At 59.8% G+C, this 56,641-nt stretch carries 52 protein-coding genes and 2 tRNA genes (1 of these 54 only partly in view); 33 read left to right on the forward strand and 21 right to left on the reverse strand.

All coding sequences use genetic code 11. The features are described from left to right. The first annotated feature begins 125 nt into the window (after positions 1-125). On the forward strand, positions 126-899 hold the full coding sequence (locus GJA_RS05270) for an IclR family transcriptional regulator domain-containing protein (protein ID WP_038489517.1): 774 nt from the start codon (positions 126-128) through the stop codon (positions 897-899). Between the two features lie 7 nt (positions 900-906). On the opposite strand, the gene GJA_RS05275 is transcribed toward GJA_RS05270, so the two are convergent. Further along, positions 907-1,791, reverse strand: a complete 885-nt coding sequence (locus GJA_RS05275; RefSeq protein ID WP_038489520.1) for a LysR family transcriptional regulator — start codon at positions 1,789-1,791, stop codon at positions 907-909. 111 nt (positions 1,792-1,902) lie between these two features. Between GJA_RS05275 and GJA_RS05280 the strand changes: the two genes are divergently transcribed. The 6 genes from GJA_RS05280 to GJA_RS05305 all read left to right on the forward strand — a co-directional run bounded on the left by GJA_RS05280 (position 1,903) and on the right by GJA_RS05305 (position 9,498). Further along, on the forward strand, positions 1,903-2,502 hold the full coding sequence (locus GJA_RS05280; RefSeq protein WP_038489523.1) for a short chain dehydrogenase: 600 nt from the start codon (positions 1,903-1,905) through the stop codon (positions 2,500-2,502). Positions 2,503-2,614: 112 nt separating this feature from the next. Continuing rightward, positions 2,615-4,330, forward strand: coding sequence for a dipeptidyl-peptidase 3 family protein (locus GJA_RS05285; protein WP_038489526.1), 1,716 nt, complete (start codon positions 2,615-2,617; stop codon positions 4,328-4,330). A 209-nt stretch (positions 4,331-4,539) separates the two neighbouring features. Then, positions 4,540-6,261, forward strand: a complete 1,722-nt coding sequence (locus GJA_RS05290) for a methyl-accepting chemotaxis protein (RefSeq protein WP_038498814.1) — start codon at positions 4,540-4,542, stop codon at positions 6,259-6,261. 227 nt (positions 6,262-6,488) lie between these two features. After that, positions 6,489-7,115, forward strand: coding sequence for a hypothetical protein (locus GJA_RS05295; protein WP_242404452.1), 627 nt, complete (start codon positions 6,489-6,491; stop codon positions 7,113-7,115). A gap of 118 nt (positions 7,116-7,233) precedes the next feature. Continuing rightward, positions 7,234-7,956, forward strand: coding sequence for a BON domain-containing protein (locus tag GJA_RS05300; RefSeq protein WP_038489532.1), 723 nt, complete (start codon positions 7,234-7,236; stop codon positions 7,954-7,956). 246 nt (positions 7,957-8,202) lie between these two features. After that, complete coding sequence (locus GJA_RS05305; RefSeq protein WP_038489535.1) at positions 8,203-9,498, forward strand: MFS transporter; 1,296 nt, start codon at positions 8,203-8,205, stop codon at positions 9,496-9,498. A gap of 58 nt (positions 9,499-9,556) precedes the next feature. Here the strand turns inward: GJA_RS05305 and GJA_RS05310 are convergent, their stop codons facing one another. After that, positions 9,557-11,680, reverse strand: a complete 2,124-nt coding sequence (locus GJA_RS05310) for a dipeptidyl-peptidase 5 (protein WP_051780344.1) — start codon at positions 11,678-11,680, stop codon at positions 9,557-9,559. 222 nt (positions 11,681-11,902) lie between these two features. On the opposite strand from GJA_RS05310, the gene GJA_RS05315 reads away from it, so the two are divergent. Beyond that, a complete protein-coding gene (locus tag GJA_RS05315) occupies positions 11,903-12,904 on the forward strand; it encodes a lysozyme inhibitor LprI family protein (protein WP_051780346.1) in 1,002 nt (333 codons plus the stop codon). A gap of 125 nt (positions 12,905-13,029) precedes the next feature. After that, positions 13,030-15,183, forward strand: coding sequence for a metallophosphoesterase family protein (locus GJA_RS05320; RefSeq protein WP_038489537.1), 2,154 nt, complete (start codon positions 13,030-13,032; stop codon positions 15,181-15,183). A 114-nt stretch (positions 15,184-15,297) separates the two neighbouring features. On the opposite strand, the gene GJA_RS05325 is transcribed toward GJA_RS05320, so the two are convergent. From GJA_RS05325 to GJA_RS05340, 4 genes are all read right to left on the reverse strand, one after another. Continuing rightward, positions 15,298-15,373: transfer RNA gene (locus GJA_RS05325), tRNA-Lys, on the reverse strand. 84 nt (positions 15,374-15,457) lie between these two features. After that, a complete protein-coding gene (gene tfpB / locus GJA_RS05330; protein WP_038489540.1) occupies positions 15,458-17,239 on the reverse strand; it encodes a type IV pilus assembly ATPase TfpB in 1,782 nt (593 codons plus the stop codon). 30 nt (positions 17,240-17,269) lie between these two features. Further along, on the reverse strand, positions 17,270-18,064 hold the full coding sequence (locus tag GJA_RS05335) for a spermine/spermidine synthase domain-containing protein (RefSeq protein ID WP_038489543.1): 795 nt from the start codon (positions 18,062-18,064) through the stop codon (positions 17,270-17,272). Between the two features lie 131 nt (positions 18,065-18,195). Next, complete coding sequence (locus tag GJA_RS05340) at positions 18,196-18,708, reverse strand: glycine zipper 2TM domain-containing protein (RefSeq protein WP_038489546.1); 513 nt, start codon at positions 18,706-18,708, stop codon at positions 18,196-18,198. A 431-nt stretch (positions 18,709-19,139) separates the two neighbouring features. On the opposite strand from GJA_RS05340, the gene GJA_RS05350 reads away from it, so the two are divergent. The 5 genes from GJA_RS05350 to GJA_RS05370 all read left to right on the forward strand — a co-directional run bounded on the left by GJA_RS05350 (position 19,140) and on the right by GJA_RS05370 (position 24,386). Continuing rightward, positions 19,140-19,538, forward strand: coding sequence for a barstar family protein (locus tag GJA_RS05350; RefSeq protein ID WP_038489550.1), 399 nt, complete (start codon positions 19,140-19,142; stop codon positions 19,536-19,538). A gap of 135 nt (positions 19,539-19,673) precedes the next feature. Next, the gene (gene purN / locus GJA_RS05355) at positions 19,674-20,300 is read left to right on the forward strand and encodes a phosphoribosylglycinamide formyltransferase (protein ID WP_038489553.1); all 627 of its coding nucleotides are present in this window, start codon (positions 19,674-19,676) and stop codon (positions 20,298-20,300) included. Positions 20,301-20,302: 2 nt separating this feature from the next. Beyond that, positions 20,303-21,610: an RsmB/NOP family class I SAM-dependent RNA methyltransferase gene (locus GJA_RS05360; protein WP_038489556.1), complete on the forward strand. Its 1,308-nt coding sequence runs from the start codon at positions 20,303-20,305 to the stop codon at positions 21,608-21,610. A 198-nt stretch (positions 21,611-21,808) separates the two neighbouring features. Next, positions 21,809-23,044: a mechanosensitive ion channel family protein gene (locus GJA_RS05365; RefSeq protein ID WP_339325649.1), complete on the forward strand. Its 1,236-nt coding sequence runs from the start codon at positions 21,809-21,811 to the stop codon at positions 23,042-23,044. Positions 23,045-23,177: 133 nt separating this feature from the next. After that, a complete protein-coding gene (locus tag GJA_RS05370; RefSeq protein ID WP_038489561.1) occupies positions 23,178-24,386 on the forward strand; it encodes a DesA family fatty acid desaturase in 1,209 nt (402 codons plus the stop codon). A gap of 142 nt (positions 24,387-24,528) precedes the next feature. Here GJA_RS05370 and rpmG read toward each other — a convergent pair whose 3' ends face one another. From rpmG to radC, 3 genes are all read right to left on the reverse strand, one after another. Then, positions 24,529-24,696 (reverse strand): 50S ribosomal protein L33, encoded by a 168-nt coding sequence (gene rpmG, locus GJA_RS05375; protein WP_010400929.1) that lies wholly within the window; start codon positions 24,694-24,696, stop codon positions 24,529-24,531. Between the two features lie 22 nt (positions 24,697-24,718). Continuing rightward, positions 24,719-24,955: a 50S ribosomal protein L28 gene (gene rpmB, locus GJA_RS05380; RefSeq protein WP_010400928.1), complete on the reverse strand. Its 237-nt coding sequence runs from the start codon at positions 24,953-24,955 to the stop codon at positions 24,719-24,721. Positions 24,956-25,152: 197 nt separating this feature from the next. After that, complete coding sequence (radC, locus tag GJA_RS05385; RefSeq protein WP_038489566.1) at positions 25,153-25,827, reverse strand: RadC family protein; 675 nt, start codon at positions 25,825-25,827, stop codon at positions 25,153-25,155. 95 nt (positions 25,828-25,922) lie between these two features. On the opposite strand from radC, the gene GJA_RS05390 reads away from it, so the two are divergent. From GJA_RS05390 to GJA_RS05415, 6 genes are all read left to right on the forward strand, one after another. After that, entirely contained in the window at positions 25,923-26,378 is a 456-nt protein-coding gene (locus GJA_RS05390; RefSeq protein WP_038489569.1) for an FKBP-type peptidyl-prolyl cis-trans isomerase, read from the forward strand. Positions 26,379-26,389: 11 nt separating this feature from the next. After that, positions 26,390-27,337 (forward strand): 4-hydroxy-3-methylbut-2-enyl diphosphate reductase, encoded by a 948-nt coding sequence (ispH, locus tag GJA_RS05395; protein ID WP_174525984.1) that lies wholly within the window; start codon positions 26,390-26,392, stop codon positions 27,335-27,337. Positions 27,338-27,654: 317 nt separating this feature from the next. After that, complete coding sequence (locus tag GJA_RS05400; protein WP_038489574.1) at positions 27,655-28,584, forward strand: branched-chain amino acid ABC transporter permease; 930 nt, start codon at positions 27,655-27,657, stop codon at positions 28,582-28,584. 22 nt (positions 28,585-28,606) lie between these two features. Beyond that, positions 28,607-29,830 (forward strand): ABC transporter permease subunit, encoded by a 1,224-nt coding sequence (locus tag GJA_RS05405; protein WP_038489577.1) that lies wholly within the window; start codon positions 28,607-28,609, stop codon positions 29,828-29,830. 9 nt (positions 29,831-29,839) lie between these two features. Then, complete coding sequence (locus GJA_RS05410; protein WP_038489580.1) at positions 29,840-30,610, forward strand: ABC transporter ATP-binding protein; 771 nt, start codon at positions 29,840-29,842, stop codon at positions 30,608-30,610. Then, positions 30,610-31,332, forward strand: coding sequence for an ABC transporter ATP-binding protein (locus GJA_RS05415; RefSeq protein WP_038489583.1), 723 nt, complete (start codon positions 30,610-30,612; stop codon positions 31,330-31,332). The genes GJA_RS05410 and GJA_RS05415 overlap by 1 nt, the downstream gene beginning before the upstream one ends. A 153-nt stretch (positions 31,333-31,485) precedes the next feature. Here GJA_RS05415 and GJA_RS05420 read toward each other — a convergent pair whose 3' ends face one another. Then, positions 31,486-32,052, reverse strand: coding sequence for a phasin family protein (locus tag GJA_RS05420; protein ID WP_038489586.1), 567 nt, complete (start codon positions 32,050-32,052; stop codon positions 31,486-31,488). Between the two features lie 403 nt (positions 32,053-32,455). On the opposite strand from GJA_RS05420, the gene GJA_RS05425 reads away from it, so the two are divergent. After that, positions 32,456-33,373 (forward strand): DMT family transporter, encoded by a 918-nt coding sequence (locus GJA_RS05425; RefSeq protein ID WP_038489588.1) that lies wholly within the window; start codon positions 32,456-32,458, stop codon positions 33,371-33,373. A 131-nt stretch (positions 33,374-33,504) separates the two neighbouring features. Beyond that, on the forward strand, positions 33,505-34,569 hold the full coding sequence (locus tag GJA_RS05430) for a serine hydrolase (RefSeq protein ID WP_038489590.1): 1,065 nt from the start codon (positions 33,505-33,507) through the stop codon (positions 34,567-34,569). Between the two features lie 178 nt (positions 34,570-34,747). On the opposite strand, the gene GJA_RS05435 is transcribed toward GJA_RS05430, so the two are convergent. Next, positions 34,748-35,521, reverse strand: coding sequence for an IclR family transcriptional regulator (locus GJA_RS05435; protein WP_038489594.1), 774 nt, complete (start codon positions 35,519-35,521; stop codon positions 34,748-34,750). Positions 35,522-35,690: 169 nt separating this feature from the next. Between GJA_RS05435 and GJA_RS05440 the strand changes: the two genes are divergently transcribed. The 9 genes from GJA_RS05440 (at position 35,691) to GJA_RS28485 (ending at position 44,585) form a co-directional block, all read left to right on the forward strand. Next, a complete protein-coding gene (locus tag GJA_RS05440; protein ID WP_038489597.1) occupies positions 35,691-36,077 on the forward strand; it encodes a diacylglycerol kinase in 387 nt (128 codons plus the stop codon). Positions 36,078-36,235: 158 nt separating this feature from the next. Beyond that, on the forward strand, positions 36,236-37,240 hold the full coding sequence (locus GJA_RS05445; protein ID WP_038489601.1) for a sulfate ABC transporter substrate-binding protein: 1,005 nt from the start codon (positions 36,236-36,238) through the stop codon (positions 37,238-37,240). 62 nt (positions 37,241-37,302) lie between these two features. Beyond that, positions 37,303-37,842: an RBBP9/YdeN family alpha/beta hydrolase gene (locus tag GJA_RS05450; RefSeq protein ID WP_038489607.1), complete on the forward strand. Its 540-nt coding sequence runs from the start codon at positions 37,303-37,305 to the stop codon at positions 37,840-37,842. Between the two features lie 133 nt (positions 37,843-37,975). Further along, positions 37,976-38,614, forward strand: coding sequence for a peroxiredoxin (locus GJA_RS05455; protein ID WP_038489610.1), 639 nt, complete (start codon positions 37,976-37,978; stop codon positions 38,612-38,614). Positions 38,615-38,851: 237 nt separating this feature from the next. Then, positions 38,852-39,715 (forward strand): sulfate ABC transporter permease subunit CysT, encoded by an 864-nt coding sequence (cysT, locus tag GJA_RS05460; protein WP_038489613.1) that lies wholly within the window; start codon positions 38,852-38,854, stop codon positions 39,713-39,715. Continuing rightward, positions 39,715-40,638 carry a sulfate ABC transporter permease subunit CysW gene (gene cysW, locus GJA_RS05465; protein ID WP_038489615.1) on the forward strand — a complete coding sequence of 308 codons (924 nt, stop codon included), beginning with the start codon at positions 39,715-39,717 and terminating at the stop codon, positions 40,636-40,638. Before cysT ends, cysW begins: the two co-directional genes overlap by 1 nt. A 2-nt stretch (positions 40,639-40,640) precedes the next feature. After that, on the forward strand, positions 40,641-41,711 hold the full coding sequence (locus GJA_RS05470) for a sulfate/molybdate ABC transporter ATP-binding protein (RefSeq protein ID WP_038489618.1): 1,071 nt from the start codon (positions 40,641-40,643) through the stop codon (positions 41,709-41,711). A 39-nt stretch (positions 41,712-41,750) separates the two neighbouring features. Beyond that, on the forward strand, positions 41,751-42,683 hold the full coding sequence (locus GJA_RS05475) for a CysB family HTH-type transcriptional regulator (protein WP_038489620.1): 933 nt from the start codon (positions 41,751-41,753) through the stop codon (positions 42,681-42,683). Between the two features lie 273 nt (positions 42,684-42,956). Beyond that, positions 42,957-44,585 (forward strand): methyl-accepting chemotaxis protein, encoded by a 1,629-nt coding sequence (locus GJA_RS28485; RefSeq protein ID WP_277914394.1) that lies wholly within the window; start codon positions 42,957-42,959, stop codon positions 44,583-44,585. Between the two features lie 68 nt (positions 44,586-44,653). On the opposite strand, the gene GJA_RS05485 is transcribed toward GJA_RS28485, so the two are convergent. The 5 genes from GJA_RS05485 to GJA_RS05505 all read right to left on the reverse strand — a co-directional run bounded on the left by GJA_RS05485 (position 44,654) and on the right by GJA_RS05505 (position 50,715). Then, positions 44,654-47,047 (reverse strand): TonB-dependent receptor plug domain-containing protein, encoded by a 2,394-nt coding sequence (locus tag GJA_RS05485; protein ID WP_038489626.1) that lies wholly within the window; start codon positions 47,045-47,047, stop codon positions 44,654-44,656. A gap of 349 nt (positions 47,048-47,396) precedes the next feature. Next, positions 47,397-48,437, reverse strand: a complete 1,041-nt coding sequence (locus GJA_RS05490; RefSeq protein WP_038489628.1) for a quinone-dependent dihydroorotate dehydrogenase — start codon at positions 48,435-48,437, stop codon at positions 47,397-47,399. Positions 48,438-48,568: 131 nt separating this feature from the next. After that, the gene (locus tag GJA_RS05495; RefSeq protein WP_038489631.1) at positions 48,569-49,291 is read right to left on the reverse strand and encodes an arginyltransferase; all 723 of its coding nucleotides are present in this window, start codon (positions 49,289-49,291) and stop codon (positions 48,569-48,571) included. Between the two features lie 67 nt (positions 49,292-49,358). Then, a complete protein-coding gene (aat, locus tag GJA_RS05500) occupies positions 49,359-50,087 on the reverse strand; it encodes a leucyl/phenylalanyl-tRNA--protein transferase (protein WP_038489635.1) in 729 nt (242 codons plus the stop codon). Positions 50,088-50,139: 52 nt separating this feature from the next. Further along, positions 50,140-50,715: an NUDIX hydrolase gene (locus GJA_RS05505; protein ID WP_038489638.1), complete on the reverse strand. Its 576-nt coding sequence runs from the start codon at positions 50,713-50,715 to the stop codon at positions 50,140-50,142. 193 nt (positions 50,716-50,908) lie between these two features. On the opposite strand from GJA_RS05505, the gene GJA_RS05510 reads away from it, so the two are divergent. Then, positions 50,909-50,985 (forward strand) — tRNA-Met (locus GJA_RS05510). 146 nt (positions 50,986-51,131) lie between these two features. On the opposite strand, the gene GJA_RS05515 is transcribed toward GJA_RS05510, so the two are convergent. From GJA_RS05515 to GJA_RS05530, 4 genes are all read right to left on the reverse strand, one after another. Further along, positions 51,132-53,456 (reverse strand): xanthine dehydrogenase family protein molybdopterin-binding subunit, encoded by a 2,325-nt coding sequence (locus GJA_RS05515; protein ID WP_038489641.1) that lies wholly within the window; start codon positions 53,454-53,456, stop codon positions 51,132-51,134. Beyond that, positions 53,453-53,929, reverse strand: coding sequence for a (2Fe-2S)-binding protein (locus GJA_RS05520; RefSeq protein ID WP_038489645.1), 477 nt, complete (start codon positions 53,927-53,929; stop codon positions 53,453-53,455). The genes GJA_RS05515 and GJA_RS05520 overlap by 4 nt, the downstream gene beginning before the upstream one ends. A gap of 144 nt (positions 53,930-54,073) precedes the next feature. Next, positions 54,074-54,988 (reverse strand): DNA-3-methyladenine glycosylase family protein, encoded by a 915-nt coding sequence (locus tag GJA_RS05525; protein WP_242404453.1) that lies wholly within the window; start codon positions 54,986-54,988, stop codon positions 54,074-54,076. Beyond that, on the reverse strand, positions 54,976-55,983 hold the full coding sequence (locus tag GJA_RS05530) for an XdhC family protein (RefSeq protein ID WP_038489648.1): 1,008 nt from the start codon (positions 55,981-55,983) through the stop codon (positions 54,976-54,978). Before GJA_RS05530 ends, GJA_RS05525 begins: the two co-directional genes overlap by 13 nt. A gap of 81 nt (positions 55,984-56,064) precedes the next feature. Here GJA_RS05530 and GJA_RS27730 point away from each other — a divergent pair, with 81 nt between their 5' ends. Further along, the gene (locus GJA_RS27730; RefSeq protein ID WP_167541084.1) at positions 56,065-56,205 is read left to right on the forward strand and encodes a hypothetical protein; all 141 of its coding nucleotides are present in this window, start codon (positions 56,065-56,067) and stop codon (positions 56,203-56,205) included. Here the strand turns inward: GJA_RS27730 and GJA_RS05535 are convergent. After that, a protein-coding gene (locus GJA_RS05535; RefSeq protein ID WP_051780349.1) for a M48 family metallopeptidase crosses the window boundary here: on the reverse strand, positions 56,202-56,641 show its end. The gene runs 658 nt beyond the window's last position; the window shows 440 of its 1,098 coding nt (coding positions 659-1,098); its start codon lies off the right edge, out of view; it ends in the stop codon at positions 56,202-56,204. The two genes, GJA_RS27730 and GJA_RS05535, sit on opposite strands and share 4 nt — an antisense overlap.

A 56,641-nucleotide genomic window follows, 5' to 3' on the forward strand; every position in this document is an offset into this window, starting at 1 on the left:
GGGTGAATGGTCAGCTTGGCCACGATGGTAGGGAAGCCGCGGCAGGCTCACAAGATGCCCGCTGCGTGTTATATTCGCTGATCGCACATAAAGGGCGAATATCGCCCAAATTCGGATTTTTTTACATGGACAGCACCACACCGCCGCCTGCCAGGCGCGACCTGATCGCCGGACTGGAAAAGGGCTTGCAAGTAATCGAGGCCTTCGACCAGGAACGGCGCCGCCTCAGCATCGCCGAAGTGGCCGAACGCACCGGCCTGACCCGCGCGGCGGCGCGGCGCTACCTGATCACGCTGACGCACCTGGGTTATATGCGGCATGAAGACAAGCTGTTTTCGCTGACGCCGATGGTGCTGCGGCTGGGCCAGTCCTACCTGCATTCGGCGCGCTTGCCGCGGGTGGTCCAGCCGCTGCTGTACCGGCTCGCGTACGGCCTGGGCGAGGCGGCGTCGGCCGGCGTGCTGGACCACGATCAACTGGTGTGCGTGGCGGCCGTCAGCGCCGGGCAACTGGTGTCGGCCACGCTGCAGCCGGGCACCCGGGTACCGGCCTGGTGCACCGCCAATGGACGCATGCTGCTGGCCAACCTGGGACCAGGGCAGGTCGAGGCTTTCCTGGCCCGCATCGAACCCGAGCAAATCACGGAACATACCATCGTCGACAAGCAGCGGCTGGCGCTGGAAATCGGCCGCGCGCGCAGCCAGGGTTATGCCTTGGTGGACCAGGAACTGGAGCTGGGATTGCGCACCATCGCCGTGCCGCTGAAGAACTTTCGCGGCGAAGTGATCGCCGCGCTCAACATCAGCGTGCATGCCGGCCGCATGCCGCTGGAGCAACTGGTCGAGCGCTGCTTGCCGGCGCTGATCAAGATCCAGGTCGAATTGAACGCTTTGCTGTGAGTACGGTTCAGGGCGGCCCGAAACGCTCAAGCACAAAGTCGATAAAGGTCGTCAGTTTCGGCGTCGGCTGCCGGTCGCGCGAATACAGCAAATGCATCGGCCGCGGCGCCGGCACGTACTCTTGCAGCAGCGGGACCAGGCGTCCCGCCGCGATATCCTTTGCCAGCAATATTTCAGTTTGCAACACCACGCCAAAACCTTGCAGCGCGGCCATGCGCAAGGCTTGGCCATTGTTGCAGCGAAAGCGTCCGCCCCACAGCGCCGAATCGCCGGTTTCTCCTTTCAAGCGCCAGCGCACCAGCTTGTTCCAGTGTATGTAATCGAGGCATTCATGCTGGACCAGGTCGTCCGGCGTGCGCGGTCTGCCATGCCGGGCCAGGTAGGCCGGCGACGCGCAAATGGCCATGCGGTAAGGATGTAGCGGCCGCGCGACCAGGCTGGAGTCTTCCAGCTTGCCGATCCGTATCACCGCATCGTAACCTTCATCGACCAGGTCGACCAGGCGGTCGTTCAAGTTCAGGTCCAGGCTCACTTCCGGATGTGATCGCAGGTAATCGGTGACCGCCGGCGCCAGCAATTCGCTGCCGAAGGTTACCGGCACGCTGACTTTCAAACGGCCGCGCGGCACCGCGTGCATCGCTTCGGCGCCGCTTTCGGCGGCCGTAATGTGCGCCAGGATCAAACGGCATTGTTCACAATACTGGGCGCCGATCTCGGTCAGGCCCTGGCGCCGCGTGGTGCGCGTCAGCAACTGCGCACCGAGCCGGCTTTCCAGGTGCTTGATATGTTTGCCGATCATTACCGGTGACATCTCGAACGCCTCGGCGGCGGCGGTAAAGTTGCCGGCGTCGACCACCGCGACGAAGATTTCCATGCTGCGCAGCTTGTCCATGATTGCTAACCATGAGTTTGTAATGATGTAAATGTTAGCGCATTTATTCTTCGGATGAAGAGGAACATACTGCTTTCACCACCTCACTGATTCATACACAAGGAAGACACCATGAAAATCATCGTCATCGGCGCCAGCGGCGCCATCGGCAAGGAAGTGGCGGCACAATTGGCGCAAGGCCACGACATCATCAAGGTCGGCAGCAGCAGCGGCGACTTGCAAACCGATATCAGCGACATCGTGCAAGTACGCGCGCTGTTCGCCAAGACCGGCAAGGTCGATGCGGTAGTGGTGGCGGCCGGCAATGTGCACTTCGGCCCGCTGGCCCAGTTCACGCCGGAACAATTCCAGGTCGGCTTGAACAGCAAGCTGATGGGCCAGGTCAATGTGGCGCTGGTGGCGCAGGAATTCGTCAACGACGGCGGTTCGATCACGCTGACCAGCGGCATCCTTGCCGAACAGCCTATCCGCCATGGCGTCGCGGCCAGCCTGACCAATGCGGCGGTGGAGGGATTTGTGCGCGGCGCGGCGATCGAGCTGCCGCGCGGCCTGCGCATCAATGCGGTCAGCCCGACCGTGCTGGAGGAATCGCTGCCATCGTATGGCCCGTTTTTCCGGGGCTTCGAGCCGGCCAGGGCCAGCCGCGTGGCGCTGGCCTACGTGCGCAGCGTCGAGGGCGCGCAAACCGGACAGGTATTCAAGGTTTGGTAAGATTGATGGCCTGACTGGCGTGAATCAGGTGGTTTACAATAGCCGCCTTGGGAATCGCGGCGCCGCTTATCCGGCGCGCCGCTGTTCCGATTGAATTCACCACAAAGGTCACATGAAAAAAATCCTGCTCCCCCTGATGATGGCGGCCGTAGTCGGCGGCGCCTGTGCTGCACCGGCCCCAGCCAGCGTCGATGAATTGAACCGCATGAGCGCGCGTTACGCGCCGGTCCAGTTGACCGCCGATATTTCCGGTTTGTCGGCCGGCGACCGCAAGGCCATCGCAAAACTGGTCGAAGCGGCCAGGATCGTCGACGTGCTGCAATTGCGCCAGCGCTGGTCGGGCAATGAAGCATTATGGGCGGCCTTGAAAAAAGACCAGACTCCGTTGGGCGTCGCGCGCCTCGATTATTTCTGGCTCAACAAAGGCCCATGGTCGATCCTCGATGGCCATGAGTCTTTCTTGCCAGCCGAATACGCCGGCATGACGATCCCGGCCAGGAAGCCGGACGCGGGCAATTTTTATCCGGCCGGGACCAGCAAGGCCGCGCTGGAAAGCTGGATGGACGCCTTGCCAGCCAGGGACAAGCAGCAGGCGCAGTGGTTTTTCACCACCATTCGCCAGGGCAAGGACGGCAAGTTCAAGACCGTCAAGTATTCCGACGAATACAAGACCGAGCTGAAGCAACTGGCCAGGCTGTTGAATGAAGCGGCCGCCGCGACCGACAATGCGTCGCTGAAAAAATTCCTGACCTTGCGCGCCAAGGCTTTCCTCGACAACGATTACCTGCCGTCCGACTTCGCGTGGATGGACCTGGATGCCCCGGTCGATGTCACCATCGGGCCGTACGAAACCTATAACGACGAATTGTTCGGCTACAAGGCGGCGTTCGAGGCGTATGTGAATATCCGCGACCAGGCCGAAACCCAAAAGTTGAATTTCTTCGCCAAGCATATGCAGGAGCTGGAAGACAACTTGCCGCTGGATAAGCAATACCTGAACCCGAAAGTCGGCGCGCTGGCGCCGATGGTGGTGGTGAACCAGGTATATGGCGGCGGCGACGGCAATATGGGCGTGCAAACCGCGGCCTACAATTTGCCGAACGACGAGCGCATCATCAGCGCGCGCGGTTCGAAGCGCGTGATGTTGAAGAACGTGCAGGAAGCCAAGTTCGCCGCGACGCTGACGCCGATCTCGACAATCGTGCTGACCGAAGCGGCGCAGCAAGACCTGGATTTCAATTCCTTCTTCACCCACATCCTGGCCCATGAAATCACCCACGGCCTCGGCCCGCACGCGACCAGGGTCTACGGCAAGGCATCGACGCCGCGCCAGGATTTGAAGGAAACCTATTCCACCATCGAAGAAGCCAAGGCCGACATCACCGGCCTGTACGCGCTGGCCTACATGATGGACAAGGGCCAGTTGAACGATACGCTGGGACAAGGCGCAGTGGCCGAGCGCAAGCTGTACAACACCTTCCTCGCCTCCGGTTTCCGCACGCTGCATTTCGGCTTGACCGATTCGCATGCGCGCGGCATGGCGATCCAGATGAATTACCTGCTCGACAAGGGCGGTTTTGTGGCTTTGGGCGATGGCAAGTTTGGCGTCGATTTCAGCAAGATCAAGCAGGCGGTGGCCGACCTGGACCGCGAATTCCTGACCATCGAAGCGACCGGCGACTATGCCCGCGCCAAGGCCTTGATCGCCAAATACGTGGTGATCCGTCCTGAAGTGCAAGTCGCGCTCGACAAGATGAAGGCGGTCTCCAACGATATCCGTCCCGATTTCGCGACGGCCCGCGCGCTGGAGAGCGGTGCGGCAAAATAAGTCTCCGTTTCGCACCGGAAACGGCGGTTTGCGTAGGTGCAGCCGTCGTTTTTTTTCACTTCAATTAGCTGTCGGCAAGAGTGAAAGTCTTGTGGTACAGTCATTTCAGTTGCAGTATTGGAATTATGCGCAAGCTTGCGCATCAATAAAAACACTTTGCGCATAGCGCATTTTTTCAACAGAGACAAGAACACATGCAGATCGAAGGTATGAAAATCAGCAACCGCCTGGCGCTCGGCTTCGGCGCCGTATTTGCATTGATGGTGATCCTGACCGGCCTCGCCATCCTGCGGGTGCAAAGCATCGACACCATCCTGACCGGCATCAGCGACGTCAACAACGTCAAGCAGCGCTACGCGATCAATTTCCGCGGCAGCGTGCATGACCGGGCGATCGCCGTGCGCGACGTGGTGCTGGCCGCCGACAAGGGTGCGGCGCAGCCGGAAATCGACAAGATCAAGACGCTGGCCGACAATTACGCCAAATCGGCCGGCCCGCTGGACCAATTGCTGGCCAGCGCCGGCAACACCAGCGACGCCGAGCGCAGCGCCCTGGTCGCCATCAAGGCCAGCGAAGCGAAGACGCAGCCGCTGATCGACAAGCTGATCGCCCTGCGCCTGGCCGACAATGTACCGGACGCGACTGAATTGCTGCGCAGCCAGGCCGCGCCGGCGTTTGTCGAATGGCTGGCGTCGGTCAATAAGATGATCGACCTGGAAGAAGCGATGAGCCAGGAGCAAGCCGCCGAGGCGCGCCAGGTGGCGCGCAATTTCTTCTTCTTCATGGTCTTGCTGTGCGCCAGCGCGATCGCGATCGGTACCACGGCGGCGATTTTCATCAGCCGCGGCCTGTTGAAACAATTGGGCGGCGAACCCGAATACGCGGTGCAAATCGCCGGCAACATTGCCGCAGGCAATCTTGCGGTGGTCATCGATACCAAGGCTGGCGACCAGTCCAGTTTGCTGTTCGCGATGCGCGGCATGCGCGACAGCCTGGTCAATATCGTGGCCCAGGTGCGCAGCGGCACGCTGACGATTTCGCAGGCGTCGGCCGAGATCGCCGCCGGCAACCTGGACTTGTCGGGTCGTACCGAACAGCAGGCCGGCACGCTGGAAGAAACCGCGTCGTCGATGGAAGAACTGACCAGTACGGTACAGCAGAATTCCGACCATGCGCGGCAAGCCAATCAACTGGCGCTGTCGGCGTCGGCGGTGGCGGTCAAGGGCGGCGCGGTGGTGTCGGAAGTGGTGCACACGATGGCGTCGATCAATGAATCGTCGAAACGCATCGTCGATATCATCGGCGTGATCGACGGCATCGCCTTCCAGACCAATATCCTGGCCTTGAACGCGGCGGTCGAAGCGGCGCGGGCGGGCGAGCAGGGCCGTGGTTTCGCGGTGGTGGCGACCGAAGTGCGCAACCTGGCGCAGCGCTCGGCCTCGGCGGCGAAAGAAATCAAGACGCTGATCGGCGACTCGGTCGAGAAAGTCGATACCGGTGCCAAGCTGGTCGACGAAGCTGGCGCGACGATGTCGGAAATCGTCGACAGCGTCAAGCGCGTGACCGACATCATGGCCGAGATCAGCATGGCCAGCCAGGAGCAGACCCAGGGCATCGAGCAAGTCAACGCCGCCATCGGCATGATGGATTCGGTGGTGCAGCAAAACGCCGCGCTGGTCGAACAGGCCACGGCCGCCGCTTCGGCGCTGGAAAACCAGGCCGGCAACCTGGCGCAAGTGGTCAGCATCTTCAAGCTCGATGGGCATGCCGCGCCGGTCGTCGCTGCCGCCGCGCTGCGGCCGGCGCCACGCCAGCCGGCCAAGGTTGGCAAGCTTGCCAAGGTTGCCCAGGCAAGCACGGCGCCGAAACGCCTGGCTGCCGGCGCCGCGCCGTCGCGCAAGCCTGGCGCCGATGAGTGGGAAGAGTTTTAAGCGGCGCTTGCCGCAGCGGAATCCAGGCCGGTGGCGACACCGGCCTTTTTTTCGCCGCTGTTGTCTATTTTGCCTTGTGGAAATACGCGGACCGGCTACTCTATAAGCAATAAAAAGTTACTTTTAGGAACTTGTTGTTGTTTCATGGAAATATTGTCATGTTCAAGTCCGTGGCATTTGCCGGTTTATCTTTACTTTGCAGCACTGTTTCAGCAGGACCGGGCGATTTGACCGACACCGAATCGCGCTGGCTGCGCGCCGCTGCGCCCGTGATCGAGTATGCACGCCAGATCAAGCTGCCGCTCGACATCATTGTTCAACCGCAACAAGCGCCGGACGCGGTGCCGCTGGCGCTCGGTTTTGCCGGCGGCCGCTGCAAGCTGGTGCTGTCGATGCGTGGCAATCCGCAAGCCGAGACCATCGTGCAAGCGGTGCCGGCCGCCCAGCGCGACTGGATGATTGAAGCAATGACGGCGCATGAAATCGGCCATTGCTGGCGCTACGCCCAAGGCGACTGGCACCGCACGCCGAGCGGTTTTGTCGAGGCGCCGGAAGGTTACGCCTATCAGCCTGACTTGCAGAAAGTCGCGCAGGAAATTCGCGAAACCCGGCGTGAAGAAGGTTTTGCCGACCTGGTGGCGCTGGCCTGGACCCGTGGCCGCCATCCCGAGCAATATGGCGCGGTGTATGCCTGGATGGAAGATGTGCGCCGGACACAGCCGCTGGCGGGCGGTTCGCACGATACGCTGGCATGGCTGGGGCTGGTCAAGGATGGCGCCGTTTTTACTGTTTCCGATTCACCTTTTGATCAGGTGCAAGACTTATGGCGGGAAGGTTTGATCAAGGACAAATGACCCGTCATGAGCGGACAGATAGCGGTACACGATTTCCCGGAACGGTACGTTCACGCACAGAGAGCGGCGCCCATCAGGCGTCTAATCTCTTCGTCAACCTAACCAGAAAGGGAACATCATGAATAAAGTCATCTCGCTTGTGCTGGCAGCCAGCGCTTCCGCTTTGTTGGTTGCCTCGCCTGCTATCGCACAACAAGCCAACCAGTCCACCCAGGCCAGCGGCGCCAGCTACAAAAACCTGACCGACAAGGCCTCTAGCGACTACAAGGCCGCCAAAACGGCGTGCGATGCCAATAGCGGCAACGCCCGGAAGGTGTGTGTCGAAGAAGCCAAGGTGGCCCGCGCCAAGGCTGAATCTGATGCTGTCGCGCAATATCGCAACACCCCGCGCGAGCTGAGCAAGGCCCGCAAATCGGTGGCCGACGCCGAATATGATTTGGCCAAGGCAAAATGCGGCGAGCGTAGCGGCAGCGACAAGACGGTCTGCACCAACCAAGCCAAAGCGGCCCGCGACACGGCCTTGGCCGCCGCCGACAGCGGCACGCCAGATGGCGGCGCAGCGGCAACCGGCCAGGCGCAAAACCAGAACAATGCCAACCCCACCGCCGGCAGCAGCACCGCCCGCACCGCCGTGGCCGATACCGTGATCACCACCAAGATCAAGGCCGACCTGGTCAAGGCGCCGGATTTGAAGGCGCTGGACGTGCATGTCGAAACCGTCAACGGCGTGGTGATGCTGAGCGGTTTCGTGCCGTCGCAAACCGAGGCCAACAAGGCCGTGGCGCTGGCGCGCAGCGTTGAAGGCGTGACCGATGTAAAAAGTGCATTGAAAGTAAAATAAGCGGCAGTACAACAACGGGGATGGATGGCGGGGCGCCGTCCATCCCCGTGTTGACAACGCTGTCCCGCGCTGCCCCATCCTGTGTTTTCCTGTCGCTAAATAACCACTGCTTGATACAGTAGTTTCCACAAGTAAATAAAACGATGTATGCTTGACTATTTATTATCAATCATAGCGGCCGTTTGTATTTATGATGATCATCATATAAAATGAACGGCACCGATATATCTATACTCAAGGACATCCATGTTAGCCCTACCGTTTTCAGACTGGCTCAAGCAGCGCGGCATCCATTTTGGCTGGGTCATCGTTGTTATCACTTTCCTGACCGCGCTGACCTCGTCCGCAGCACTGGGTTTGCCCGGTGCGATGATGCAGCCGCTCAGCAAGGAGTTCGGCTGGGACACCGAGCAGATCTCGTCGGCGCTGGCGGTGCGTTTTGCGCTGTTCGGCTTGATGGGACCGTTCGCCGCGATCCTGATGGAACGCTTCGGCTTGCGTAATGTGATTTGCGTCGCGCTCAGCCTGATCGCCGCCGGCATGTTGCTGGCGACGCGCATGACCCAGTTCTGGCACTTGCTGGCGCTGTGGGGCATCTTGCTCGGCATCGGTTCCGGCCTGACCGCGCTGGTGCTCAGCGCGGTGGTGGCCAACCGCTGGTTCGACACCCATCGCGGCCTGGTGATCGGCTTGCTGACCGCCAGCTCGGCCACCGGGCAATTATTGTTCCTGCCGTTTGGCGCGTGGCTGATCGAGCATTTCGGCTGGCGCAGCGCGGTGCTGCCGATCTTTGCCATTTGCGCGCTGGTGGCGCTGCTGGCGTTCCTGTTCATGCGCAACCGTCCGCAAGACGTCAACCTGATCGCCTATGGCGCCGACCCGGCCGTCGCGCCTGCACCTGCGCCATCGGTCAAAGTCACGTTCGCCACGCCGTTCCAGATCCTGCGCAGCGTATCCGGCAACCGCACCTTCTGGATCTTGTTCGGCACCTTCTTCATTTGCGGCCTGAGCACCAATGGCTTGATCCAGACCCACTTCATTTCATTGTGCGGCGATTCCGGCCTGTCGGCGGTGCCGGCCGCGTCGGTGCTGGCGATGATGGGCGCGTTCGACCTGGTCGGCACGGTCTTGTCCGGCTGGCTGTCGGACCGTTACGACAACCGCAAGCTGCTGTTCTGGTATTACGCCTTGCGCGGCTTGTCGCTGTTCTGGCTGCCGTATTCGGAATTCACGCTGTACGGCCTGTCGCTGTTCGCGATGTTCTACGGCCTGGACTGGATCGCCACCGTACCGCCTACCGTCAAGCTGGTCGGCAGCACGTTCGGCAAGGAACAGGCCGGCATGGTGTTCGGCTGGATCTTTGCCGGCCACCAGCTGGGCGCCGCCACGGCGGCGTACGGCGCTGGCCGTATCCGCACCTTGATGATGACGTATAACCCGGCCCTGTTCGCCGCCGGCGCCGCCTGCCTGGTGGCGGCCTTGATGGTAATGGCCATCAAGCGCCAGAAGGCGCAGGTCCAGCCCCTGGCCAAGGCGGCGTAAAAAAACCGGCCCGGTCGGCAGACCGGGCCGGCTTGGCTGACGTCGAGGCAGCGGCGGATTACTTCAGGTATTTGGCCAGCCAGCCTTGCACTTCGCTGTAGAAGTAACGGCTGTTTTCACCCTTCATGATCCAATGGTTTTCGTCCGGGAACACCAGCAGCTTGCTCGGCACGTTCAAGCGTTGCTGGATGGCGAAATTCATCAGGGCATTATTGGCCGGCACGCGGTAATCCAGCTCGCCGACCGAGATCAGGATAGGCGTCGTGAAACCGGTGCCTTTTTCATGATTGCCAGCCTGCAGCGCCGGGCTTTGCTCGCGCCATACCGGCGCATTGCTCCAGATCGTACCGCCGGCATTGACTTCGCGTCCCAGGCCGCCATCGCTGGTGCCCCATTGCATGACCAGATCCATTTCACCGGCATGCGAGACGATCGCCTTGTAGCGGGTGGTGGTCGCTTGCAGCCAGTTGGCCAGGTGGCCGCCGTAACTGGCGCCGCCGGCCGCCAGCTTGCTGCCGTCGATGAAGGGATATTTGTTGATTGCTTCGTCGACCGCCTGGTTGATCTCGTCGGCCGGTCCCTTTAATGGATCGAACTGGATCGCACGCGCAAATTCCTCGCCATAACCGGTCGAACCTTTGTAGTCGGTCAGCAAGACGATATAGCCGGGCTGGGCCAGCAAATGATAATTCCAGCGCAGCACGAACTGGTCGCGCCACATGCTGGCGGCGCCGCCATGGATCACGGCGAACAGTGGATATTTCTTGCTCGGATCGAAGTTGGCCGGCTTGACGATCATATTGTGGATCTGGCGGCCATCGGCCGCCGTGAACCAGAAGTGTTCCGGCGCTTGCCAGTCGATCGCCGCGGCCTGCCCGGTATTGAACGTGGTCAGGCGTTTCGGCGCGCCATGGAAGGAATAGATTTCCGGTGGATTGATCGACGATTCCCACACCCCGACCAGCGCCTTGCCGCCGGCGCTCAGCGCACCGATGCTGCCGGTCGCCGCCGATGGCTCGTCGCGCACCTCGCCACCGCTGTAATTCATCGAATACAATTTTTCCAGGCCGGCATGTTCGTAGGTGAACACGATGCGCTTGCCGCCATCCGGCAGCACGAAGCGCGAAATCGAACGGTCCAGCCTGGCGCTCAGCACGCTCGGCTGCGGATGGGCCAGCGGCCATGCGAAGCTGGCCAGCCGCTTCAGGTCGTAGACCTTGTCCGGCGTTTCTTCCGACGTCAGCGTGAACAGCGTCTTGCCGTCGGCGGAGAATTTCAGCGAACCATAGCTGCGCTTGTCTTGCGTCAATTGGCGGGCTTCGCCGCCGTTGACCGGTACGCTAAAGATTTGCGCATCGCTGTAAACGCGGGCGATTTGATCGCGGTTGGTCGAGGCGGAAAACACGATCGACTGGTTGTCCGGCGCCCAGATCGCGTCGAGCGACTGGCCTTCATCGCCCTGGCCGCCGCCAAAGCCCGGCAGCGCCGCCAGTGTGGTGCCGGCCAGGATATCGCGCGGCGTGGCGCCGGCTTGCGCATCCATCACGAACAGGCGTACCTGTTTGTCGGTCAGCCATTTGTCGAAATAGCGCGGCGGATACGTTTCATAGGCGCGCGCGCTGTATTTGCGGTCCTTGCGTTCCTTGGCCGATTGCTTGATGTCTTCTTCGCTGGTGTCGCCAGCATAGATATCGCTGACGAACAGCAATTGTTTGCCGTCCGAGCTCCATTTCGGCTGGCGCGCGCCCATCGTCAACGTGGTCAGGCGTTGCGCCTCGCCGCCGCCGGCGATGTCGAGGCGGTAAATCTGGCCCGCTTCATCGCCGTCGCGCTTGGCGACAAACACCAGTTGCCGGCTGTCCGGCGACCAGGCCACGGCGCTTTCGCCACCCTTGGTAAACGTCAGGCGGCGCGCCGGCGTGTCGTCGGTCAGCGACTTGATCCACAAGTCCGACCACTGCTCCTTGCTGTCGTAGGCGCTGTCGAGCACGGAAAACACGGCCCACTTGCCGTCCGGGCTGGCAACGGGAGCGCCGACCCGTTTCATCAGCCATACATCCTGGTGGGTGATCGCATGTTTCGCGGCCGGCGTGGCGGCGTTGGCGAGCGTGGGTAAAGCAGGAAAAAAGGCGGCGGCGATCAGCAGCGCGCCGGCTTGATGCCGCAAATGGGGAAATATCATATGGCCTGGTCCGTTAGTCAGTAAAAGGAGCGACAGCAAATTCTCGTCAAGTATAAAATTGTCGACGGCCAATATTATCCCGCATTTGTGGCCTCTCAGACAATTTTTAGAGAGGGGCAAGGCGTGGTTGCCGAATTTAATATTGCTATTGGCAAGTCGGGACTTCCCTAAAATTTTATGTATTCGCTATCAATGAAAAACTCTTTCACTCAACTGACATCCATGCTGCTGTTCACCGGTTTGCTGGGCGCACACGCCATGGCGGCCGATACGGTCCCGTATCCGAATACCAGCGCAATGGGGATCGACCATCCCGAAACGGAAGCCTGGTACAAGCAATGCGTGCAGGTCGCCAAGGTCATGCCGCCGGCCGCCGATGTGGGGGCCGCCGCGCCGGCCGATTGCAATGCCGAAGACTTGTATTACGACACCAGGAGTTTGCCGGCGGCCAGCCAGGCCGACTGGCAAAACGTGCGTGCCTGCGCCATCGCGAAGAAGAACGGCAAGGTCTTGATGATGTTGTATGCGAATGGCTTTGGCGTGGCGAAAAATTCGCCGCTGGCGGTGAAATACGCGTGCAGCATTGCCGCCGCGCCGGCTGAAATGAGCGGCCGCATCGAGCATCTGAACGACATTGCCAGGAAAGGCGGCAAGGAAGCGTTTGACTTGTGCGACGACATCACCAGCGGCGCCATGATGGGGTATTGCCAGCAGATCAGCGAACGGCAAGCCGCCAAGGCGCGCGGCCATCAAGTGAACAGCGTGGCCAAGACCTTGCCGCCGGCGCAGCAGGCGGCCCTGAGCGAGGTGCAAAAGGCGCTGCAGGTATTTGCCGATGGCCGTGGCCGCGATGAAACGGATTTGAGCGGCACTGCGCGCGCGGCGATGTCGATCGCGGCGACGTCGGCCGAACTGGATGTATTTGCCAAGGATTTGCAGAAATTCGAGCAGGGAAATACGCCGCGTTATAGCAGCGCCGGATTTGCCGACGCCGATAAAAAGCTGAATGACGCCTATCGCAAGGTGATGAATGCAAAAGATGGCGGCGGCTTCGGTACGGTGACCAAAGACGGCATCAGAAATACCCAGCGCGCCTGGTTGAAATACCGCGATGCGATGGTCAAATTCGGCGTGTTGAAATATCCGAAGGTGGCGGCCGATTCGTGGAAAACGCTGCTGACCGAACGCCGTACGCAGCAACTGGATGCATTGGTCTCCCAGTAATCAATGTTGATGTAATCATCAGGTAACTTTTCATCGTCATGATGACGGATCATTATTTTTATAAAATATGGTTCGCTTAAACAGCATCTGCGGACGCTGTTGATACGGCCCTTCGGAGGTCATTCATGACAAGTAAGTTCGCAATGCGCCCGCTATATGCCGGCGCATTTTTATGCGCGGCTTTATTATCGGCCTGCGGCAGCAGTTACGATATCGATCCGCCGCCAGCGCCGGCCGCGCCGAATCCCGGCGTCGCCTTCATGACCGACGTGCACTTTGAAAACGTGTATGGCGATTTGAAAAGCACGCAGTTTTCCGGCATTCCGACCAAGGATGGCAAGAATGCGACCATCCGCACCATGTATGCGCAATTGACGTCGACCCGCCTGTTCAACGAAAACTATTTTGCCTTCCGTTCCGCGCTCGACGACGCCTACGGCAAGGGCATCACACTGGTGGCGCTGCCGGGCGATTATTCCGACGATGCGCAGCCGATCAATATCGACGGCATCAGCGATATCCTGCGCGAATACCAGGCCAAGGGCATGCGCTTCTTTATCGCGCCGGGCAACCACGACCCGAATGAACCGTATGACGATGACGAAGCCGGTAAAAGCGATTTCCTGACCAAGGACGGTAAAGAGCAAAAAGTCTTCGCGACCGGCAATGCAGCATGCAAGGCCAGGGACGCCAGCGTGGTATGTACCGACCAGTTGAAGGAACAGGGTTATGAAAGCCTGATTACCAAGCTGGCCGACTTCGGCTATATGCCGAACAAGAATGACGTGTATTGGGAAACGCCGTTTGGTCTGTATGCGAATAATCAGTACAGCTATGCGGACGCGGTGATCAAAGGCGACTTGAAAAACCGCCAGTTTGAAATGTGCGCCGAAGGCGAGGGCGGCGCTTATCGTGCCGCCGGCGAAAAGGCGCTGGGCAAGCCTTATACCAAATGCAGCAATATCATCGACGCCAGTTATCTGGTGGAGCCGGTAAAAGGCTTGTGGTTGTTGTCGATCGACGCCAACGTGTATATCCCGAACGGTAATTTCGATCCGGCCAATCCTAAATCCTTCAAGGGCTTCGACGGCGCCGGCAATGCCGGCTGGAACAAGGTACTGACGCATAAAAAACACCAGATCGAATGGATCAAGTCGGTGGTCGAACGGGCCAAGGCGCAAGGCAAGCAATTGATGGCCTTCTCGCATTATCCGACCATGGATTTTTATGCCAACCAGACCGGCGCGATGAAAGCCGTATTCAAGCCGGGCGCGTTCCAGACCGCGCGCGTGCCGGATGCCGCGACCACCAGCGCGCTGGCGGCGACCGGTTTGCGCCTGCACATCGGCGGCCATATGCATTTCAACGGCACCAACGATTTCCAGGATGCCGCCGGCAACTACCTGGTCAACGTGCAGTCGCCGTCGCTGGCGGTGTATGGCGCGTCGTACAAGATCGTCAATTACAAGGATAGCGACACGGTCGACGTGCAAACCGTCGCGCTCAATTCGGTGCCGCGTTTCAAGGAATTGTTCCCGCTGTACCAGGTCGAATACGATTACCTGCAAGGCAGCACGGCTCCCGGCGATATCAAGAAACGCTGGAACCGCGCCGTGCTCGACACCACCTCGTACGGCGACTTCACGCGCTTCTATTTCGGCGAATTGTCGCGCCTGCGTTTCATGGATGAATACTGGCCATGCGAAATGAAGGAAGCGGCGACGGCGCTGGATGCCAGGCAAATGCTGATCCTGTCGCAATTGCAAACTCAGGTCACCTTGGCGCAATTGGCGCAAGTGCCGGGGGTGGTGCCGATCAGCGCCAGTTGCGCGGCGAAGGGCGTGGCCGGCGGCACGCCGGTGCCGGCCAGCCAGTTGACGGCAGACTGGGCCGCCGCCACGGTTAAAGCCGCTACGCTGGCGACGGCCGCCGGCCTGAAGCTGGACGACTTCGCGGCGATCAGCGCCTACGACTTCCATGGCGATTTCCACCGCACCGTGTACGCCGGCGAACTGGCCTTGCGCGACATGGGAACATTGCGCGTGAACCAGTACAAGGTGCTGATGTCGGCCTTTCCGGCCAACCCGGCGCCCATCGCCAGGATCGGCGACTTGCCATCGGACCAGAACGCCGTCAACGTCCTGTTCCAAAACCAGTTCAAGCAAGTGTTTGCGATCTTCAAGGGATTGGGTTCGGCCAAGCCGAGCGACCATTTCGTGATCGATTTCAAGGCCAGGAAATTGAGCAACGCCAATACGACGGCGCTGAGCTTTAATTAAGCTGTTTTTGACGGCAAAGGGCGGCCGCATTGTGCGGCCGCTTTTTTGCTTGAACATCAAGCGAAATGAAAAAAGCCAACCCCTGGAGGTTGGCTTTTCTGTACTGCGCATTCGTGGTAGGCCGTGCGGGATTCGAACCTGCGACCAACGGATTAAAAGTCCGCTGCTCTACCAGCTGAGCTAACGACCCGAAAGAGGCCGCATTATATATCAGTTGAAAAATTATGCAAAGACTTCCATCAAAAAGTTCACATAAAATCAGTGTGGGATGGCGTTATGATAAGGCTGCCGTCACTTTCAGCACTTCTTCCTGCGTGGTCACGCCTTCGATGATTTTCAGCGCGCCGGCGATGCGCAGCGGTTTCATGCCGTCGCGGATGCTTTGGCGGCGCAAGGCGTGGATGTCGGTATCTTCCTTGACCAGCTGGCTGAACGCTTCCGTGATGCTCAGCAATTCGTAAATCCCGGTGCGGCCGCGGTAGCCGGTCTGGCGGCATTCCGGGCACCCGACCGGACGGTACACCTTGGCCGGCTTGGCCAGGTTCCACGCACCGCCCAGGCTGCGCCAGATGTCGTCGTTGATCTCGCCATCCTGGCTTTTGCAATCCGGACACAGCGTGCGCACCAGGCGCTGCGCCATCACGCCGATCAGCGTCGCTTCCAGCAGGTAATATGGCACGCCCAGTTCCAGCAGCCGCATCACCGCCGACGGCGCGTCGTTGGTATGCAAGGTGGACAGCACCAGATGGCCGGTCAGCGCGGCCTGGATCGCCATTTCGGCGGTGGCCAGGTCGCGGATTTCGCCGATCATGATGATGTCCGGGTCTTGCCGCATCAATGCCCGCACGCCATCGGCGAACGACAGGTCGATGCCGGGCTGTACTTGCATCTGGTTGAACGCGACTTCCACCATTTCGATCGGGTCTTCCACGGTGCACACATTCACTTCCGGCGTGGCCAGCGCTTTCAAGGTGGTGTACAGCGTGGTGGTCTTGCCGGAACCGGTCGGCCCGGTGACCAGGATGATGCCATGCGGACGGCTGGTCAGCGCATCCCAGCGCGATGCGTCGTCCGGCGGGAAACCCAGTTCGGGCAAGGTCTTGACCACCACTTCGGGGTCGAAGATGCGCATCACCAGCTTTTCGCCGAAGGCGGTCGGCAGCGTCGACAAACGCAGTTCGATTTCCTGGCCGCCGGCGGTGCGGGTCTTGACGCGGCCGTCTTGCGGGCGGCGTTTTTCAATCACATCCATGCGGCCCAGCAATTTAATGCGCGCCGTCATCGCCAGCAAGACGACCGCCGGTACTTGGTAGACCTGGTGCAAGACGCCGTCGATACGGAAACGCACCGAGCCGATGTCGCGTTTTGGCTCCAGATGAATGTCGGATGCGCGCTGTTCGAATGAATATTGCCACAGCCAATCGACAATATTGATGATGTGCTGGTCGTTGGCATCGACTTGTTTATTGCTGCGCCCCAGCTCGACCAATTGCTCGAAGTTGTTACGCAGCGCTAAATCCTGGCCAGTCGACTTATTGGCGTTCTTGATCGACTTGGCCAGGCTGAAAAACTGTGAAATGTATTGGGCGATATCGAGCGGATTGGCGATCACCAGCTTGATGGTGCGCCGCGATACCTTGATGATCTCGCTTTCCCAGTCGAGCGCAAACGGTTCCGCGGTGGCGATCACCAGCGTGTTGTGGGTCAATTCCACCGGCAAGATATTAAAACGCGCCGCATAACTGGCCGACATCACGTCGGCCACCTTGGTGAAATCGACTTTCAGCGGGTCGATGCGCATGAAGGGCAGGCTGGCCTTGCCGGCCAGCCATTCGCTGAGGAAATCGAGCGTCAGCAGTTTATGCGGAGGCAAGGCCGACAACAGCTTGCAATGGGCCACGGCGCACAGCGGGTGCATATTGCCGATGGTATTCTTGAGGATCCCTTGGGCCTGCGCAAACACCGTCTTGACGTTGGCGGTCGCGACCAGGCCGTCGGCCAGCAGCCAGGTGAAGATTTGTTGCAAGTCGAGTAACTTGGGCGGCGCATTCTTCATCGGCTGCTCTCTATGCGGACTGGTGCGGATTTATCGTGCCGCTGGCTGGGTGCTGCTGTTGATGCCCTTGACCCAGGACTTGGCTGGCAATTTAGTGTCCAGCACGATTTGTGCCGCACGCGCCGCCAGACGGTCGGCGTCAAGTTCCGGCTTGCTCTTGAAGGCGATCGCCACCACGTTCCCATCATGCACTTCGGGCAGGCAAATCACCTGCTCGAACGCAAATTTCATCGCCTTGATATTTTTGGCATAGCTCGGATGGTCGCCGAACAGGTTGACGGTCATGATGCCGTGCGGCGCCAGGCAGGCGGCGCACGCGGCATAAAACTCGGCGCTGTCGAGCACCGGGCCGCGCGCGGTGGCGTCGTACAAGTCCACTTGCAAGGCGTCGAGCGTGCCGTGATTGGCCTGGTCGTTGACGAAGTCCTGCGCATCCTGCTCGCGCACCTCGAGTCGTTCATCGTTGCACGGCAGCTTGAACATCGACTCGCAGACGGTGATGACGGCCGGATTCAGTTCAATCGCGGTAACTTTTGCCTGTGGGAACTGTCGGTAGCAGAATTTGGTCAGCGTGGCCGTGCCCAAACCGAGCTGGGCCACATGTTGTGGCTGCTCGATGAACAGCATCCAGACCATCATTTGTTGCGCGTATTCCAGTTCCGGCCAGTCCGGCTTGCGGATGCGCATCGCGCCTTGCACCCATTCCGTGCCGAAGTGCAGGTAACGCACGCCATCCAGTTCGGACAGGGTCACCGGCGCATAGCGTGGTTTGCGCGGCGCGCGCGAGGATTCTTCTTTTTCGATCGATTTTCGTTTGATGAGCATAAGGCAGCCTGATAGATTGCCCCATTATCCCGCGTTGCCTTACGCCAAAGCAAGAGAAACCGGCCCGCACATGAAAACTGCCGGTCATGCGACCGGCAGTCTGGACAGCAAGGATGGTACTTGCTTGTTTGTTACTGTTGCGCAGGCTCGATCGATACGCGCAGGCGCACTTGCTGGCCCGGATCGTAGGACATGATGCTGGTGTAATTGCGGCCGCGGTAGTCGTAGCTGACTTGATAGCCATTGTTGCGCGATTCCCAGTGGTCGACGGTACGGCATTGCTGCACCGCTTGCTGCTGGGTGCCACCCTGGTAATTATTGGCGTTGTCGAGGCGGTCGCCGGTGATGGCGCCGGCGATCGCGCCCGCTGCCGCGGCGGCGGTGCGGCCATTGCCGCCACCGACCTGGCTACCCAGCAAGGCGCCGGCGATACCGCCGACGATGGAGCCGCCAGCGCTGCGCTGTTGCGGCGGCGTTTGCACCTGGACATATTCGGTACGGCATTCCTGGCGTGGGCGGTTCACTTGCTCGACTTGCGGGACGACCCGCACGACCCGGCCGAAATCTTCGAAGTCGGCGGCCTGGGCGAGTGGCAAGGCACCGATACAAAGGGCTGACATCATTAATTTGGCTTGCAAGTTCATTTGTTACCTCGTTATGTGGAAATTCTGGATACAGCGTTTTTTACAACATGACTGCATGGTAATCCGGCTTTATCCCGTAGTGTATTTAGCATGGCAACAAATTGTAACAGCCGGCATGGTCTTGCCCGTGAGCTGTAACATGTGCTTGCATCGGATACAGAAGACGGAAACCGGCGGAAAAAAAATGTCGATGGCGGTATTGTATCGCCTTGCGCTGAAGGTGATCTGAAGAGTCCTGATTTGCCTAAAAAAGCCTGTTTGTAACAAATCTTGCGTTTGATATCATTTTCGGGTTGATTCATGCAGTACAACACGTTACCCTAATACGCGTATGGTATTACTGAATCACGTCATGCGCATTGACCCGCATGGCGTGACGGAATAGAAAAGCACAAGCAGATCCATACATAACAGGTCGATTTGAGGGAAAAATGAGTTTGTTAATAACCGTGCCGCCCAACCTTGTCCAATCCATCCGTGCCTTTCGCGTGACCGAGTTGCAGGACGAGGCGATTCGTCTCGGGCAGCATTTTTTATATGCACATTGCCTGGCTGGCTTGACCAAGCAGCAAGTGCTGGCGACTATCAGTGAGTCTTTCCTGTTTCCCAAAAGCCTGAGCAAGAACCTGGAAGCGCTGCGCGTGTGCCTGACCGAGACCATGTTCAAGGCCGGTCCGCAAACCGGTTTCCTGGTGGTGCTGGAGCAATTACCGAATACGCAAAAATTCGACAAGGAAGCGCGCGAAACCCTGCTCGACGTATTTCGCGACGCCGCCGATTATTGGGCTGAGAAAAAAGTCCCGTTCCGCGTCTTTTATTCATTTGTATAACTCCGCAATTTCCACCAACAGCCTGTAAAACCGGCGTAGCGACCCGTCTTTTTTGGGGCGGCCATTGTGTTGCACTGCAACAAAATGTCAGTGTCATTCTTGGTTCGCATCACTATAGCGGGTACAATGCGCGCTATGAAAAACATCGTTATCCTCATTTCTGGCCGCGGCAGCAATATGGAAGCGGTCGTCCGCGCGGCCCAGGCCGAGCAATGGCCGGCCCGTATCGCCGCCGTCATCAGTAATCGCGCCGATGCCCCGGGCCTGGTATTTGCGGCCGGGCGGGGGATCGCGACGGCTGTCGTCGCCAACAAGGATTATCCGACCCGTGCCGAGTTCGACGCCGCGCTGCAAATCGCGGTCGACGCTTTCCAGCCCGACCTGGTGGTGCTGGCCGGTTTCATGCGCATCCTGACGGCGCCATTCGTGGCCCATTATGAAAACCGCATGCTCAACATCCATCCGTCGCTGCTGCCGAAGTTTCCCGGCATGGCGACCCACCGCCAGGCGCTGGAAGCCGGTGAGACGGAGCATGGCGCCACTGTGCATTTCGTGACCGCCGAACTGGACCATGGCCCGGCCGTGGCCAGCGCGGTGGTGCCGGTATTGCCTGGCGACACAGAAGAAAGCTTATCGGCGCGCGTGCTGGAGCAGGAACACCTGCTGTACCCGCGTGCCATCCGCCTGTTCATCGACGATAAACTGTCGGTCGAGAACGGCGTAGTCCGCGTGGACGCTCAACATACACCTACAGGAAAATAATAATGAGATTGCCACCAGCAATTCTTGCCAATACCGAAGAAGTATTGCGCGAAATTTTACGTTTTACGGCGCCAGCCGACACCACTTTGTCGCGTTATTTCCGCGACCATCCGCGCCTCGGTTCGCGCGAACGCGGTGCTGTCGCCGAAGGTATTTACGCCGTGCTGCGCAATAAATCATTCTTCACCGATTTTGCCGAAGGCGGCAACGGCCCGACCATGCGCCGCCTGACCATCCTTGGCCTGGCCGAAGCGATGGGCGTCGATTCGCTGGGCGGCTTGACCGAAGAAGAAGTCGAATGGCTGGAACGCATCAAGCAAATCGACCGCAGCCTGATGCAGCCGCTGATGCGCGCCAACATGCCGAAATGGCTGTTCGACAAGCTGATTGCCCAGTATGGCGAAGCCGAAACGATGGCGCTGGCCGATGCGCTGAACGCGCCGGCGCCGCTGGACCTGCGCGTCAACTCGCTGAAATCGACCCGCGAAGACGTGATGTCGGCGCTGGCCGAAGCGCCTATCCTGAGCACCCCGACGCCTTACGCGCCGCTCGGTTTGCGCGTGCTGAAAAAGCCGTCGCTGCAAAACATGCCGCTGTTCCAGAGCGGCGCCATCGAAGTGCAGGACGAGGGCAGCCAGATCCTGTCGCAAATCGTCGGCGCCAAGCGCGGCGAAATGGTGGTCGATTTCTGCGCCGGCGCGGGCGGCAAGACGCTGGCATTGGGCGCGCTGATGCGCAATACCGGCCGCTTGTATGCATTCGACGTCTCGGAAAAACGCCTGGCCAAGCTGAAACCGCGCATGGCGCGCAGCGGCTTGTCGAATGTGCATCCGGTGCAGATCGCGCATGAACGCGATGCCAAGATCAAGCGCCTGGCGGGCAAGATCGACCGCGTGCTGGTCGATGCGCCATGCAGCGGCCTGGGAACCTTGCGCCGCAATCCTGACGTCAAATGGCGTCAACAGCCGCAATCGCTGGTCGAACTGCAGGCAAAACAAGCCGCGATTCTCGACGGCGCGGCGCGCCTGGTAAAAGGCGGCGGCCGCCTGGTGTATGCGACTTGCAGCTTTTTGAACGAAGAAAACGATCAGATCGCCGAACAATTCCTGGCCGCCCATCCGGACTTCTTCTTGCTGCCGATGTCGCAAGTGCTGGCGGAACAGAAGATTGACCTGGAAATGGGCGATTACCTGAAGTTGCTGCCTAACAAGCATCAAACCGACGGTTTCTTCGCGGCCGTGTTCGAGCGCAAGCCGATGGTGAAAAAAGTCTATGCCGATGAAAAACCATCGGAACAGGCTGCAGAATAAGTTTTCAATCCGTGTTAAACCTGCGTGCGGGAGCGGGGTGTTCAGCCCTTGCGCTCGCCGCCATGTTCAGATGCCCCGGCGCCCATGACCCAGATCCCGCTCACCAACCTGATCAGTGATTTTGCCAACGATGCGCGTAATCCGGCAATGATGTGGCAATGTAGCGCCATTATCGTGTGTGCTGTGGTTGGTTGGGGCTTGGCGCGAACGGCCCGCGGCTGGCTGTTGCGGCGCGAGCCGGCGGCTTCCGCAGCGGCGCGTTTCGGCGCCGAGAGCTTTGTGCGGGTACTGGCGCCGTTGATGATCGCCGCCTTGCTGGCGATCGCCAAATATTTCCTTTCCCTCACACAAACAGTCCACGTATTGAGCGTAGCCTTGCCGCTGTGCACGTCGCTGGCGCTGATCCGTTTTGGTTTTTACCTGCTGCGCCGCGTCTTTGCGCGCCACGGCGAAGTCACGGCCACCATGCTGCTGTTTGAAAAGGTGTTTGCCGTGGTGGTGTGGCTGGGCGTGGCGCTGTATATCACCGGCTTGTGGCCGGGCCTGCTGGAATTCCTCGACAACACCATGGTGCCGCTGGGGCGCAACAAGGTTTCCCTGGAAACAATTTTGCAGGCCGCCGTATCGGTGGTGCTGCTGATGATACTGGCGATGTGGGCTGGCGCCGCGCTGGATGAGCGCCTGATGAAAATGTCAGGCTTGCATTCGTCGTTGCGGGTGGTGATGTCGCGCATGGGGCGCGCCGTGCTGATCCTGGTGTCGGTGCTGGTCAGCCTGTCGCTGGTGGGCATCGATTTGACGGTGTTGTCGGTTTTTGGCGGCGCGTTTGGCGTGGCGCTGGGGTTTGGCTTGCAAAAGATCGCCGCCAATTATGTGTCGGGCTTCATTATCTTGCTGGACCGCAGCCTGACCATCGGCGATATGATCACGGTCGATAAATACAGCGGAAAAGTGACCCAGATCAATACCCGCTACACGGTATTGCAAGGCCTCGATGGCGTGGAATCGGTGGTGCCGAATGAAATGCTGATTTCCGGCGGCGTGCAAAACATGTCGTTGTCGAACCGCATGGTGGCGCTGTCGACGTCGGTGTCGGTGGCTTACGACACCGATATCGACATGGTGCTGCCGCTGCTGGCCGCGGCGGCAGCCAGCATTCCGCGCGTGTCCAGGACCCAGCCGCCATCGGCGACGCTGGTGCGTTTCGGCGCCGACGGCATCGATTTGCAGCTTGGTTTCTGGATCGCCGATCCGGAGAATGGCCGCGGCGGCGTGACGTCGGACGTCAACCGCGCCATCTGGCGCGCGCTGCAGGAGCATAAGATTTCCGTGCCTTATACGCAGCGTGAAGTGCGCATCATCGGCATGCCGGGTCCCGTTGCGGCGGCCGGCACCGGCATGGTGCCTGAACAGCCCGCCACGCAACGTCCTTAAACGTTCCAACGCTTGTCCTAAATTCATCTGATCCCCCCTAATTGCGCGTACAATTACGCCTAAAATCCGAGAATAGCGGACCTGCCGGCAAGCCCGCAGCGACCGCGAAGCAGCCATCCACTCTGGAGCAGTAATGACTTTTAGTTCAGTTTTAAACGCAGTACTGGAATTCCTGGTGACAGGCGTCACCAATTTATCCGCTTGGCAAGTTTTCTTTTACACGCTGGCAGTGACCCATATTACGATCGCCAGCGTCACCATCTACCTGCACCGCCATCAAACGCACCGGGCGCTGGAATTGCACGCCATTCCCAGCCACTTCTTCCGTTTCTGGCTGTGGCTGACCACCGGCCAGGTGACCAAGGAGTGGGCGGCGATCCACCGCAAGCACCATGCCAAGTGCGAAACCGAAGAGGACCCGCACAGCCCGGTCATGCGCGGCATCAAGAAAGTGTTTTGGGAAGGCGCCGAACTGTATCGCGCCGAATCGAAAAACCTGGAAACCATGGAAAAGTATGGCCATGGCACGCCGACCGACTGGATCGAGCGCAATCTGTACACCAAATATAGCTGGCTGGGCGTGGTGTCCTTGTTTTTCATTAACTTCATTTTGTTTGGCGTGATCGGCATCAGCGTGTGGGCCGTGCAAATGATGTGGATACCGGTCACTGCCGCCGGCATCATCAACGGTATCGGCCACTACTGGGGTTACCGCAACTACGATTGCGCCGACGCAGCCACCAACATCATTCCGTTCGGTATCCTGATCGGCGGTGAGGAACTGCATAATAATCACCATACGTTTGCAACGTCGGCGAAACTGTCGTCAAAATGGTATGAAATCGATATTGGCTGGGCCTATATCCGGGGCCTGGAAATGCTCGGCATGGCCAAGGTCAAGAAACGCGCACCGGCGCCGAAGTTTTCCCATGGCAAGCTTGAAGCCGACTTCGACACCTTGCAATCGGTGATCGCCAACCGCTACGACGTGATGTCGAAGTACGCCAAGTCGATCAAGCATGCGTGGAAGGAAGAACTGGAACACTTGAAGAGCAAGGCCGAACTGGAATCGCGCTTCTTGAAGTCGTCGCGCAAATTGATGCAGCGCGAGCCAGGCAAGCTGGAAGGCGCCCAGCAACAGCAATTGTTTGAATTGTTCCAACATAGTAAAGCGCTGGAAACCATGCACCATATGCGGGTCGAGCTGGGCATGATCTGGGAACGTTCCCATTTCACCCGCGATCAATTGCTGCACAAGTTGCAAGACTGGTGCGTGCGGGCTGAAGAGTCCGGCATCAAGTCGCTGCAGGATTTTTCCTTGCGCCTGCGCAGCTACGCCTAAGTTGTTCTTACTTGATCAAAAAGCTCCTGTTTCAGGAGCTTTTTTTATGGCCGGGCATCCGGCCATCATGCGGCAATAAAACAAACGCCCACAAAAAAGCCGTTCAATGAACGGCTTTTCTTGTCAAAAACACGGCAATCAATTACTTGATCTTGGTTTCTTTGTACGTTACGTGCTTGCGTGCTTTAGGATCAAATTTCATGATCTCCATTTTCGCAGGCGTCGTACGTTTGTTTTTGGTGGTCGTGTAGAAGTGACCGGTACCTGCGGTCGATTCTAACTTGATTTTGTCGCGGCCTGATTTTGCCATGATAGCTCCCTTATTCTGCTAATTAGACTTTTTCGCCACGAGCGCGCATGTCGACCAATACGGCGTCGATGCCGACTTTATCGATGACGCGCAGACCGGCGTTGGACAAACGCAGGGAGACCCAGCGGTTTTCAGATTCAACAAAAATACGACGATTTTGCAAGTTAGGCAAAAAACGACGTTTGGTTTTGTTGTTTGCATGGGAAACATTGTTGCCGACCATCGGCTTCTTCCCAGTGACTTGGCAAACACGTGCCATGGCGCACTCCTTAAAGACATTCCACAATTGGAAAAACGAGAGTATATCCAAAAAAATCAGAATTATCAATGACTTGCGAAAAACAATTGTGTCACGAATTACTGAATTAATTTAACAATTTGTCTGGCAGGTGTTTCAAGAGGCGCAATTCTGCTGTAAGCACTTGTAAACAAGGAGGTTTTGTGTCGCTCAGCGGACTACAGCTGGCCATGTTCGGCAAAGGAATGCACCTGGTTGCCGGCGACGACAAAATGATCGAGGATGCGCACATCGACCAGGGCCAGCGCCTGCATCAGTGCGCGGGTCAGCAGCAAGTCCGATTCGCTCGGCTCCGGCGAACCGGACGGGTGGTTATGGGCCAGCATGACGCTGGCGGCATTGCGCGCCAGTGCTTCCATCACCACTTCGCGCGGATAGACGCTGGTATGCGTCAAGGTGCCGCGAAACATTTCCTTCGCTTCGATCAGGCGGTTTTTGACGTCCAGGAACAACACATAAAAAGATTCGTGGCTTTTGTTGTTTAAGATCAAACGTAGATAGTGCTTCACGATTTCCGGTGAACCTAAAGTCTGTCCCGCCTGTAATTCTTCGCCAATGGCGCGCTTGGCCAGTTCCAGCACCGCTTGCAATTGGGCGAATTTGGCCGAGCCCAGGCCATGCACTGCGGAAAAATTGATCAGGCTGGCGCCGAACAGGCCGCGCAACGATCCGAAGTGGTCGACCGTGTCGCGCGCCAGTTGCACCGCGCTCTTGCCGCGCACGCCGGTACGCAGGAATACCGCCAGCAATTCGGCGTCCGACAAGGCGTGCGGTCCTTCGCTGATCAGGCGTTCGCGCGGGCGTTCCCCGGCTGGCCAATCCTTGATTGTCATGATTCCCCCGAAATATGGGCTGCCTTGCATGCCGCATGGGGCGCGCCGGGCCAGCGTGGCTTACAATATCGTTTTGCATGCCTACACAGAATATTATGTCCAACGCGCAACCTGCAGTCGTCACGTCGTCTGCTTACCTCACTCTGCATTATCGGCTCGCGACAGCGGACGGTACTGATATTGTCACAACATTTAACGGAAACCCGGCCACTTTGATGCTGGGCCAGGGGCAACTGGCGCCGTTTTTGGAAGAAATCCTGATTGGCTTGCCTGAAGGCGCGCATCAAACCTTCGAGTTGGCCGCCGGCCAGGGTTTCGGCGAACGCAATCCGGAGCTGGTGCAGTCGGTCACGCGCGCCACGCTGGATGAGAATTCGGTGCCGGGCGCGGACTATAAAGTAGGCGACCTGGTCGACTTCGCGGCACCGGGCGGCGGGCGTTTTGCCGGCGTGTTGCGCGAACTTAAAGAAGATTCGGCGCTGTTCGACTTTAATCATCCGCTGGCTGGCCAGCCTTTGAAGTTTGAAGTGAAGCTCATTTCGGTGCTTTAACAGGATTAATGATGGATAAAGAAATCTTACTGGCGCAACCGCGCGGTTTTTGCGCCGGCGTCGACCGCGCCATTGAAATCGTCGAGCGTGCCTTGTCGCAGTTCGGCGCGCCAATTTATGTACGCCATGAAATCGTGCACAACGCGTATGTGGTCGCCGATTTGCGCAACAAGGGGGCGATTTTCATCGATGAACTGGACGATGTTCCTTCCGGCAACACGCTGGTGTTTTCCGCCCACGGCGTGTCGAAGGCGGTACGGGCCGAGGCGGAAGCGCGCGGTTTGAGCATTTTCGATGCGACGTGCCCGCTGGTCACCAAGGTTCACGTCGAGGTCGCGAAGATGCGCCGCGAAGGCCGCGAAATCGTCATGATCGGCCACGACGGCCACCCGGAAGTGGAAGGCACGATGGGGCAGGCCGAACTGGGCATGCACTTGGTGGAAACGCTGGACGATGTCGCCAAGCTGCAAGTCGGCGATCCTGAGATGCTGGCCTATGTATCGCAAACCACTTTGTCGGTCGACGATACGGCCGATATTATTGTTGCGCTTAAGCAACGCTTCCCCTCGATCGTCGAGCCGAAAAAAGGCGATATTTGCTACGCCACCACCAACCGCCAGGAAGCCGTAAAGTTCATGGCGCCGCAGGTGGACATGGTGATCGTGGTCGGCAGCCCGAACAGTTCGAACTCGAACCGGCTGCGCGAAGTGGCAGAGAAAAAGGGGACGCCGGCGTATATGGTGGATAATGCGTCGCAAATCGAGCAAGGCTGGCTGGTTGGCAAGGTGCGCATCGGCGTCACCGCCGGCGCCTCGGCGCCCGAAGTGCTGGTGCAGGCGGTGATCGACCGCTTGAAGGAATTGGGTGCGCGCAGCGTGCGCGCGCTCGATGGCGTGCAAGAGTCGGTGACGTTCCCGATACCGAAAGGTTTGGACGGTGTCAAGAGTAATAATGCGTAGTAATTATTAGTAGCAATTTTACTTGCAGCAGAATTTAATTCGGGTTATTGTTTCTTTTTCCGATATTAGTTTTCGATAAAGATCGCTATTATTGCGAACGCTTGTATAGATTGTCCTGATGATCGCATGTCAACCGGCCTCAGCCGCCAGTTGCTCGCCGGCACAGTGGTATCGAATCAAGAGCGGCACTACGGGGAAATTCTCCGAGTGCCGTTTTTGTTGGGCAAGCGTCGTTGTTTGATGTTATAAAAATAATGAAAATATTTCAAACCAAGAAGTATTGTTCCGATAATTTTATTAATAGGGCAATCTAAACCATGGATACATTTATCCAACAAATCATCAATGGTCTGGTGCTTGGCAGCATGTACGCGCTGGTCGCCCTGGGTTATACGATGGTGTACGGGGTACTCAATCTGATCAACTTCGCGCACGGCGAAGTGATGATGATAGGCGCGATGGTCGGTTTGACCATCATCAAATTGCTGACGGCCTATTATCCCGGCTTGCCCGGCTACTGGATGTTGGCGATTGCCATCGCCGGCGCGGTTCCGGCCTGCATGCTGGTCAATGTGATCATCGAACGGATCGCTTACCGCCGGCTGCGCAACGCGCCCCGGCTGGCGCCGCTGATCACCGCGATCGGTATTTCGATCCTGCTGCAAACGCTGGCGATGCTGGTCTGGGGCCGTAATCCGCTGCCATTCCCGCAATTGCTGTCCAGCGACCCGATCAATATCGGCGGCGCCGTGATTTCGCAAACCCAGGTCTTGCTGCTGGCCCTCGCGGCGTTTTCGATGGCGGCGCTGGTCTTGCTGGTGGAAAAAACCAAGATGGGCCGCGCGATGCGCGCGACGGCGGAAAATCCGCGCGTGGCCGGCTTGATGGGCGTCGATTCCGACAAGGTTATCGTGGCCACGTTCGCCGTCGGCGCGGCGCTGGCGGCGGTGGCCGGCGTGATGTGGGGCGCCAATTATTCGTCGATCCACTTCGCGATGGGCGCGATTCCCGGCCTGAAAGCCTTTTCGGCTGCGGTGCTGGGCGGTATCGGCAATATCTACGGTGCCATGGTCGGCGGTATCTTGCTGGGCATCATAGAAAGCCTGGGCGCAGGGTATATCGGCGATGTCACCGGCGGTTTCCTCGGCAGTAACTACCAGGATATCTTCGCCTTCATCGTGCTGATCATCGTGTTGACCATCCGTCCATCCGGCATCATGGGCGAACGTGTCGCCGACCGCGCCTGAGCGGCATCTGACAAGGATTATCATGGCTATCTTAGATTTCGACGTCAAAAAAAATCCCGGCAAGGCGTACGCCGGCATGGTCGGCCTGGCGGCATTGCTGATCGTTTTCCCGTTCTTCGCGGCCCAGTTCGGCAATTCGTGGGTGCGCATCATCGACATGGCGCTGCTGTACATCATGCTGGCGCTCGGCTTGAACATCGTGGTCGGTTTCGCCGGCTTGCTGGACCTGGGCTATATCGCATTTTATGCGGTCGGCGCGTATTTGACGGCCTTGCTGTCGTCGCCGCAATTCGCGATCTTGCTGGAATCGCTGGTGAATCAATATCCGGTGCTGGGCGATACGCTGGTGCACCTGATGGGACCGGACATCCGTGAAAACGGCATCCACCTGTCGGTCTGGGCCATCGTGCCGCTGGCGGCCGCGGTGGCGGGCCTGTTTGGCGCGCTGCTGGGCGCGCCGACGCTGAAGCTGCGCGGCGACTACCTGGCCATCGTGACGCTGGGTTTCGGCGAAATCATCCGCATCTTCATGAACAACCTGAACGAGCCGATCAATTTCACCAACGGTCCGCAAGGCATCAACCTGGTCGATCCGATCCGCATCTTCGGGGTATCGCTGGCCGGCGAGCAAGGTTCCAACAGCACCGTGGTGCTGGGCGGCTTTTCGATGCCGTCGGTGAACGCCTATTACTTCCTGTTCTTGTTCCTGTGCATCGCCGTGGTATTCATCACCAAGCGCCTGCAGCATTCGCGCCTGGGCCGCGCCTGGGTCGCGATCCGCGAGGATGAAATCGCCGCCAAGGCGATGGGCATCAATACCCGCAACGTCAAATTGCTGGCCTTTTCGATGGGCGCCTCGTTCGGCGGCGTGGCTGGCGCGATGTTTGCCGCGTTCCAGGGCTTTGTGTCGCCGGAATCGTTTTCGCTGACCGAGTCGATCGCCGTGCTGGCCATGGTGGTGTTGGGCGGTATCGGCCACATCCCCGGGGTGATCATGGGCGGCGTGATCCTGGCGTCGATTCCGGAAGTGCTGCGCCACGCGGTCGAACCGGCGCAACAGGCGCTGTTCGGCCATGTCGTGGTCGAGGCCGAAGTGTTGCGCCAGTTGCTGTACGGCCTGGCCATGGTGCTGATCATGCTGAACCGTCCAGCCGGCCTGTGGCCTGCGCCGAAGAGCGAAGACCGGCCCACCGCCGATGTCGATACCGATAAACCAGGGCCGTCCAGCGGCGTGATGTCTGCATAGGATAGAACGATGAGCCAACCGATTATTCTGAATATTGCCGGCGTCAACAAGCGCTTCGGCGGCTTGCAGGCGCTGACCGATGTCGGCATTACCATCCATCAAGGCCAGATCTATGGCTTGATCGGCCCCAACGGCGCCGGCAAGACCACGTTTTTTAATGTCATCACCGGCTTGTACCAGCCCGATACCGGCACCTTCGAACTGGCGGGCAAGCCGTATTCGCCATCGGCGCCGCACAAGGTGGCCAAGGCCGGCATCGCCCGCACGTTCCAGAATATACGTCTGTTCGGTGAAATGACGGCGCTGGAAAACGTCATGGTCGGCCGCCACGTGCGCTCGCACCAGGGCGTGTTCGGCGCGATTTTCCGCCACAAGGCGGCGCGCGACGAAGAGGCATCGATCCGTGCGCGGGCGATGGAATTGCTGGACTTTGTCGGCATCGCCCAGTTCGCCAATCGCACCGCGCGTTTCCTGTCGTATGGCGACCAGCGGCGCCTGGAAATTGCCCGCGCGCTGGCCACCGATCCGCAATTGCTGGCGCTCGATGAACCGGCGGCCGGCATGAACGCCACCGAAAAACTGGCGCTGCGCGAATTGCTGGTCAAGATCAAGGCCGAAGGCAAGACCGTGCTGCTGATCGAACATGACGTCAAATTGATGATGGGCTTGTGCGACCGCATCACCGTGCTCGAATACGGCAAGCGCATCGCCGAAGGCTTGCCGGCTGACATACAGAAAAACCAGGCCGTGATCGACGCCTATCTGGGAGGATCGCACTAATGAGCGACAATGTTCTGAAAATTGCGGGACTGAAGGTCGCGTACGGCGGCATCAAGGCGGTCAAGGGCATCGACCTGGAAGTCGGCAAGGGCGAACTGGTGGCCTTGATCGGCGCCAATGGCGCCGGCAAGACCACCACGCTGAAAGCCATTACCGGCACTTTGCCTGCTTGCAAGGTTGAAGGCAGCATCACTTACCTGGGCAACTCGCTGAAAGGCTGCAAGTCGTTCCACCTGGTCGAAAACAAGCTGGCCATGGTACCGGAAGGACGCGGCGTGTTCACCCGCATGTCGATCCGCGAAAACCTGATGATGGGCGCGTATACGCGCGACGACAAGGCCGGCATCGAAGCCGACATCGCCAAGTGGTTCGAGGTGTTCCCGCGCCTGAAGGAGCGCGCCGCGCAAATGGCCGGTACGCTGTCCGGCGGCGAACAGCAAATGCTGGCGATGGCGCGCGCGCTGATGTGCCATCCGACCTTGCTGCTGCTCGATGAACCGTCGATGGGCTTGTCGCCGATCATGGTGGAAAAAATCTTTGAAGTGATCCGCAAGGTATCGAGCGAAGGCATCACCATCCTGCTGGTCGAACAAAACGCCAAACTGGCGCTGCAAGCGGCGCACCGGGGTTATGTGATGGATTCGGGGCTGATCACGATGACCGGCAATGCGGCCGATATGCTGAACGATCCGCGTGTGAAGGCGGCATATCTGGGCGAATAGGCCGAATGGCGCCAGTCGGCAAGCACACCAAAAATGGCGCCCGGGCGCCATTTTTTTTATCCCGATTTTCACCCGGCCATAAAAAATGCCCCGGAATACCGGGGCATAATGACATCCGCATGAGGAGACGGCAGCGGATGCCGGGGAGAACGATTACTTCTTGGCGGCGCGCGGCACGGCTTTTTCGGCAGCCTGGGTGAATTGGCTCACAGCCGATGCCAGGTTGGCTTCGATGGTTTCAACAGCTTGTTTGCTGGTCTTGGTGAATTGCTCGTAACCGGCGTTGGCGTTGCCGATGGCCGATTTCAGGATGGCGACGGCGTTTTCGGAACCGGCAGGGGCATTTTTGCTGACTTCTTCGACCAGCGAGATCACTTTGCGGTTGGTTTCAGCGATTTGCGATTCTGCGGCTTTGCTGAATTCAGCTTGGGTGCCGGACGTGATCGCAGCCAGGTGACGGCCGTAGGCGATGGCTTTTTCGCTGCTAGGCTGGGCTTGCGCCGCGGTCAGCGAAAAGAATTCTTGTGGATCTTTAGCGGACAGCAATTGCTTGGTAGCGGCCGACGATTCTTCCAGCGTTGCCTTGGCAGCGGTCAAATTCAATTCGACGATTTTTTCGATACCTTCAAACGCTTTGCTCGTCAGGGACGAGAACAGCGCGAATTGTGCTTCTACATTGGCTTTGGTAGCGGACGAAAACTGCTCAGGGATTGAAAACATATAACTCTCCAAAATATTAAAATCTGGTTAATTTGATGCTGCACGTAGTGATGAGGCAGATAAATCTTAATTTTCAGGCTGAACCAGAATTTGTGCAACGCAACAAACCCTATTTTACGGCCTTAAATTTTTAAGTCAAGCGAATTTTGTGCGATGCAACAATTGAATAGATTTGTCATGAAGGCATCTTTTTGGCGGCATCTCTGTAGCAGATGCTTTATTTCTAAAGTATTTATTTCTACGCAGAAATAAGAGTTGATCAGTCGAAATTCCTGTGCCGTGCTAGACTTTGTCATGGCCACGCAGGGACATTTGCGCCGGTTTTCTTGTTCGGGCGGCAATGCCCGGGCCCGTGCCGCCCCGATCCGCGCCGGCTTTTCCGTTTCACCTGATCTATCTATCCATGTCGAATACTCCAGCTGCGCCAGGCGCCAGCACTAGCGCCGCGTTTTACTCCTCCTTGTTACCGATGCTCTTGCCGGGTTTCTTTGTTTTGCTCTGGAGTACAGGGTTTATCGTCGCCAAGTTCGGTTTACCGTATGCGCCGCCGCTGACTTTCCTGTTATTGCGCTTTGCCGGGGTGTTGGCGATTTTATTGCCTTGCGTATTGATAGTGAGGGCGCCGTGGCCGGCCGGCAAAGTGCGTCATATCGCGCTGGCAGGGTTGCTGTTGCAAGCAGGTTATCTGGCGGGGGTCTGGTGCGCCATCAAGCTGGGCATGCCGGCAGGGCTGTCGGCGCTGATCGTCGGCATGCAGCCGGTGCTGACGGCGTGCGCCGCGCCGCTGATCGGTGAATCGGTGCGGCCGCGCCAATGGCTGGGTTTGTTATTCGGCTTGCTCGGCGTGGGGCTGGTGGTGGCCGCCAAGATCAAGCTGGTCGGCTTGACGCCGGAAAGTGTATTGCTGTGCGGTTTTGCCCTGCTGTCGATTACCGCCGGCACCTTGTATCAAAAGCGCCATTGCCCGCAATTCGATTTGCGTACCGGCACCGTGATTCAATTTGCCGCATCGATCGTGGTGATATTGCCGCTGGCCGTTATCTTTGAGGGATTACGGCCGGATTTCGCGCAGGTGCAATGGACCGTCAATTTTATCGGCGCCTTGCTGTGGTCGGTATTAGTGTTGTCCATCGGCGCTATTTTCCTGTTATTTGCGCTGATACGCCGCAGCGATGCGACACAAGTGACCAGCCTGCTTTATTTGACGCCGCCCACCACCGCCGTGATGGCGTGGCTGATGTTTGGCGAAGCCTTTAATGCACTGGGAATGGCGGGCATGGTGGTGGCGGTTATCGGCGTGGTATTCGTAGTTAAAAAATAATTTTTCATGCCTTATAAAAATGGTTTGTATTGCGGTTGCGTAATAAATACTGTATTAACTGTTAAATTCGCTTGCGATTGCTCTGCATTTCGCTACACTGCAACAAGCAACAGCTTTACGAGGATCAATGAATGTTTAAACTCGCGCTAGGCGTCCTGGTCTCGTTATTGTTTGCGCTGGGTCCGGCTGCGGCCGTGAAAGCCAAAGAATCGAACAAGACCGCCACCTCCAAAAAACAGCAGGGCAAGAAGATCAAGGTCATCTTGCGCAAGCAGCCGAGCCGTGCCGCCGGTTCGCAAGAAAAAACCGTGCGCCGCGTTATCACCGTGCATGGCAAGCGCAAGGTGGTCTACCAAAAAGTCACCACCGCCGCCGTGATCGCGCCGAAGCCGACGATGGGCGACCTGGCCGGCCTGAACCTGACCCGCGATCCGCTCGATTTGAAATCCAGCGTGGCGTTCGTGCTGGATCAGTCGAATGCTGAAGTGCTGTTTGAAAAGAATTCCAATATCGCATTGCCGATCGCCTCGATCACCAAAATGATGACCGGCCTGGTGGTGGTGCAAGCCAGCCAGGATATGGAAGAAGTGCTGACCGTGACCGACGACGATGTTGACCGCGAAAAGTTCAGCAGCTCGCGGCTGAAGGTCGGTTCGCAACTGACGCGCGGCAATATGCTGCATATTGCGCTGATGAGTTCGGAAAACCGTGCGGCTTCCGCGCTGGGCCGCAATTATCCGGGCGGCTTGCCGGCCTTTGTCGCGGCGATGAATGCCAAGGCGCACGAACTGGGCATGAACGATACCCATTATGTCGATTCCAGCGGCTTGTCGAAATTAAACGTAGCGAGCGCGCGCGACCTCGCCAAGCTGGCGATGGCGGCTTTCCAGGAACCGCTGCTGCGCCAGTATTCCACCGATCCGAAAGCGATTGTCGAAGCCAGCGGTCATCCTATGCAGTTCGGCAATACCAATCACCTGGTAGCGAATCCAGGCTGGGAAATCGGCTTGCAAAAAACCGGTTTCATCAATGAAGCGGGGCGTTGCCTGCTGATGCAGGCAGTCATCGAAGGCCGTGCCGTGATCATGGTCTTCCTCGATTCCAAAGGCAAACAATCGCGCACCGCCGACGCCGGCCGCATGCGCAAATGGCTGGAAGCGCTGAAACCGGCCAACATCAGCTTGCCCGGAGGCTAAGAGCCTATCCCAGTAGTGAGCGTCTTGTTCTGGCCGCGCATCAGGAGCGCGGACCAGGCGTGAGGAGCAAGCGTGGCGGACCACGCGACGACGATCAACGCAGTCCCCGCTGCTGAGGAGCGCCAGAAGAGGGCGTATTCATCTACTGGGATAGGCTCGAAGGGGGGATCCCCGGTTTTTATTCGATATAGCCCAAGGTGGTTGAAATTTGCCCGGCGATCGTCACCAGGTCTTCCAGCCATTCGTCTTGCAGGCGGTCGGCTGGGGCCGAGATCGACAGGCCGGCGATCAGTTTGCCGGAATCGTCGCGGATGCCGGCGGCGATGCAGCGTACGCCCAATTCCAATTCTTCGTTGTCGCGCGCATAACCGCGCTCGCGCACCAGGCTCAGTTCGCGTTCCAGCTTGTGCAGGTCGGTGATCGAATTCTTGTTGTGGCCGGCCAGGCCGGTCCGGGTCGCATAGGCGCGGATGGCTTTCGGCTCGTCGATCGACAGGAACAGCTTGCCGGTCGAGGTCAGGTGCAGCGGGCCGCGGCCGCCGATGGCGCGTACGACTTGCATGCCGGAACGCTCGGAAAAGGCCCGGTCGATATACACGATTTCATCGCCCTGGCGCACCGACAGGTTGACGGTTTGCTGGGTCTTCTTGTGCAACTGGCGCATGAAGTCGAGCGCCGCTTCGCGTACGCTGAGGCGGCTTTTCACCACGTTGCCCAATTCCAGCAGGCGCATGCCGAGCCGGTAGGTGCCCGGTTCGATGCGGTCGACAAAACGCGTCAAGACCATATCGTTCAAGATGCGGTGCGCGGTCGACGGGTGCAGGCCGGAGACCTGGGATAATTCTTTCAAGCTGACGGGATCGGAATATTTGGCGAGTGCATCGAGCAGGGCGACCATGCGTTCGATGACCTGGATCGTCGTCTTTGGAGCTGCGACGGGTTCAATTTTCATGATGTGGTTGGTGCAGTGCAGTATTCAGTAGGCTCTTTATACCATAATGTGAAAAAATTGTGAATTGCGCAAACTTGAGCGGCACGATTTGTCATATTTTTACCCGTCCTCTCGGTGTGGCGCGGCATAATATGTGTTCGATACCTATTCTGCACCTGTCAGGCGACCCATGGACCAAGCCCCCAGCGCATTCAAGAGCAAAAGCGGTCTGAAGCGGATCTATTCCGCCTTCTGTTATTCCCTGCAAGGTTTGCGTGCGGCTTGGCGCGGTGAACATGCCTTTCGCCAAGAAATGCTGTTATTCATCGCCGGCACGATACTGGCGCTGCTGCTGCGCATTTCGGCGTTTGAAAAGCTGGTGCTGATCGGCGTGCTGGTATTGATACTGATCGTCGAGTTGATGAATTCGGCGATCGAGGCCGTGGTCGACCGGGTTTCGCTGGAGCGCCATCCGCTGTCGAAAAACGCCAAGGACTTCGGCAGCGCGGCGGTGTTGCTGGCGTGCCTGCTGGCCGCCGCGGCGTGGCTCGTGGTGCTATTCAACCGCTTTTACTGAGCGCTTATCTGTATTCCGCATTAGCCGGTAAACAACACATCGGTACGGGTCATATATGAAAAACGCATATGAATCCGCGAAACCGTTCGTTCTCTTTCGCCGCGATGCGCCGTACTCTCGGGGTTCTGAAGTGTTGTTAACCACAAACGGGGATCCTGATGCTGTCGAAAAAAATACTCTTGTCCGCTGCCTTTAGCGCTTTTGCGGTACTGCAACCAGTGATGGCTGCCGATATCACGCTGTTGAACGTTTCCTACGATCCAACCCGTGAACTGTATCAGGACGTCAACACCGCCTTCGCTAAAGAGTGGAAAGCCAAGACGGGCGACACGGTCAAGATCAAACAATCGCACGGCGGTTCCGGCAAGCAGGCGCGCGCCGTCATCGACGGCCTGGAAGCCGACGTGGTCACGCTGGCGCTGGCGTATGACATCGACGCGGTGGCCGACCATGGCCTGACCTCCAAAGATTGGCAAAAACGCTTGCAGCACAATAGCTCGCCCTATACCTCGACCATCGTATTCCTGGTGCGCAAGGGTAATCCGAAAGGCATCAAGGATTGGAACGACTTGATCAAACCCGGTGTCTCGGTGATCACGCCGAATCCGAAAACGTCGGGCGGCGCGCGCTGGAATCACCTGGCGGCCTGGGGTTATGCGTTGAAACAGCCGGGCGGCAATGAAGCGTCGGCCAAGGAATTCATCAAGAAACTGTATAAAAACGTGCCGGTGCTCGATTCCGGCGCGCGCGGCGCCACCACGACCTTTGTCGAACGCGGCATCGGCGACGTGCTGATCGCATGGGAAAACGAAGCTTTGCTAGCCATCAAGGAACTCGGTCCCGAGAAAGTCGAAATCGTCGCGCCATCGGTCAGCATCCTGGCGGAACCGCCAGTCGCCGTGGTCGATAAAGTGGTCGACAAGCGCGGCACCCGCAAAGTTGCGGAAGCGTACCTGAACTATCTGTACACGGATGAAGCGCAAGATTTGATCGCTAAAAATTACTACCGTCCAACGTCGGAAAAAGCCATCAAGAAATATGCGGCGCAATTCCCGAAAGTGAAACTGTTCACCATCGCCGATGTGGCGGGCGGCTGGACCCAGGCGCAAAAAGCGCATTTTTCGGACGGCGGCATCTTCGACCAGATCTATCAGCCTAAGTAATCGAGAACGTCATACCAAGGTCATCTTGTGAAGTCATAATGATACCGCCGGAGGAGTGAAACATGGCGCTGCGAACCCTGTCGGATTATCGTGTACTGGTGGTTCCCGGTTTGCATGACAGCGGGCCGGAACATTGGCAAACCCGTTGGCAGCGCCTGTATCCCGCTTTCGAGCGGGTCCGGCAAGATCACTGGGACCGGCCCGACTTGCCGCGCTGGTCGGCGCGGCTCGATCAAGTCCGCGCTGCAGACGCCCGCCCGACGTTGCTGGTGGCGCACAGTTTTGGTTGCCTGACGTCCGCGCACAGTCTGGCGGACCACGCCCATGGCGTCGCTGGGGTATTATTCGTGGCGCCGGCCGACCCGGAGAAGTTTCATGTGGTCGATGCCTTGCCGCACGATCATCTGCCTTGCCCCAGCATCATGATCGCCAGCGATACCGATCCGTGGATGAGCGCCAGCAGCGCGGCCTTGTGGGCCAAGCGCTGGGGCAGCAGCTTCATCAACGGCGGCGACCTGGGGCACATCAACAGCGAGTCACGATTGGGCGACTGGCTGTTTGGCCAGAGCCAGTTGCAAGCGCTGGTCGGTTTGGCGCTATAAGACGGCAAGCAGTTGGCCATTGCTTGAGGGACGACGGCATGTTGATCCTGCTCAAGTTTGCTAACACTTGATCGGTCTTTTTATAAAATGTGCTGCATTCTCACTCTTACAATTTAGTTTATCGGAGATTAACATGACTTTACGCCTGGGCGATGTCGCCCCTGATTTTGAACAGGATTCATCGATTGGCCACATCAATTTCCACGACTGGGCAGGCGATTCGTGGGTGGTGCTGTTTTCACACCCTGCCGACTTTACGCCGGTGTGCACTACCGAGCTGGGCCTGACCGCCAAGCTGAAGCCTGAATTCGACAAGCGCAACGTCAAGGCGCTGGCCTTGTCGGTCGACGGCGCCGATTCGCATCAAAGCTGGATCAAGGATATCGAAGAAACCCAGAACACCGTGGTCGGTTTCCCGATCGTCGCCGATGCCGACAAGAAAGTTGCCGCGCTGTACGACATGATCCACCCGGAACAATCGGCCACCGCGACGGTGCGCTCGGTATTCCTGATCGATCCAAAGAAAAAAGTGCGCCTGATCCTGACCTATCCGCTCAGCACCGGCCGCAACTTCGATGAAATCCTGCGCGTCATCGATGCGCTGCAACTGACCGATGGTTATTCGGTGGCGACGCCGGGCAACTGGAAAGATGGCGACGACGTCATCATTCCGCTGACCGTGCAAGATCCGGAAGTCATCAAGCAAAAATATCCGAAGGGTTTTACCGCAGCGCGTCCGTATTTGCGCGTGACGCCGCAGCCTAACAAATAAGGCCGAAACCACGCGGCGGGGCCATGCGGTGGGGTCTGGCCTTGTTGAGTGGTGGAAGTCTTTATTTGTGGAACGCACCCGTGAGGGTGCGTTTTTTTTGGTCCCGATTTCCTCTTGTCCATACCTGCAAGTATGCATTTGGCATCTAAGCAAATGACGAATTGTTCGTTCGTTTTATAACGATGTGGTGCGATTATTGCGGCCTGTTACTCGAAAATGTAATAAGAGGGAGCTTACATGTCTGCAGTCGCACCACCGGTTCCATTCAAAGCCCAGGCCGCGCCGTTTCGGGTGATGCCGGGTTTTAAGCTGTCACTCGGCTTTACCATCTTTTACCTGGCGCTGATCGTGCTGATCCCGCTGTCGGCGGTGTTCCTGAAAACCTTTACGATGACCTGGGATGCGTTCTGGGCGGCCGTGTCGTCGCAACGCGTGATGGCCTCGTACCGCCTCAGCTTTGGCGCTTCCTTGATTGCCGCGGCGATCAATGTGGTGTTCGGCGGCATCCTGGCCTGGGTGCTGGTGCGCTACACCTTCCCCGGCAAGCGCATCATCGACGCGCTGGTCGACTTGCCGTTCGCGCTGCCGACGGCAGTGGCCGGCATCACGCTGACCGCGCTGTATTCGTCGAATGGCTGGTTCGGCAGGTTTCTCGAAGGGACGCTGGGCTTGAAAGTGGCGTTCACGCCGCTCGGCATCGTCATCGCGCTGACCTTCATCGGCTTGCCGTTCGTGGTGCGCACCGTGCAACCGGTGCTGGAAGACGCCGAACGCGAGCTCGAAGAAGCCGCCGCGAGCCTTGGCGCCAGTTCGCTGCAAACCTTTGTGCGGGTGGTGTTCCCGACCATTTTCCCTTCTTTGCTGACCGGCTTCGCGCTGGCGTTTGCGCGTGCCACCGGCGAGTATGGTTCGGTGATTTTCATCGCCGGCAATATGCCGATGGTGTCGGAAATCACGCCGCTGTTCATTATTACCAAACTGGAGCAATACGATTATGCCGGCGCCACCGCGATTGCCGTGGTGATGCTGGTGGTGTCGTTCATCTTGTTGCTGACGATTAACTTGCTGCAAGCGTGGGCCCGCGGCAAAGGAAAGAAATAATGACGACCAATCATTCCGTGCTGAATCCAGCCGCCGCGCCGGTAGCGCTGCGCCGCGGCGAATTGCCGTCCGCACCGGTGCTGCTGGAGCCGTTGTGGGTGCGTACCGTGCTGATCACCATCGCGCTGCTGTTCCTGACCGCTTTCCTGATCGTGCCGCTGGTGGCGGTGTTTGTCGAAGCGTTCAAGAAGGGCTGGGAAGCGTATGTCGCCGCGATCGTCGATCCTGATGCGATCTCGGCCATCAAGCTGACGCTGATCACCGCCGCCATCGCCGTGCCGCTGAACCTGGTGTTCGGCGTGGCCGCGTCGTGGTGCATCGCCAAGTTCGAATTCCGCGGCAAGAGCTTGCTGCTGACGCTGATCGACTTGCCGTTTTCGGTCTCGCCGGTGATTTCCGGTTTGATCTATGTGCTGATGTTCGGCGCCCAGGGCTGGTTCGGGCCATGGCTGCAGGCGCACGATATCAAGATCCTGTTCGCGGTGCCGGGCATCGTGCTGGCGACGATCTTCATTACCTTTCCGTTTGTTGCGCGCGAATTGATACCGCTGATGCAATCGCAGGGCAGCGAGGAAGAGGAGGCGGCGATCGTGCTGGGCGCGTCGGGCTGGAATACCTTCCGCCGCGTGACCTTGCCGAACATCAAGTGGGGCTTGCTGTATGGCGTGATCCTGTGTAACGCCCGGGCGATGGGCGAGTTTGGCGCGGTATCGGTGGTGTCCGGCCATATTCGCGGCGAAACCAACACCATGCCGCTGCAAGTGGAAATTTTGTATAACGAGTACAACTTCTCCGCCGCGTTTGCCGTCGCGTCGCTGCTGGCCCTGCTGGCGCTGGTGACGCTGGCCCTGAAATCATTCATCGAGTGGCGCTTGTCTGAAAATGACGCCGACGATTCCGCCTTACGTTCCACGGAGCACTGATCATGACGATAGCAGTCCATAACATCAACAAGCGTTTTGGCGATTTTGTCGCCCTCAATAATGTGTCGCTGGATTTTCCGGCCGGTGAATTGACGGCGTTGCTGGGACCGTCCGGCTGCGGCAAGACCACCTTGTTGCGCATCATCGCCGGCCTGGAACACCCGGACTCGGGCCAGGTCTTGCTCGACTCGGAAGATGCGTCGGCGCGCCACGTGCGCGAACGCCAGGTCGGTTTTGTGTTCCAACATTACGCGCTGTTCAAGCATATGACCGTGTTTGAAAACGTCGCCTTCGGCTTGCGCGTCAAGCCGCGCGGCGAGCGGCCGTCGGAAGACCAGATCCGCCGCAAGGTCAAGGATTTGCTGGAACTGGTGCAGCTCGATTGGCTGGCCGACCGTTATCCGCCGCAATTGTCGGGCGGACAGCGGCAACGGATTGCGCTGGCGCGCGCCTTGGCGGTCGAACCACGGGTATTGCTGCTCGATGAACCGTTCGGCGCGCTCGACGCCAAGGTGCGCAAGGAATTGCGGCGCTGGCTGCGCCGCCTGCACGACGACTTGCACGTCACCAGTATTTTCGTCACCCATGACCAGGAAGAGGCGCTGGAAGTGGCCGACCAGGTGGTGTTGATGAACAAGGGAAATGTCGAACAGATCGGCGCGCCCGACCAGGTGTACAACCATCCGGCATCGCCGTTTGTGTATGGTTTCCTGGGCAATGTCAACATGTTCCACGGCCGCGTGCACCAGGGCGTGCTGGCCACCGGCGACGCCAGTTTCGACGTGCCGGACCATGGCGCGGTGCAAGACGGCAAGGGCATCGCCTATGTCCGTCCGCACGACCTGGAAATCGACCGCTACACGCCGGGCGCCGAAGGTATCGTCGTCAAGCTGAGCCGCGCCCACGCGATCGGTCCGCTGGCCCAGCTCGACCTGCAGCGCGCCGATAACCAGGAATTGATCGAAGCGGTGATGTCGAATGAACGTTTTACCCATCTGCAATTAAAAGAAGGCGAAACCCTGGTGGTGCGCCCGAAACGCTTGCATGTGTTTGTCGAACCGGCCGTCCGCTGATACGACCCGCCGCATCACCTTACAAGAATTGGAATCGGTATGAACTTTCAACAATTACGTTCGATACGGGAAGCGGCGCGCCGCGGTTATAACCTGACCGAAGTGGCCAATGCGCTGTTCACGTCGCAGCCCGGCGTGAGCCGCCAGATCCGCGAACTGGAAGATGAGCTGGGGGTGGTGATTTTCGAGCGCAACGGCAAGCGCCTGACCGGCTTGACCGAACCCGGCAAGGGCATCTTGAAAATCGTCGACCGGCTGCTGATCGAAGCGGAAAACCTGCAGCAGGCCAGCCTGGAATACAGCGGCCAGACCAGCGGCACGCTGTCGGTCGCCGCCACCCACACCCAGGCCCGCTACGCGTTGCCGAAAGTGGTGCAGGGTTTCCGCGCCGCGTTTCCGGAAGTACGGATTGCCTTGCAACAAAGTGCGCCGGAACATATCGCCGAATGGGTGTTGTCGGGCAAGACCGACATCGGCATCGCCACCGAGGGCCTGAGCCAATTCCCCGACCTGGTGTCGTTCCCGTGCTACCGCTGGAGCCACTTGATCGTGGTGCCGGACGGCCATCCCTTGCTGGACCATACCCCGATCCGCCTGGAAGACCTGGCGCACTATCCGCTGATTACCTACGACAAGGGGTTTACCGGCCGAGGCCACATCGACGATGCGTTTGCCAAGGCCGGCGTGAGCACCGACATCATTTTGACGGCGATGGATTCCGATGTCATTAAGCAATATGTCGCGCTGGGGCTGGGGGTCGGCATCGTCGCCTCGATGGCGTTCGACCATGGCCGCGACAAGGGCTTGCGCGCGGTCGAGGCATCGCACTTGTTCGCCACCAATACTACCCGGCTGGCGGTGCGGCGCGGCGCCTACCTGCGCTCCTACGCCTATGAATTCATCCTGCAACTGGCGCCGGACCTGAAGCGCGAAGATATCGACCGCGCGATGAATGGCGAAGAAACCGCCTGAGCTTGAAGGGGAAGCGCGCAGCAGGAAAGGGAGGCCGCCAGCCTCCCTTTTTTATCATGCTTTCTAAAATGCAAGAAAAATCTCCATAAAGTCGAACAGATCAAGGCGCTCAAGCGCCAGCCTCCTACAATAAAAGATGGTCATCCGGCTCCTGTCAGCTGCCGCTTCGCAAGCGGCTGGTATTGCCGCTGCACGACTTGAACATTCCAGTCATTCACACATTCCAGTCATTCACACTTTCATACGGGAGGGCGGCAGATGCGGATAGCGGACTTGAAAATTGGTACCCGGCTCAGTGCCGGATTGGGGCTCGGCCTGGTCTTCATGATCGTCATTTCGGCGTTTGCGATGCATAACCTGGGCAAGCTCAATCGCGACACCGACGACCTGGCCACCGACAAGGTGCCCAAGGTGATACTGGCCTATGAAATCATCGGCGGCGTCAACGATATCGCGCTGGCGATGCGCAATGCGATGCTGGCCACCGATGCCGAGGCCGTCAAGCGCGAACTGGCCTTGATCGAAGAGAGCCGGACGGCAATCGGCAACCGCTTGCAAACGCTGGAAAAATTGATCGCCGACGATACCGATCCGAAAAGCAAGGCGCTGTACCAGGCGATGATCGATGCGCGCAGCCAATATCAAGTGGTACAAGCCGGCTTCCTGAAAATATCCGCCGAGCCGGACCGGCGCGAACAGGCGTTGGCCTATCTGCTCGACAATGTGCGCAAGCAGCAAGCGATTTACCTGCATACGCTGATCGACCTGGTCAAATACCAGGGCGCGGCAGTGGACCGGGCCAACCTGGAAGCCAGCGACGCTTATCACGCTACGCTGCTGATGACGCTGTTGCTGACCGCGATCGCCGGTATGGTGGTGGCGCTGTTTGTGTGGCGCATCACAGTCAGCATTACCACGCCGATGCGTTCCGCCGTCAGCCTGGCGCAGGCGGTCGCCAATGGCGACTTGACCAGCAGGATCGATTGCAGCACCCGCGATGAAACCGGCGAGTTGTTGCGCGCGCTGATGCAAATGAATGACAGCCTGGTTCATACCGTCGGGCAAGTGCGTTCCGGCACCGAGACCATCGCCACCGCCTCTTCCGAGGCCGCTTCGGGCAACCTGGATTTGTCGAGCCGCACCGAACAGCAGGCCGCCAGCCTCGAAGAAACCGCGTCGTCGATGGAGCAATTGACGTCCGCCGTGCAACAGAATGCCGACCATGCGCGGCAAGCGAATCAACTGGTGCTGGCCGCCTCCGATTTTGCGTTGAAGGGCGGGCAAGTGGTTGGCCAGGTGGTCGGCACGATGAATTCGATCCGCGAGAGCTCGGGCAAGATCGTCGATATCATCGGCGTGATCGACGGTATCGCGTTCCAGACCAATATCCTGGCGCTGAACGCGGCGGTCGAAGCGGCGCGGGCCGGCGAACAGGGCCGTGGTTTCGCGGTGGTCGCCACCGAAGTGCGCAACCTGGCACAGCGCTCGGCGACGGCGGCGCGCGAAATCAAGGAGTTGATCGGCCGCTCGGTGGAAACCGTCGAGGCGGGCAGCAAGCTGGTCGGTGAGGCGGGGCAGACCATGGACGGCATAGTCGGCGCGGTCGGCCAGGTGGCGGCCATCATGAGCGAGATCGCCGCAGCCAGCCAGGAGCAAAGCACCGGCATCGCGCAAGTGAACCAGGCGATCACGCAGATGGACGCGGTCACGCAGCAAAACGCGGCGCTGGTCGAACAAGCCGCAGCGGCTACCCAAAGCATGCGCGACCAGGCCGATCTGCTGGCGCAGGCGGTCGGCCTGTTCAAGCTGGAGCAGGGGCCGGCGCCGCGCCGCTTATCGGCCGCCGCTACGCGCCCCGGCGCCAAGGCTGGCGCGGCGCGCAAGCTGGTGGCGGCAGGATAAACTGAGCCACGAAAAAAAGCCCGGCTTGTTCACGCATGCGTGCCGGGCTTTTTTTACCTTGGATCAGCTTACCAGTTGTAAGCAGCCTTGGCGTAGTAATAACGGCCGTTGAAACCGTTCGGCGCGAAGATGCTGTAGGGCTGGGTGCCGTTGACGTTCAGGTTGCCCAGCGACGTCACTTGCGCAGGATAGCGGTTGGTGACGTTGTCGATGCCGACGCTCAATTTCCAGTTGCGGCTCAGCTTGACGCTGCCGGACAAGTCCAGCACCCATTGCGTATCGTAGGTCTGGTCCAGCGCAGGATCGTTTTGCGGTACGGTGAATTTGCCGTAGCGGGTCACTACGCCATGCGCATTCCATAGACCGAAGGTATAGTCGGTGGCCAGGCTGAGCTTGTCTTTAGGCGAACTGACGGTGGCGCGGTTGATCGATTGACGGTCGACCAGCAACAGGCCGTTGGCGGTCAGCAAGGCTGGATTCGGCGCTACGCGTTCCACCGAGGTATTGTTGTGGTTATAGGCGACGGTGAAATCGAGCCGGTCCTTGTCCTTCAAGTCGACGCGGTAGGTGCTGACCACATCGACGCCGGTGGTGCGGGTATCGATCGCATTGTTGAAGTAGCGCGCCGCGCCGACCGGCGAACCCTGCGCCGCCAATTGCGCCTTCAGTGCATTGTTCAGCACCAGATTACTGGAGAACAGGATGCGGTTATCGATATCGATGCGGTAAGCGTCGATGGTGGTGTTGAAATTACGGGTAGGCGACAATTGCAGGCCCAGGCTGTAGTTGCGCGCTTTTTCCGGTTTCAGGTCTTGCGCGCCGAGCGCCCGCGCTTGCGGCGTATTGACGGCGAAGGTGCCGGTTTCGATCGGGGTATTGACGCCGTTGACCACCTGGAAGTTGGTGGTGGTGATGGTGTAATACTGTTGCGCCAGCGACGGTGCGCGGAAGCCGCTCGACGCCGTGCCGCGCAGCGAGACCACGTCGTTGAAGGCGTAGCGCGCCGAACCCTTGGCCGAGGTGGTGTTGCCGAAATCGCTGTAGCGTTCATGGCGCAGCGCTGCCGCGGCCGAGAACTTCTTGGTGATTTCCGCTTCCAGGTTCAGGTACAGCGATTCGTTATGGCGGGTATGGCTGCCGGCATTGCCCGGCTGGAAGCCGGAAAAGCCTTGCGAACCGCCGTTGACGTAGGAATTCAGTTCGCCGGCGCCGATTTCGTATTTTTCATGGCGCGTCTCGGCGCCCAGCGCCACCGTCAGCGGACCGGTGAAGGCCGCTACCGCGAAGTCGCGCGCCACATCCAGGTTCAGCAGCGCTTGCGAATTTTTCAGCTTGCCGGCGTAGAAATGGGTCGGGCTGTTGGCGCCCAGCGACAGGTTGACGGTATTGTCCAGGTCCAGTTCGAACAGGTTGCTGCCGTAGTTGACGCTGGTGTCCCAGCGCCAGCCGGCCGCTTCGCCGCGCAAGCCGGTGACCAGCGACTGGTCGGTCAGCTTGCTGTTTTGCAGCGGCAGGAAACCTTCCGGGAAGACCGGCGTGCGCAGGTTGCCGTTGGCGTCGAACGCGGTGCGCCAGGTGGCGGCGGCCGACGTGTCGCGCTGGCCGTAGCTGCCGAAACCGTACCATTCGAGGTTGTCGTTGATGGTGTACTGGCTATTGACAAAAATGGTGCGCGGCTTGCTTTCGGAGTCGCCGTAGCGCTGGTTGACCTGGCCGTAGCGCGGTTCTTTCGGATTGCGGAAATCGGCGCCGGCGCGGTTGGTCGGGTCGCGGTCGGTCAAGTCCAGCGCGACGCGCACCCAGCCACGGTCGCCCAGCGCGAAGCCGGTCGAACCACGGATCGATTTTTGCTTGCCGTCGTGTTCCTGGTATTGGCCGTAGCCGACTTCGATTTCGTTGCCGTCCGGGCCTTTTTTGAGGATGATGTTGATCACGCCGGCGATCGCGTCGGAACCGTATTGCGCCGCTGCGCCATCGCGCAGCACTTCAATATGGTCGATCGCGGCCAGCGGGATCGCGTTCAGGTCGACCGGCGCCGAGCCGCGGCCCAGCGTGCCGTTGACGTTGACCACCGCCGACGTGTAGCGGCGCTTGCCGTTGACCAGCACCAGGGTCTGGTCCGGCGACAGGCCGCGCAACTGCGCCGGACGCACCGCGTCGCTGGCGTCGGCGCCGGACGGGCGCGCGAAGTTCAGCGATGGCACCAGGCGGCTCAGCACGGTCGCCAGTTCGGTCGAACCGGTGCTTTGCAAGTCGCGCGCGCTGATGATGTCGATCGGCGATTCGGAGTCGACGGTGCGGCGGTTCTTGGAGTAGGTGCCGGTGACGATCACCGATTGCAATTCGCCTGCGGCAGGGACTTCTTGTTGGGCCTGCGCATACAGCGGCAAGCCGATCGATGCGATGAGGGAAATGACCAGCAGGGCGCGAGCGGGATTAGGCTTGTTATATTTTGAACTCATCAGAAAAATCTCTTCATTCAGTTAATGTATCGGAGTGCGGTATCGGTGTGCGCAGGTCGAATGACCCGATGAAAAATAGCTTAACAGCGCCGACTTTGACGGCTTACGAATGGTTCCGAGTATTGTTATGCAATAAGCGGATATGGTTGGCTATTTTTACGTGTATGTCGCATATAGCCCTGCTGACAAGCATACGGCCTGCCTGCCGCCTGAGACAATAAGCCAATGTTATTCAATGAATGATGTTGTAAAAAGGAGACTCGTTGCCCCGGCATGGTGCGCAAATGCGCGCCATGCACCGGCTTGGCGCTCCAGTCTGGGGCGTGGCCGGTGCGTTTTTGCAGGGTTTTTATTTGCCGCGCAGCGCCGCCGCGCAATCGGCCACCAGCGCCGGGCCGGCGTAGATCAAGCCGCTGTATAACTGCACCAGGCTGGCGCCGTTTTCCAGCTTGGCGGCCGCGTCGGCGCCGCGCATGATGCCGCCGACGCCGATGATCGGCAGCGCATCGCCCAGTTCCGCCTTCAGCAGGCGGATCACGCTATTCGACAGTTCGAACACCGGCGCGCCGGACAGGCCGCCCGCTTCGGCGCCGTGCTGCATGCCTTCCACCGCGCTGCGGCTCAAGGTGGTGTTGGTGGCGATCACGCCATCGATTTTATGGCGCAGCAGCGAGTCGGCGATGTTCTTGACTTGTTCGCCGTCGATGTCCGGCGCGATCTTGAGCGTCAGCGGCACGTAGCGCCGGTGCCGCTCGGCCAGCCGCGATTGCGCGTCCTTCAATTGCGACAGCAGCGCGTCGAGTTCCGACGCGCCCTGCAACTGGCGCAGGTTCTTGGTGTTCGGCGACGAGATATTCACCGTCACATAACTGGCGTAAGGGTAGACTTTTTCCAGGCAATGCAGGTAATCGTCGGCCGCGCGCTCGATCGGCGTATCGGCGTTCTTGCCGATGTTCAGGCCCAGCACGCCTTCGCGGTTCTGGTAAAACTTCGACGCCTGCACATTGCGGACAAACGCGTCCACGCCGCCATTGTTAAAGCCCATGCGGTTGATGATGCCTTGCGCCTGCGGCAGGCGGAACATGCGCGGTTGCGGATTGCCGGGCTGGGCGCGCGGCGTCACGGTGCCCACTTCGATCGAGCCGAAACCGAGGCCGGCCAGCGCATCGATGAAGGCGCCATCCTTGTCCAGGCCGGCGGCCAGGCCGACCGGATTCGGGAAGGTGATGCCCATCACGTTGCGCGGATCGGCCGCCGGTTTCTTGATCAAGCCGGTCAGGCCCAGCGCGCTAGCGCGTTTCAGGGCGGGCAGCGCAAAATGGTGGGCGGCTTCGGCATCCATCGAAAACAGCAGGGGACGGGCCAGGGAATACAGGAATTTTTGGGACATGGATGTGCTCTTGTTGGGGGCGGACGCCGTGCGCGACGAGGCCGGGCCGCTGTTGAATTTGCGCTATTTTACAGTGCGGCGCCTGCCTTGCGCTGGCCGCGCCCCGGCGCCGTTCCGAAAGGACACCGGGCTTACATCACCTTCCACTGGCCCTTGGTGCGGGCTTCCAGCGGCGCGAAGTTGATCTTGTAAGCCATCTTCGGGCTTTGTGCGATCCAGTAGCCGAGGTAGACGTAGGGCAGCTGCAATTCGCGCGCCTGGGCGATTTGCCACATCACGTTATAAGTGCCGTACGATGCGCCGGGCACGTCCGGGTCGAAGAAGGTGTACACCGACGACAGGCCGTCGGCCAGCACGTCGATGATGCTGACCATGCGCAGCGCGCCGTCCGGTTCGCGGAATTCCACCAGCCGCGTATTGACCCGGCTTTGCAGCAGGAATTGCGAATATTGTTCGCGGCTGTCCTGGTCCATGCCGCCGCCGGCGTGGCGCGTGCTCTGGTAGCGCAGGTAGAGCTCGTAGTGTTCATCGATGAAGGTCAGGCTGGCGACGCTGGTTTGCAGCGTGCCGTGCCTGGCCCAGGCGCGGCGCTGTGCGCGGCTGGGCGCGAACTCGCCGGCCACCACGCGCACCGGGATGCAGGCCTGGCAGCCGTCGCAATACGGCCGGTAGGTAAAAATGCCGCTGCGCCGGAAACCGTTGCGCACCAATTCCGAATACACGTCGGTATTGATCAAATGGGCAGGCGTGGCCACCTGCGAGCGTGCCTGGCGGTCGTCCAGGTAGCTGCACGGGTAGGGCGCAGTCGTATAAAACTGCAGCGTGGCGAAGGGCAGGTCGTTAAGTTGCGTCATGCAGGTCCTGTCGTTGCAATTACGGCAATTTCGGCAATGGTTGTCCTTGGCTCTATCATAGCGTGTTTTATGCCGGGCTTGCGGCGGGCGCCGTGGTTTGCCACGCGTCGATTTGCGGCTGCCGGATCGCCGCGGACAGGTGCGCCAGAAAGCGCTGGCGCGAAATCGGCGCCGCCCCCAGCGACGCCAGATGGGCCGTCTCTTGCTGGCAATCGATCATCTGCACGCCGTGCGCCGCCAGGAAACGGACCAGATGAACCAGCGCGATCTTGGAACCGTCGCTGACCCTGGCGAACATCGATTCGCCGTAAAACATGCGGCCGATCGACACGCCGTAAGCGCCGCCGACCAATTCCCCGTCGAGCCACAATTCCGACGAATGGGCGTAGCCGAGCCGGTGCAGGCCGGTGTAGCCGGCGATGATCTGGTCCGAAATCCAGGTGCCTGGACCATCCTTGCGCGGCGCGGCGCAGGCCCGCATCACGGCCTCGAAATCGCCGTCGAAGCGCAATTGCCAGCGGCCGTCGGTGGCCGCGCTGCGCTCGACCTTGCGCACGGCTTTTTTCAGGCTGTCGGAGATGCGGAAATTCTCTGTCATCAGCACCATGCGCGGGTCGGTACTCCACCACAGGATAGGCTGGCCTTCGGAAAACCACGGGAAAATCCCGTGCCGGTAGGCCGCCAGCAAGCGTTGCGGCGACAGGTCGGCGCCGGCCGCCAGCAGGCCGGGCGCTTCACCGGTCAGTGCTGTCGAGACGTCGGGAAACGGCGTGTCGGAATCGAGCCAGGGTATCATCGCTGCCTATGCTTGCTGATTGTGCGGATAGCGCTTGGCATCGGCATCGGTCTCAGTCGGCCGCGCGCGCCATCGGCCGGGTCACGTCCTGGGTATGGAAACCGTAGCTGCCGCCTTCCCGTATTTTGATACGGTCGGCAAAGAACAGTTCCAGCGTCAGGCGGATGGTCGGGAAGGCCAGATCGTCCCACGGAATTTCGGCTTCGCTGAACATTTGCACGTCCAGGCTTTCGATGCCGGGCGCAAAATCGAGGTTGCGTAGCCGGGCCAGGTAAAACAGGTGCACCTGGTGCACGCGTTGCACATTGAGCAGCGAAAACAGCGGCCCCAGCTCGATATTCGCGCCGGCCTCCTCGACCGTTTCGCGCAGCGCCGCATCGGACGTGGTTTCATCGTTTTCCATGAAGCCCGCCGGCAGCGTCCAGTAACCGTAGCGCGGTTCGATGGCGCGCTTGCACAGCAGGACCTGCAGCTGGCCGTCCTGTTCCCAGACCGGGATCGAACCGATCACCATCTTCGGATTCTGGTAATGGATCGCTTCGCAATGGGCGCAGACGTAGCGCGGCCGGTTATCGCCGGCAGGGATGGACAGGGCGACCGGATGGGCGCATTCGGAACAGAATTTCATGGGCACGGACTGTAATCAATGGTGTGCTTACTTTACACCGATTGATGCGCTTGTGGAGCAATCCTCGCTGCGGCCGCGATGAGATTGAGACCGGCTCTTGAGCCAGCTCATCCATTAGACCGTTCTATGACGGACGAAATTGGCATAGGGATTGCCTAAGCCGGCAATCTGCCCTATAATAGCAACATACAGACGCGGGGTGGAGCAGTCTGGCAGCTCGTCGGGCTCATAACCCGAAGGTCACAGGTTCAAATCCTGTCCCCGCAACCAGATTTGAAAGCGTTGATTCTTGCAAGGGAATCAGCGCTTTTTCAATTTCCGTGCCAATTTCTTCTATATAAGAAAAAAAGCCCGGCGCATCAAGCTGGGCGCCGGGCTTTGCTTGCAGGATTTAATTCAATCCGCTTGCCTCAACCTCATGCCTTCTTCGCCAGCTGTCCCGCCACCGGCAAGGCGCGGATGCGCTTGCCGGTCGCCGCGAAGATCGCGTTGCACAGCGCCGGGGCGATCGGCGGCGTGCCGGGTTCGCCGACGCCGCCCAGTTCCACGTCCATGCCGGTCGGCACCAGGTGGGTGTGGATCACGCGCGGCGCATCGGCGGCGCGCAGCACGGTGTAGTCGTGGAAGTTGCTTTGCTCGACGCGGCCTTGCTTGAACGAGATTTCGCCGCTCATCGCCAGGCTGATGCCCATGATGCACGCGCCTTCGAGCTGCGAGCGGATGCGGTCCGGGTTGATGTGCGGCCCGCAATCGGCGGCGATGTCGACCCGCGGAATCAGCACTTCGCCGGCCGCGTTCACTTCCACTTCGATCACTACCGCGACGTAGGTGACAAAGCTGTACGATACCGCCAGGCCCAGTCCGCGGCCCTTCGGCAGCTTGCGGCCCCAGCCGGCCTTGTGGGTCGCCAGTTCGATCACGTTGCGCATGCGGCCGATGTCGACCGGGTATTTTTCCGGATTTTCGTTATAGTTCCAGCCATCGGACAAGGAGCGCGGATCGATCTTGCGCGCCGGTCCCAGCAAGTCCAGCAAATACGCCTTGTGGTCTTTTTTGGCGGCGTGCGCCAGTTCGGCGGCGAACGACTGTATCGCGAACGCGTGCGGGATATTGGACACCGAGCGGAACCAGCCGAGGCGCGAGTGGGCGTCGACTTCCGGCACTTCGACCCGGATATTCGGGATCGCGAACGGCACGTTGACCGCCGACATATTCAGTTCGAACGCCGACTGGCTCTTGGCGCCGGCCTCGAAGATCGAGACGATGGTCGGCGCGGCGGTGCGGTGCAGCCACGCGGTCGGCCGGCCGGCCGGATCGAGCGCCACTTCCAGCCGCTCGACCGAGACCGTGTGCAGGTAGTCATGCCGCAAGTCGTCGTCGCGGGTCCAGGTCAGCTTGACCGGCGCGCCATCCATCGCCTTCGACAGCAGCGCCGCCTCGACCACGAAGTCGGGTTTCGACTTGCGGCCGAAACCGCCGCCCAGCAGCGTCACATGGACGGTGACGTCTTCCTCCTTCAAGCCGAGCGCCTTGGCGACATTGCTGCGGGTCGCTTGCGGCGCCTGCACGCAAGCCCAGGCCTCGGCCTTGCCGTTGACCAGGCGCACGGTCGCGGCTGGCGGTTCCATGGTGGCGTGCGCCAGATGCGGCAAATAATATTCTGCCGAGAATTTACGGCTGGCCGGGGCCGCCGCCAGCGCCGCTTCGGTCTTGCCCTGGTCGCGCGCCGGCTTGGCCGGCTGGCGTGCCGCCTGTTCCAGCGTCTTGCGGAATGCGAGCGAATCGTAGGCGCCGTTCGGACCGTCTTCCCACTCCAGTTTCAGCGCTTCGCGGCCCTTCATCGCGGCCCAGGTATTTTTCGCCAGCACGGCCACGCCGCCCAGCGGGTTGAACATGGCCGGCGGCGGGCTGCCCTGCAATTCGACGATGCGCAGCACGCCCGGCACTTTTAATGCCTCGGTCTTGTCGACGCTGCGCAGCTTGCCGCCGAAGACCGGCGGCCGCGCGATCACCGCGTACACCATGCCGTCCAGGCGGGTGTCGATGCCGTACTGGGTGTTGCCGGTGACGATGTCGTGCAAGTCGATGCCGCGGATGCCGTCCTTGCCGACGTAGCGCAGTTCGCCGGTGTCCTTCAGCTTGACCTTGTCGCGGCCCGGCACCGGCAGCCTGGCCGCCTCCAGCGCCAGTTCGCCGAAACCGAGGCTGCGGCCGCTGGCGCCGTGCAGCACCTGGTGGGTGCCGGTCCTGACTTCGGACAGCGGCACGTTCCAGCGCGCCGCCGCCGCCGTTTCCAGCATCAGGCGGGCGGTCGCGCCGACCTGGCGCATCGCCTTGAACGAGTGGCGCATGCTGCGCGAACCGTCGGTATCCTGGCTGCCGTAGCGCGCTTCGTCGGCAGGGGCTTGCCGTACCCGGACGTGATCCCAGTCTGCGCCCAGTTCGTCGGCCGCCACCATCGGCAGGCTGGTGCGGATGCCCTGGCCCATTTCGGAGCGGTGCGCCATGATGGTCACCAGGCCGTCGGCGCCGACCGACAGGAAGACCAGCACGTCGTCGACCAGGCCGCCGGCCATCGCTGCGCCGCCGTATTTTTTCTCTTCGGCCGCCATCACCAGGCCGGCCGGGCCGACAGTCAGCATCAGGCCGGTCAGGGCGCCGGCCGCCTTCAGCCAGTTGCGCCGCGCGCCGGACGCCGGCGCATTATTTGCTTGATCCAGTTGAGCTAGCGGCGCGTTCATTGGGACGCTCCCTTGCCGGCGACTTCTTGCGAGGCCTGCTTGATCGCGGCGTGGATACGCGTGTAGGTGCCGCAGCGGCAGATGTTGCCGCTCATCGCTTCGCGGATTTGCTGGTCGTTCGGTTGCGGCGTGGTGCGCAGCAGCGCGGTGGCCGACATGATCTGGCCCGCCTGGCAATAGCCGCATTGCGGCACGCCGAGCGCCTGCCATGCTTGCTGGACGGCGTGGCCGACCTTGTCTTCCGACACCGCTTCGATGGTGGTGACCTGCTTGCCGGCGGCGGCCGAAATCGGCGTGATGCACGAGCGGATCGCGACGCCGTCCAGGTGCACGGTGCAGGCGCCGCACAGCGCCATGCCGCAGCCGAATTTGGTGCCGGTCATGCCGAGTTCGTCGCGCAGCGTCCAGAGTAGGGGCGTGTCTTCAGGCAGGTCAACTTGATGTTGCTTGCCATTGATCGTCAGGAGTGTCATTGTTTTTCCCTGTGAAGTTCAATTGCTGGCTAATGGAGATGCGGTTGATACCGCTTGGATGCTGTCGCATATTAGCGCCAGACGTGTCATTCCACCATTCGGAAATCTGGTTTTCAGTATGGCAAAAAGTGGAAGTATATTTTTTCAATTATCTTGTTTATGCCGGCTGGCCCATAAGTGGGCGGCCAGCATCGTACGCTGCGGCGCATAGCGCGCCAGCCATTGCTCGGTGCGCCGCATATCGGGTTTCACCGGCTCGCCCAGCAATACCTGCAGCGCGTTGCGGATCGCCACGTCGCCGTGCAGCGAACAGTCGGCGTAACCGTAGCCGCGCAGCAGCGCATAGTTGGCGGTCCACGGGCCGATGCCCTTGACGGCCAGCAGCGCCGCGCGTACCGGCGCCATATCGCCCGAGGCCGGCGCTGCCAGCGACAATACGCCATCGTGCACCAACTGCGCCACGCGCAGCAGGGTGTCCGCCTTGGCGCGCGAGAATTTACGGCTGGTCAAATCGTCGACGTCCAGCCGCAGCACATCGGCGGCTTCCGGATAGCACCACAAGCCGCCGCTGTGCCGGCGTCCCGCTTGCAGGATGAACGTGCGGCGCAGTGCTATGGCGAACGGCAAGTTGATTTGCTGGCCGATGATGGCCCAGGTCAGCGCCTCGAACACGCTGGCCGACTGCATGATGCGCAGTCCCGGATGGGCCTGAACCAGCGGCGCCAGCAGCGCATCGCCGGCGGCCAGCGTTTCGAACGGCTGCGGGTCGATGCGCAGCCCGAGCATGTTCAGCAGCGCGCCATGCACGGCGTGCCACGCCGCCGGGGTTAATCGCGCGTCGGCGCTGGCCCGGCATGCGGCGTGGCCGGTGCGCAAGTCAATGTCAAGCAGCAGCGCCACGCCATCGAGCAGCACGCCCTTGCGTATCGATGAAGGACCGATTTGTTCGGCCACGCTTTCGGTGTCGCGGCCATGAAAGGACAGCAGATCCTGGACACGGTAGCCGGCCGGCAGCGCGATGTCCCATTGCCGCTGCCGGCCAGGCGTCACACCGCGCACACTTCCCCGCTCGGTTTCGACAGCGCCGCCGCGTGCTGGATTTGCAGCGAATCGGGCACGCCGTTCTTGACCGCCGTCATTTCGGCGAGGATCGAAATGGCGATTTCGGCCGGCGTCTTGCTGCCGATGTACAGGCCGATCGGCCCGTGCAGCTTGCTCATTTGCTCGGGGCTGACGTCGAATTGCAGCAGCCGTTCGCGGCGCTTGCTGTTGTTCAGGCGCGAACCGATGGCGCCGACGTAAAACGCATCCGAGCGCAGCGCTTCCATCAGCGCCAGGTCGTCCAGTTTCGGGTCGTGGGTCAGCGCCACCACGGCGCTGCGCCGGTCCAGCTTCAAGTCCAGCACCAGGTCGTCCGGCATCGCATGCACCAGCTCGACGCCTGGCACGCTCCAGCCGCTGCGGTATTCTTCGCGCGGGTCGCAGACGATCACGTGGTAATCCATCGCCATCGCGATTTGCGCGACGAAGCGCGACAACTGGCTGGCGCCGATGATCAGCAAACGCCAGCGCGGGCCGTGCTGGGTGGTCAATACATGGTCGTCCAGTTGCAGCACGGCGCCGGGGATGGCGCGCTGCAGCGCGACGGCGCCGCTGCGCAGGTCGAGGCGGCGCTCGACCAGTTCGTGGCTTTCCAGGCGGGCCAGCAATTCGGCAACCCGGCTATGTTCATGCAGCGGTTCGATGGCCAGTTCGATGGTGCCGCCGCAAGGCAGGCCGAAGCGGTGCGCCTCGTCGGCGCTGATGCCGTAGCTGACCACTTCGGGCAGCGTGCGGCTGATGCCGTGCCGGCGCACCCGCTCGATCAAGTCGTCTTCGATGCAGCCGCCGGACACCGAGCCGACCACATTGCCGTCATTATTGATGGCCAGCGTGGCGCCGATCGGGCGCGGACTGGAGCCCCAGGTCTTGATGACGGTGATTAATTCGCAGCGCTGGCCGGCGGCGATCCAGGCGGCGCTGGTTTTTAAAACTTCGAGGTCGATGCTATCCATGGTGCGTGCGGCGTTAAGCCGCGCTGATCTGATGATGCATGGAATATACTACGTGCTCCAAAAGCCTGCAGAGAGACGCTCATGTTGCAAGAAGACCCGACCGAAGACGACGGCAATCCCCAATTCGGCAAATTGCTCGTCGTACTATTGATCGCGGTGGTGTTTTGCGCCGCGCTGACCTGGGTCATGGGCGCTTTTTTTCCGGATTTTCCGAATTTTTAAGGCTTCAAGGGTTTCTTGGCCGATTGTTTGGCCTTGATGTCGGCCAGCGTGCGGTTGATCGCCGCGAGGCGGAACGCGGTCGCCGGATGGTTCGCGGTGTAGCCGTTCAGGACGCTGGCCGGATATTGTCCCGCCAGTTTTTGCCAAAAGCCCGCCGCATTGTCGATGTTGTAACCGGCCCGGGCCAGCATGTACAGCGCCAGGCTGTCGGCCGCCGCATCGAGTTCTTGCGGCATCGGTTTTAAGCCGCCGCTGCCGGCCAGCATCGACAGGTCGGGCCGCACGCTGCTCAGGTTGTCGATGATGCTGCCGACGGTCGCCGCCGAACGCTGGCTGCGCGCATGGTCCAGTACATTGTGCGCCATGTCCTTGGCCATCACGAAGGCGATGGCTTCATCGTTTTGCGCAAAATTGATCATGCCGCGCGTGATCATGA

Origin of the sequence: Janthinobacterium agaricidamnosum NBRC 102515 = DSM 9628 (genome assembly GCF_000723165.1) — a bacterium.
Taxonomy (GTDB): Bacteria; Pseudomonadota; Gammaproteobacteria; order Burkholderiales; family Burkholderiaceae_D; genus Janthinobacterium; species Janthinobacterium agaricidamnosum.

What these genes read in the sequence shown, in the direction of transcription:
- GJA_RS05280 (WP_038489523.1), top strand. Translation starts at nt 1,903, where the DNA reads ATGAAAATCATCGTCATCGGCGCCAGCGGCGCCATCGGCAAGGAAGTG.
- GJA_RS05285 (WP_038489526.1), top strand. Translation starts at nt 2,615, where the DNA reads ATGAAAAAAATCCTGCTCCCCCTGATGATGGCGGCCGTAGTCGGCGGC.
- GJA_RS05425 (WP_038489588.1), top strand. Translation starts at nt 32,456, where the DNA reads ATGTCGAATACTCCAGCTGCGCCAGGCGCCAGCACTAGCGCCGCGTTT.
- rpmG (WP_010400929.1), bottom strand. Translation starts at nt 24,696, where the DNA reads ATGGCAAAATCAGGCCGCGACAAAATCAAGTTAGAATCGACCGCAGGT.
- GJA_RS05315 (WP_051780346.1), top strand. Translation starts at nt 11,903, where the DNA reads ATGCTGCTGTTCACCGGTTTGCTGGGCGCACACGCCATGGCGGCCGAT.
- cysT (WP_038489613.1), top strand. Translation starts at nt 38,852, where the DNA reads ATGTCTGCAGTCGCACCACCGGTTCCATTCAAAGCCCAGGCCGCGCCG.
- GJA_RS05490 (WP_038489628.1), bottom strand. Translation starts at nt 48,437, where the DNA reads ATGTCCCAAAAATTCCTGTATTCCCTGGCCCGTCCCCTGCTGTTTTCG.
- GJA_RS05305 (WP_038489535.1), top strand. Translation starts at nt 8,203, where the DNA reads ATGTTAGCCCTACCGTTTTCAGACTGGCTCAAGCAGCGCGGCATCCAT.
- GJA_RS05415 (WP_038489583.1), top strand. Translation starts at nt 30,610, where the DNA reads ATGAGCGACAATGTTCTGAAAATTGCGGGACTGAAGGTCGCGTACGGC.
- GJA_RS05310 (WP_051780344.1), bottom strand. Translation starts at nt 11,680, where the DNA reads ATGATATTTCCCCATTTGCGGCATCAAGCCGGCGCGCTGCTGATCGCC.
- GJA_RS05370 (WP_038489561.1), top strand. Translation starts at nt 23,178, where the DNA reads ATGACTTTTAGTTCAGTTTTAAACGCAGTACTGGAATTCCTGGTGACA.
- GJA_RS05360 (WP_038489556.1), top strand. Translation starts at nt 20,303, where the DNA reads ATGAGATTGCCACCAGCAATTCTTGCCAATACCGAAGAAGTATTGCGC.
- rpmB (WP_010400928.1), bottom strand. Translation starts at nt 24,955, where the DNA reads ATGGCACGTGTTTGCCAAGTCACTGGGAAGAAGCCGATGGTCGGCAAC.
- aat (WP_038489635.1), bottom strand. Translation starts at nt 50,087, where the DNA reads ATGATACCCTGGCTCGATTCCGACACGCCGTTTCCCGACGTCTCGACA.
- GJA_RS05290 (WP_038498814.1), top strand. Translation starts at nt 4,540, where the DNA reads ATGAAAATCAGCAACCGCCTGGCGCTCGGCTTCGGCGCCGTATTTGCA.
- GJA_RS05270 (WP_038489517.1), top strand. Translation starts at nt 126, where the DNA reads ATGGACAGCACCACACCGCCGCCTGCCAGGCGCGACCTGATCGCCGGA.
- GJA_RS05400 (WP_038489574.1), top strand. Translation starts at nt 27,655, where the DNA reads ATGGATACATTTATCCAACAAATCATCAATGGTCTGGTGCTTGGCAGC.
- GJA_RS05445 (WP_038489601.1), top strand. Translation starts at nt 36,236, where the DNA reads ATGCTGTCGAAAAAAATACTCTTGTCCGCTGCCTTTAGCGCTTTTGCG.
- ispH (WP_174525984.1), top strand. Translation starts at nt 26,390, where the DNA reads ATGGATAAAGAAATCTTACTGGCGCAACCGCGCGGTTTTTGCGCCGGC.
- GJA_RS05470 (WP_038489618.1), top strand. Translation starts at nt 40,641, where the DNA reads ATGACGATAGCAGTCCATAACATCAACAAGCGTTTTGGCGATTTTGTC.
- GJA_RS05405 (WP_038489577.1), top strand. Translation starts at nt 28,607, where the DNA reads ATGGCTATCTTAGATTTCGACGTCAAAAAAAATCCCGGCAAGGCGTAC.
- GJA_RS05520 (WP_038489645.1), bottom strand. Translation starts at nt 53,929, where the DNA reads ATGACACTCCTGACGATCAATGGCAAGCAACATCAAGTTGACCTGCCT.
- GJA_RS05335 (WP_038489543.1), bottom strand. Translation starts at nt 18,064, where the DNA reads ATGCTCATCAAACGAAAATCGATCGAAAAAGAAGAATCCTCGCGCGCG.
- GJA_RS05485 (WP_038489626.1), bottom strand. Translation starts at nt 47,047, where the DNA reads ATGAGTTCAAAATATAACAAGCCTAATCCCGCTCGCGCCCTGCTGGTC.
- tfpB (WP_038489540.1), bottom strand. Translation starts at nt 17,239, where the DNA reads ATGAAGAATGCGCCGCCCAAGTTACTCGACTTGCAACAAATCTTCACC.
- GJA_RS05505 (WP_038489638.1), bottom strand. Translation starts at nt 50,715, where the DNA reads ATGAAATTCTGTTCCGAATGCGCCCATCCGGTCGCCCTGTCCATCCCT.
- GJA_RS05440 (WP_038489597.1), top strand. Translation starts at nt 35,691, where the DNA reads ATGGACCAAGCCCCCAGCGCATTCAAGAGCAAAAGCGGTCTGAAGCGG.
- purN (WP_038489553.1), top strand. Translation starts at nt 19,674, where the DNA reads ATGAAAAACATCGTTATCCTCATTTCTGGCCGCGGCAGCAATATGGAA.
- radC (WP_038489566.1), bottom strand. Translation starts at nt 25,827, where the DNA reads ATGACAATCAAGGATTGGCCAGCCGGGGAACGCCCGCGCGAACGCCTG.
- GJA_RS05450 (WP_038489607.1), top strand. Translation starts at nt 37,303, where the DNA reads ATGGCGCTGCGAACCCTGTCGGATTATCGTGTACTGGTGGTTCCCGGT.
- GJA_RS05300 (WP_038489532.1), top strand. Translation starts at nt 7,234, where the DNA reads ATGAATAAAGTCATCTCGCTTGTGCTGGCAGCCAGCGCTTCCGCTTTG.
- GJA_RS05495 (WP_038489631.1), bottom strand. Translation starts at nt 49,291, where the DNA reads ATGACGCAACTTAACGACCTGCCCTTCGCCACGCTGCAGTTTTATACG.
- GJA_RS05455 (WP_038489610.1), top strand. Translation starts at nt 37,976, where the DNA reads ATGACTTTACGCCTGGGCGATGTCGCCCCTGATTTTGAACAGGATTCA.
- GJA_RS05515 (WP_038489641.1), bottom strand. Translation starts at nt 53,456, where the DNA reads ATGAACGCGCCGCTAGCTCAACTGGATCAAGCAAATAATGCGCCGGCG.
- GJA_RS05275 (WP_038489520.1), bottom strand. Translation starts at nt 1,791, where the DNA reads ATGGACAAGCTGCGCAGCATGGAAATCTTCGTCGCGGTGGTCGACGCC.
- GJA_RS05430 (WP_038489590.1), top strand. Translation starts at nt 33,505, where the DNA reads ATGTTTAAACTCGCGCTAGGCGTCCTGGTCTCGTTATTGTTTGCGCTG.
- GJA_RS05475 (WP_038489620.1), top strand. Translation starts at nt 41,751, where the DNA reads ATGAACTTTCAACAATTACGTTCGATACGGGAAGCGGCGCGCCGCGGT.
- GJA_RS05530 (WP_038489648.1), bottom strand. Translation starts at nt 55,983, where the DNA reads ATGGATAGCATCGACCTCGAAGTTTTAAAAACCAGCGCCGCCTGGATC.
- GJA_RS05350 (WP_038489550.1), top strand. Translation starts at nt 19,140, where the DNA reads ATGAGTTTGTTAATAACCGTGCCGCCCAACCTTGTCCAATCCATCCGT.
- GJA_RS27730 (WP_167541084.1), top strand. Translation starts at nt 56,065, where the DNA reads ATGTTGCAAGAAGACCCGACCGAAGACGACGGCAATCCCCAATTCGGC.
- GJA_RS05410 (WP_038489580.1), top strand. Translation starts at nt 29,840, where the DNA reads ATGAGCCAACCGATTATTCTGAATATTGCCGGCGTCAACAAGCGCTTC.
- GJA_RS05320 (WP_038489537.1), top strand. Translation starts at nt 13,030, where the DNA reads ATGACAAGTAAGTTCGCAATGCGCCCGCTATATGCCGGCGCATTTTTA.
- GJA_RS05390 (WP_038489569.1), top strand. Translation starts at nt 25,923, where the DNA reads ATGTCCAACGCGCAACCTGCAGTCGTCACGTCGTCTGCTTACCTCACT.
- GJA_RS05340 (WP_038489546.1), bottom strand. Translation starts at nt 18,708, where the DNA reads ATGAACTTGCAAGCCAAATTAATGATGTCAGCCCTTTGTATCGGTGCC.
- GJA_RS05420 (WP_038489586.1), bottom strand. Translation starts at nt 32,052, where the DNA reads ATGTTTTCAATCCCTGAGCAGTTTTCGTCCGCTACCAAAGCCAATGTA.
- cysW (WP_038489615.1), top strand. Translation starts at nt 39,715, where the DNA reads ATGACGACCAATCATTCCGTGCTGAATCCAGCCGCCGCGCCGGTAGCG.
- GJA_RS05435 (WP_038489594.1), bottom strand. Translation starts at nt 35,521, where the DNA reads ATGAAAATTGAACCCGTCGCAGCTCCAAAGACGACGATCCAGGTCATC.